Below are 55,972 nucleotides of genomic sequence, written 5' to 3' on the forward strand. Positions count from 1 at the left end.
CTCGCCGTCCTGCCGCTGCTCTGCGTCGCCGTGCTGTACCGCACCCGCTACCGGGTCGCGGCCAGTCGGCGGCTGCACCCCGGTCGGGTGCCCGCGGGCTCCGAGGCCCGGGTCCATCTGCGGATCGACAACGTCTCCCGGATGCCCACCGGCCTGCTGATGCTCCAGGACCACGTCCCGTACGTGCTGGGGCCCCGGCCGCGCTTCGTGCTGGACCGGGTGGAGGCCGGCGGGCGGCGCGAGGTCTCCTACCGGGTCCGCTCCGACCTGCGCGGACGCTATCCGCTCGGCCCGCTCCAGCTCCGGCTGAGCGACCCCTTCGGGATGTGCGAGCTGAGCCGCTCCTTCAGCGCCTTCGACCTGCTCACGGTCGTCCCGCGCACCGAGCCGCTGCCCGCCGTGCGGCTGGCGGGCGAGGCGTCCGGACACGGGGAGGGCCGCCGGCGCACCCTGGCCCTCGCCGGGGACGACGACATCATCCCGCGCGCCTACCGCCACGGCGACGATCTGCGCCGGGTCCACTGGCGCTCGACCGCCAAGTACGGCGAGCTGATGGTGCGCCGCGAGGAGCAGCCACAGCGCGCCCGCTGCACGGTCCTGCTGGACACCCGCCGCGTCGCCTACGAGGGCGGCGGCCCGGACTCGGCCTTCGAGTGGGCGGTCTCCGGCGCGGCCTCCGCGCTGGTGCACCTGCTGGAGCACGGCTACGCGACCCGGCTGCTGACGGACACCGGCACCTCGGTCCCCGGTGAGGGGGCGGACGGCTTCGCGGGCTCCGGCCACTCGGGCCAGGAGTCCGCGGAATCCGCCGGACTGATGCTGGACACCCTGGCCGTCGTCGACCACTCGGACGGGGCGGGCATGTCCCGCGCCTCCGAGGCGCTGCGCGGCGGCAACGAGGGCCTGCTGATCGCGTTCCTGGGCGACCTGGACGCGGAGCAGGCCACCCTGGCCGCCGGGATGCGCCGCCGGGCCGGGTCCGCGGTCGCCTTCGTGCTGGACAGCGGCACCTGGGTCACCGGCGGGGCCGTGCCCGGTCCGCTGGAGGAGCGGCTGCGCGGGCTGCGGGAGGCGGGCTGGACGGCGCTGCCGGTCCGGCCGGGCGACTCGCTCGGGGACCTGTGGCGGCAGGCGGGCCAGGAACACAGCCGGTCGGCCGCGTCCGGCGAGACACACGGGTACTCGGGGGGTTGGTCATGAGCGGTCGCACCAGGCTCGCCCTGTGCTCCTACGCGGCCACGCTGCTGACGGCGGGGGCGCTGCTGCCCCTGGTGGACGAGGCGGGCTGGCTGCTCCAGGCGGCCGTCCTGCTCGGTCTGCAGAGCGGGGCGGGGGCGCTGGCCCGGCGGGTGCCGCTGGCCCGGCCGCTGACCGTGGCCCTCCAGGTGCTGGTCTCCCTGCTGGCGCTCACCGTCCTGTTCGTCCGCGAGTCCGCGGTGGCCTGGCTGATCCCGGGCCCGGAGGCGATCGCCCACTTCGGGCAGCTGTTCGCCGCCGGGTACGACGACGTCAGCCGGTACGCCATCCCGGCGCCCGCGACGGACGGCATCCGGCTGATGCTGATCGGCGGGGTGCTGCTCATCGGCCTCGCGGTGGACGCCCTCGCGGTCACCTACCGGGCGGCGGCCCCCGCGGGCCTGCCGCTGCTGGCGCTCTACACGGTCGCGGCCGGTCTCTCCGACGGCGGCACGGCCTGGCTGTGGTTCCTGCTCGCCGCGGCGGGCTATCTGCTGCTCCTGCTGGCGGAGGGCCGGGACCGGCTCTCCCGCTGGGGCCGGGTCTTCGGCGGCGCCCCGCCGGGGGCACGGCGCGGCGGGGCGCTGGACGGCGGCGGGTCCGCGCACGCCCCGGTCCGCACCGGGCGCCGGATCGGGGTGGTGGCCCTGGGCGTGGCCCTCGCCGTCCCGGCCGCCCTGCCCGCCCTGGACGGCGGGCTGCTGGACGGCACGGGCAGCGGTCCGGGCCGCGGCTCCGGTGGCGGCGGCACGATCTCGGCGGTCAGCCCGCTGGTCTCCCTCCAGGAGAACCTGAACCAGCCGCAGAACCGCGAGGTGCTGCGCTACCGCACCAACGCCCCCGACCCGCGCAGCCTGTATCTGCGGATCGTGGCGCTGGACCGGTTCGACGGCACGGCCTGGCGCTCCTCGCAGCGCAAGGTGGAGGACGTCCCGGACCGGCTGCCGGAGCCGACCGGGCTGAGCCCCGCGGTGGACGTCACCGAGGTGCGGACCAACCTCTCCGCGGCGGGCACCTACAAGCAGACCTGGCTGCCGATGCCGTACCCGGCGACCAAGGTGGGCATCGAGGGGCGCTGGCGGTTCGAGCCGGAGGGGCGGACCCTGGTCGGCGACCGGCAGACCACGGCCGGCGTCCAGTACTCGGTGAGCAGCCTGGTCGTGCAGCCGACCCGGGAGCAGCTGGCCAACGCGCCGGCCCCCAACTCGGAACTCAAGCGCGAGTACACGCAGGTGCCGGGTTCGCTGCCCGCCGAGGTGGCGGCGACGGCGCAGCGGATCACCAAGGGCGCGGCGAACGACTTCGAGCGGGCGTCGAAGCTCCAGCAGTGGTTCGCGGAGGACGGCGGCTTCACGTACAGCACCCGGGTGCTGTCGGGCACGGGCGTGGCCGCGATCGGGCGCTTCCTGGAGGAAAAGCGGGGCTTCTGCGTCCACTTCTCCTTCTCGATGGCCGCGATGGCCCGGACCCTGGGCATCCCGGCGCGGGTCGCGGTGGGCTTCACCCCGGGCACCCCGCAGTCGGACGGCACGGTCTCGGTCGGCCTGCGGGACGCGCACGCCTGGCCCGAGCTGTACTTCGAGGGGGTCGGCTGGACCCGCTTCGAGCCGACGCCGAGCCGGGGCACCGTCCCGGAGTACGCGCGGGAGGAGACGCCGTCGACCGACCCGAGCGCGCCCGCGCAGCCGGAGACGGGTGAGTCGTCGGAGCCGTCCTCGGCCCCGGCCGCGCCGGACGCCTGCCCGGAGCACGAGCGCCGGCTCGGCGAGTGCGGGGCGGCCCAGCCGCAGGAGGTGGCCCAGGACGCGGAGGGCGGCACCCCGTGGACCTCGGTCCTGTTCACGGCGCTCGCCGTGGTCGGGGTGGTGGCACTGCTGCTGCTTCCGCTGCTGTGGCGGGCGCTCGCCCGCAGACGGCGGCTGCGGATCGGTTCCGGGTCCGGGGCCCCGGCCGGGCCGGCGGGCGCCGTCGTCACGGACGGTCCGGCGGGTGCCGTGACCGTGCCGGTCGAGGACCCGGCCGGGACCCTCGCGGTCTGGCAGGAGATCACGGACACCGCGTGGGACCTGGGCATCCCGCCGGACGAGTCCCAGACCCCGCGCAAGGCGGCGGCCCGGATCGTCCGGCTCGGCAAGCTCACGGACGAGCCGGCGGCGGCGATGCACCGCACGGCCCGCGCGGTGGAGGAGGTCCTGTACGCGCCCACCCCCCGGCCCGCCACGGGCCTGGCGGAGGACGCCCACCGCATCCGCTCCGGCCTCCGCGACGCGGCGGACACCCGCACCCGCCTGCGGGCCCTGCTCCTCCCCCGGTCGTCCGTCCGAGTGGTCTGGGCCCTCTCCGACCGCTGGGTCTCCCTGAGCACCCGCGTCTCGACCCGCGCCCGCAAGCCCCTGGACCGGGCGGCGGCGCTTCTGCCCCGCCTCTCCCGGGGCCGGGGCTGACCCACGTGCGACGCGGGCCGCGCCCCCGGTAGTGGGGGGCGGGCCCGCGCGCCGCTTGGGGCGGCGCCCGGCCCGCCGGGCGGCTGCGGCCTGCGAGCGGCTTTGGCTGGGCGGCCCCGACTGCCCTGCGCCGGCTCCGCCGGGTGCCAGCGCGCACTGCGGTGGCGACCACGCCCGGGCACGGCGGCCTGCGTGACCGCCCGGTCCGTCGGCCGCTCCGCCGGGGCGGGGGTGGCAGGCGGCCTGCCAGAGGGTTCCGGGCCGTGCTTCCCGGGCGGGCGTTGCCCGGAGCGGGCTGCGGGGCTGGGCCCCGGGGACGCGCGGCGCGGGTGCGACCCGTGCCGGGACGGCGAACGGGCCGTCCGGCCCCACAGGGCGCGGCCAAGAGCCCCGCGTGCAACGCCCCCGGCGCGCGGGCCCGGCCCGCGCACACCCCCGTACGCGCCGGAGGGGCGACGCTTGCGCGTCGCCCCTCCGGGTCGGGTTTCGGGCGGCAGGGGCCGCCGGGGCGTGCCCGCTCGCGCGGGCGGCGGCCCCGGGGGCTTACTGGCCGCCCTGCTGCTCGTCGCGGCGGCGGTGCCACCGCTGCTCGATGCGGTCCATCACGGACCGGCGCTGATGATGCTGTCGTCGGGTGGCATGACCACCGGGTGCCTGCTGCTGCTCACCCGGTTTGGGGGCCTTGCGCCAGCCGGTGACCGCCAGCACCGCGCAGCCGAGCATCACGAGGAAGCCCACCACGCTGATCCAGATCTGCTGCGCGACCATTCCGGCCATGAGGAGCGCGATACCCACAAGGAAGCCAGCGACTGCCTGGTAGACCCGTCGCCGGGTGTACGTACGCAGCCCGCTTCCCTCGAGCGCTGTAGCGAACTTGGGATCTTCGGCGTACAGCGCTCGCTCCATCTGCTCGAGCATGCGCTGCTCGTGCTCCGAGAGCGGCACGGAGTCCTCCTCGTCGTCGGTCGCGGGGGCGACCGGTATGCGGCCCTTTCAGGATAGGCAGGGATTCGCCCCCGTGAAACCCGCCCACTTCGCCTCACGCCAGTCCGGGCCGCCATGCCCGATCGAAGTTACTGAGGCGTTGATTCCCCAACCTCCGATCCGTCATGCCGGACGGTGTCCCCCGATCATACGGGGCGCGGGCCGGTAACGGAGGGCCTGTGGCCTACTCCATGTGCGGCTGCGCCCCTGATCAACCCCGCTTCTCGCCCAGGACGTGCAGTTGCCCGGCGACGGAGTGGAACGCGGCGAGCTCCGCCGCCGCCGCCTCCAGCTTCAGCAGTGCCTCCAGGGCGCCCGGCTCGGCGTCCACCAGGGCGCCGGGCACCAGGTCGGCGAAGAGGCGTACGCCGTGCACGGCGGAGACCTCCGCGCCCGCCCCGGCGACCAGCCCGGTGAGCTGGTCGGCGGTGAACCGGCGCGGGACCGGGTCGCCGGCCCCCCAGCGCCCGTCGGGGTCGCCGAGGGCCTGGCGGGCCTCCGTGAAGTGCCCGGCGAGGGCGCGGGCCAGGACCGCGCCGCCGAGCCCGGCGGCGAGGAGGCTGAGGGCGCCGCCCGGGCGCAGCGCGTCCACCGCGTTGCGCAGGCCCTCGGCCGGGTCGTCGACGTACTCCAGGACCCCGTGGCACAGGACGGCGTCGAAGCCGCCCCGGTCCACGACGTCGAACAGGCCGTGCACATCGCCCTGGACGCCGCGGACCCGCTCGGCCACCCCCGCCTCGGCGGCCCGGCGCTCCAGCGCGAAGAGCGCGTTGGGGCTGGGGTCGACGACGGTGACGCGGTGGCCGAGCCGGGCGAGCGGCACGGCGAAGTTGCCCGTGCCGCCGCCGGTGTCGAGGACGTCCAGCGCCTCGGTCCCGGCGGCCTTGGCCCGGCGGTCGATCGCGTCCTGGAGGACGTCCCAGACCACGGCGGTGCGGAGGGACGCGCGGGAGGGTCGCGGTGGGGTCTCCCCACCGGAGGCAGGAGAACGGTCCGACACGGCAGGTGGCTCCTCGGGCGATGTGCTGGCGGTGTGCCGCCCACCCTATTGCCTCCCTCCGGCCGGGCCCGGCGCGGACCGGTCCGCACGCGGCCGGGGCAGGGCCGGCTCCAGGACGAGGAGCCGTTCGACGAGGCGCAGGAACATGCCCGCGTCCCGGATCAGGTCGTCCGCGTCCCGGGGGCGGGCGGCGCCTTCTATGCCGGCCTCGGCGCGGGCCCGGCGCTCGGCGCCCGAGGCGAAGAGCAGGCTCCACTCGGTGAGTTCGGGGGCGATCTCGGGCAGCACCTCCCAGGCGCTGCGGATGCGCTGCCGGCGCCGGGCACTGGTCTCCGGCCGGCCGCGGGCGGCCAGGACGGCGGCCGCGGTGCGCAGGGCGGCCAGATGGGCCGTGGCGTAGCGCTCGTTGGGGGTGGGAAGGGCTTCCGCCTCGTCCAGCCCGGCGCGGGCCTGGGCGAGCAGGTCGAGGGCGGCGGGCGGCGCCGAGGCGCGGCGCAGCACGGGGTGCACGTCGTGCGCGGGGCCGGTCGATGAGGGGGCAGGGCCGGTGGCGCGGCGCCGCGAAGCAGCGGCGGTGGAGCGGCTGGCCATGACGAGCCTCCTGTCGTCGTGTGACGGCGCTGTGGCCGTATGCATCCATCGTGAAGGCCCCCACTGACAATCGCCCTGAACAGGAGTTTTCCCCCAACTGCCGTGCGCAGACGGCCCCGTTTTGCTTCCCCGGCCGCATCGGGGGTAGTTTTCTGGACTGACCAGTCAGTTCAAAGAATGGGCAGCGGTGGGGAAGCAGGGGGTGGGTGCGATGGGCAGCCCGCACGGGGCGGCCGTGGAGGCGCGCGGGGCGGCCGTGGAGGCGACGGACCTGGGCCTGAAGGGGCCGCGCGGCTGGGTGTTCCGCTCGGTCACGTTCACGGCGGAGCCCGGTTCACTGGTGGCGATCGAGGGGCCCTCGGGCACCGGGCGGACCTGTCTGCTGCTCGCGCTGAGCGGGCGGATGCGCGCCACGGAGGGGCGCGCGTCCGTGGCCGGGCGGGAGCTGCCGCGCGGGATGGCCGCGGTGCGCCGGATCAGCGCGCTGGGCCCGGTGCCGGGCGTCAGCGACCTCGACCCGGCGCTGACCGTCGCCGAGCACCTGCGTGAACGGGCCCTGCTCCAGCGGCGGTTCGGCGGTTCCCTGCGGGAACTGCTGCGCCCTCGCAGGGAGCGGGCGGCCGCCGCCCGGGAGCGTCTGGACACCGCCCTCGCGGCCGCGGGCCTGGACACCGGCACCCTCCCCAAGGGCGAACGGACCGCCGTACGCGACCTGGAGCGGCTGGAGGCCCTGCGGCTCTCCGTCGCCCTCGCCCTGATCGGCCGCCCCGCGCTGCTCGCGGTCGACGACGCGGACCTCAAGCTGTCCGGCGCCGACCGGGACCGGGCCTGGGAACTGCTGCGCTCGGTGGCCGCGTCCGGCACGACCGTCCTGGCGGTGTGCAGCGAGTCCCCCGGGGACGCGCTCACGGTCCGCACGACGGACGACCGCCCCGCGCCCGCGCCCGCGCCGGAGGAGGAACCGGAGACCGAGGCCGCCGGGGACGACCCGGCGGAGGACCCCGAGGCCCCCGAGGACCGCGGCCCCGAGTCCCCCGAGGACTCGACGACCACCACCACGACCGAAGAGGGGGCGGCGGATGCGCTCGCCGAAACTGGCCGCGCTTGAGCTGAAGCGCTTCGGCAGGGGGAGGCTGCCGCGCGCCGCGCTCGTCGCGGTCCTGCTCCTCCCGCTGCTCTACGGCGCGCTCTACCTGTGGTCGTTCTGGGACCCGTACGGCCGGCTCGACCGGATACCCGTCGCGCTGGTCAACGAGGACAAGGGCGCCACCGCCGACGGCCGGAAGATCACCGCGGGCGACGAGATCACCCGGAAGCTGCACGACAGCCGGACCTTCGACTGGCACGAGGTCGACGACGAGACCGCGCGCAAGGGCGTCGAGGACGGCACGTACTACCTCTCCCTCACCATGCCCGAGGACTTCAGCCGGCGGATCGCCTCCAGTTCCGGGGACTCCCCCGAGACCGGCGCGCTGCGGGTGCGCACCAACGACGCCAACAACTACATCGTCGGGCAGATCTCCCGGACGGTCTTCTCCGAGGTGCGCACCGCCGCCTCCACCGACGCCTCGCGCACCTTCCTGGACCGGATCTTCATCTCCTTCTCCGACATCCACGACGCCACCGAGAAGGCCGCCAAGGGCGCCGACGACCTCAAGTCCGGTGTCGGGAAGGCCAAGAAGGGTTCCAGGGACCTCGCGGACGGGCTCGGCGAGGCGCGCACCGGCAGCAGGGAGCTGTCCGGCGGCATCGGGAAGCTCCAGTCCGGCGCGGCCGAGCTGAAGACCGGCTCCCGCAAGGTGGCGGACGGCACCGGGCAGCTCGCGGGCAGGGTCAACGGCGTCGCCGACAAGGTGCGTCCGTATCTGCGCGAGTACGAGAAGCCGATCGGCGAGACCGCCCGGATGGTGGCCGACTCCTCCCGTGACGTCCGCCGCCACCTGGACGACCTCTTGAAGCGCGCCCCGGGCGCCGCCGCCGAGGCGCACGCCTCCGCCGACGAGCTGTCCGAGGTGTACCGCACCACCTGCGAGGAGAACGTCCTCCCCGACCCGTCCGCCTGCCCCGCCCTCAAGCGCGCCAAGACCACGGCGGCCGACGTGGCCCGTGTGGCGGACGACGCCAACGCCCTGGCCAAGGACTCCGGCGGCCGGCTGAAGACCATGACCGCCGACCTGAAGAAGCTGGAGAAGCAGGCCGACGCGCTGGCGAAGCGGGCGCCCCGGCTCGACGAGGACCTGGAGTACGCCGTCGAGAAGATCAACGAGCTGAACTCCGGCGCGCAGAAGGTCGCCAAGGGTGCCGCGGAGCTCCACTCGGGCCTGACCACCGCCAAGTCCGGCGCCACCGACCTGGACAGCGGCATCGGCCGGCTGAAGAAGGGCGCCGGTGACCTGGACGGCGGGCTCTACCGGCTCTCGGGCGGCTCCCAGGAGCTGGCCGCCGGGCTGAACGACGGCGTCGGGAAGATCCCGGACTACGACAAGGACGCCCGCGAGCAGCGCACCGGGGTCATGGCCGACCCGGTCCAGCTCGCCGCGCAGTCCCTGCACAAGGCGCCCAACTACGGCACCGGCTTCGCCCCGTACTTCATCCCGCTGTCCCTCTGGGTCGGCTCGATGGTGGCGTACATGATCATCCTGCCGCTCAACCGGAGGGCGCTCGCCGCCGGTGCCTCGGCCTGGCGGATCGCGCTCGCCGGATGGCTGCCGGTCGCCTCGATCGGGCTGCTCCAGGTGGCCGCGCTGATGTCCGTACTGCACTTCGGGCTCGGCCTGGAGGCGGCCCGCACCCTGGGCACGGTCGCCTTCCTCGCCCTGGTGACCTGCTGCTTCGCCGCGATCATCCAGTGGCTCAACGCCCGCTTCGGAGCGGCCGGCCGGATCCTGGTGCTCGCCGTGCTGATGCTCCAGCTCACCTCGGCGGGCGGCACCTACCCGGTGCAGACCTCGCCCGGGTTCTTCAACGCCATCCACCCCTTCCTGCCGATGACCTATGTGGTCGACGCGCTGCGCCGGCTGATCACGGGCGGCGGACTCGGCCCGGTGTGGCAGGCGACGGCGGTCCTGACCGCGTTCACCCTCGGCGCGCTGGCGCTCACCGCGCTCTCCGCCCGGAGCAAGCAGGTCTGGACCCTGAACCGGCTCCACCCGGAGCTGACGCTGTGAAGGCCGGCCCCGCGAAGGCGGGCCGTGCGAAGGCCGGCCCTGCGAAGGCGGGCGGACCTGTGAGAATCACGGGTATGGACAGCAGCACAAGACGGCAGGCGACGCGTGCCAAGCTCTACGAGGCGGCGGTGACCCTCATCGCCGAACAGGGCTTCTCCGCCACCACGGTGGACGAGATCGCGGAGCGGGCCGGGGTGGCCAAGGGCACGGTCTACTACAACTTCAAGAGCAAGACCGAGCTGTTCGAGGAGTTGCTCCGGCACGGCGTCGGGCTGCTGACGGCCTCGCTGCGCGCCGCGTCCGAGGAGACGGCGGAGCGCGGCGGCACCCGGATCGAGGCGCTGGACGCGATGATCCGCGCCGGTCTGGTGTTCATCGACCGCTACCCGGCCTTCACCCAGCTCTACGTCGCCGAGCTGTGGCGCACCAACCGGGCCTGGCAGTCCACCCTGCTGGTGGTCCGGCAGGAGGCGGTCGCGGTGGTGGAGACGGTGCTGCGCGAGGGCGTGGAGGCGGGTGAGCTGAGCGAGGAGATCGACATCCCGCTCACCGCGGCGGCCCTGGTGGGGATGGTCCTGGTGGCCGCCCTGGACTGGCAGGCGTTCCAGCGGGAACGGTCCCTGGACGATGTGCACGGCGCGCTGTCCCTGCTGCTGCACGGCCGGGTCAGCGGGCGCCGGGACTGACCCGGGGGCGCGGGCGCCGGGACTGGCCCCGGGTCCGGCGGCGGGACTGCCCCCGAGGCCCGGGCGGCGGGGAGACGACGAGGGGCCGGACCGGCTGCCGCCGGTCCGGCCCCTCGGTGCACCCCCGTGCACCCGCGCCGAAGAGTCCGTCCCCCGTCGTTCCCCCGTGGTCGTGGACTCCCCGGCCGTGCTCCCCGTCACGGCCGGGCGCCGCGCCGTTCCGACGCCCCGTGTCGTCGGTGCCGGCGCCGCGCCCCTGCCGTGGTGACCACTCTTCCGTCCGGACCGGAGCCGACCCATCCGCGCGCCTACTCATCTCCCCGGCTGAGTACGGATACTCAGCCCTGGGCCGGACACCCGGTCCGCGGCGGGAGCGGGCTGGCTACGATCGCGTCCGTGTCCGTACTCCCTCTCGTCTTCACCAGCGGCTGGGCCAGCGGGATCAACGCCTACGCGGTGGTCCTCCTGCTCGGCATCTTCGGCGCCACGGGCGTCAGCGACGACGTCCCCCCGGCCCTCCAGCGCACCGACGTCCTGATCGTCGCGGGCGTGCTGTTCCTCTGCGAGGCGGTGGCGGACAAGATTCCGTACGTCGACTCCATATGGGACTCCGCGCACACCGTGATCCGCCCGCTCTCGGGCGCGGTGATCGCCGCGCTGCTCGCGGGCCAGAGCGGCTCGCTGCCCGAGGTCGCGGCGGGCGCGGTCGGCGGCTCGACCGCGCTGGTCAGCCATCTCGTCAAGGCCGGCACCAGAATGGCCGTCAACACCTCACCGGAGCCCTTCAGCAACGTCCTGGTGAGCATCGCCGAGGACCTGGGCGTCGCCGGGATCGTCACCTTCGCGGTCTTCAACCCGGTGGCGGCGGCGATCATCGCGGCGGTGCTGCTGGTGCTGGGCATCGTGACGGTCTTCCTCCTCGTCTCCCGGATCCGCCGCTTCCTGCGCCGGCGGGCCCAGCGGCGGGAGGAGAAACGCCTGGCCGCGGCGGGTGCGGCGGACGGGCCGCCGCACTGAGGGCGGACGCCGCTCGATAGGGTCGGCGCATGGCACGGATTGCGGTGATCGGCGCCGGGACGGGCGCCATGGCGGCGGCCGCCCGGCTGGCCACGGCGGGCCACCGGGTGACGGTGTACGAACGCCGGGAGACCTACGGCGGGGCGGTGGGCCGCTTCGCGCGGGACGGTTTCGCCTTCGACACCGGCCCCGCCCTGCTGCACCTCCCGGCGGTCTGGCGGGACCTGTTCATCAAGACCGGCAAGGAACCGCTGGAGAAGGCCGTGGGCCTCTCCCAGGTGGACCCGGCCGCCCGGCACCTCTTCGCGGACGGCACCTCCGTGCTGCTGCCCGACGCCTCGCGCGGCGGCACGGTCGCGGCGCTGGACGCGGCCCTCGGCTCCGGCGCGGGCGAGCGCTGGGGCGAGTTCCTGGGCCGGGCGCGGGTGGCGTGGGAACGCAGCCGCCGGCCGCTCCTGGAGGAACCGCTGCCCGCCGACGTCTCCGTCCTCGCCGGCCGGGACCCGTATCCCGCCCTGAAGCAGGGCCTGTTGCGCCGCCGGACGCGCACCCTCGCCGACATCGGCGCCCGGGAGCTGCGCGATCCGCGCCTCGCCGCCCTCCTCGGCTCCTACGCCGCCTCCTACGGTCTGGACCCGCGGACCGCGCCCGCGGCGGCGGCCGTCCTGCCGTACATGGAGCAGACCTTCGGCACCTGGTACCCGGCCGGCGGTCTGCGGGCGCTGGCCGACGCCGTCCACGAACGCTGCCTGGCCCGCCGGGTGGAGTTCGTCTTCGGCGCGGAGGTCGAGGAGGTGGCCGTCACGGACGGGCGCGCCGCGGGCCTGGTGCTCGCGGGCGGCGAGCGGATCGCGGCCGACACCGTGGTCTCCGGCGCCCCGCTGCCCGCCCTCTACGGCGACCAGGTGGTGCCCTGGGAGCGCCAGGACGAGTGGCCCCGGTGGCAGTCGGGGGTGGGCACCGGCCGGGTGCGGGTGCTCCTCGCGCTGCGCGGGGCCCGCCCCGCGGACGCCGTCCACCGCACGGTGGTGCACCCGCCGGACCCGGACGCCGAGTGGTCCGCCGTCGCCGCCGACCGGGCCCCCGAGCGGCCCACGGTCACCGTGCTGCGCCCGGACGACCCGCTGCTGCGCCCCGACGACGCGCACGAGACGGTGACCCTGACCGCCACCGTCCCCGCCCGCCTCGCGGACGGCACCGCCTGGGCGGAGGCCGCGGAAGCCCTCGCGGACCGGATGACGGAGGCGGCGGAGGCCGCCGTGCCCGGACTGCGCGGGCGGACCCTGTGGCGCGAGGTCCTCACCCCGGACGACACCCGCGCCGCGACCGGCTCCCCGGTCGTCCCCCCGCCCGCCCTCCCGGGCGTCGCGGGCGCCCTGCTCCCGGCCGCCAACTCCGCCCCCCTGCCGGGCCTGTTCCTCGCGGGTGGCTGGTCCCACCCCGGCGGCGGCCTCGCCCACACGGGCATGTCCGGCGCCCTGGTCGCGGGCCTGGTCGTGGAGGGCGCGGACTTCCGCGGCTCGCAGTAGCCGCCCACCCGGCCGTGGTCAGTAGCGGTACTGCTGCTGCCCGTCGTAGCCGGTGTCGTAGCCGTACGGCGAGGGCTGGGCCCGGGGTTCGGCGGGCGGCTCGTCGTTCTCGCGCTGCTGGGGGACCCACACTCCGCCGGGGGGCGTGTCGCCGTACTGCTGCTGGGCGTAGGGGTCGGGGTAGGCGGCGGTGGCGTAGCCCGCGCCGTCGGTGGCGTAGGTGCCGTAGGCGTCGTACTGCTGCTGGGCGCCTGCGTACGGGTCCTGGTAGCCGGTGTACTGGTACGAGGCGTCGGCGGTGTCGTAGGCGGGGTACGCGGCCGTGTGGTCCGGCTGGGGGCCGGCCGGGTCGGCGTAGGCGTCGTACGCGCCGTAGCCGGTGTCGTACTGCGGGGCCCCGGAGTCGTCGTGGGCCGCGGTCCGGTTGCGGGAGGCCGCGTAGGCGTCGTCGGAGTAGACGCCGTACTGGCCGGTGTCCTCCGGCAGCGGCTCCGGCTCGTAGACCTCGGGAGCGGGGCGGGCCTGCTCGTCGGCGGACTCGTAGGAGAGGTCGGAGACCTCCAGGGTCGGCTCCCGCTCCGGCTCGGCGGCCGAGCGGCGGCGACGGCTCGCGCCCGGCTTGCCGCCGAGCGCCCAGCCGGTGGAGAAGCCCCGGCGGAAGGAGAGCGTCACATAGGTCTGGCCGACCGCGAAGGCCGTCGCGCCCACCGCGATCACCGGCACCGACGGCATCAGTACGCCGAGGACCACGCCCAGGAAGCCGACGAAGGCCAGCAGCCGCCAGCGCAGCCGCGCCTTGTACTGCAGCAGCACCTCACCGAGCAGCCACAGCGCGACGACGCCGAACGCGATGTAGAGGACCGTCCAGCCCATGCCCGCCCCTCTCCAGCGGCCGCCGCCCCTGCTCGGGGCGGATACGGCCGGTCAGGACTGTTCGTGCAGTCCGAGATTCCCGTGGATCTCGAGTGTCGCGGTGGAGTTGTTGAGCGTGATGAAGTGCAGTCCGGGGACACCCTCGGCAAGCAGCCTCGCGCAGAACTCCGTCGCGAACTCGATGCCAATGGAGCGTACAGCGGCCGGATCGTCCTTGACCGAGAGGATCCTGTCTTTCAGCTCGGCGGGGATCTCGGCGTTGCTCAGCTCGGAGAACCGCTCCAGCTGCCGCACGCTGGTCAGCGGCATGATCTCCGGGATGATCGGGGTCTCGCAGCCCGCCGCCGCGACCCGGTCGCGCAGCCGCAGATAGCTTTCGGGGCGGAAGAACATCTGCGTGATCGCGTAGTCCGCGCCCGCGCGGCACTTGTCCGTGAAGTACCGGATGTCGCTGTCCCAGTCGGGCGAGCGGGGGTGCATCTCGGGGAACGCGGCGACGCCGACGCAGAAGTCCCCGGCCTCCTTGATGAGGGAGACCAGCTCGGCCGCGTAGGTCACGCCCTCGGGGTGCTTCTCCCAGTCGGCCATCGGGTCGCCGGGCGGGTCGCCGCGCAGGGCCAGGATGTTCCTGATCCCGGCGTCCGCATACTGGCCGATCATGTTCCGCAGTTCGGCCACCGAGTGGCCGACGGCGGTGAGGTGCGCGACGGGCGTGAGGGTCGAGTCGGCGGCGATCTTCTGGGTGGCCTTCACCGTGCCGCCGCGGGTGGAGCCCCCGGCGCCGTAGGTGACGGACACGAAGTCGGGGGCGACCGCCTCGACCCGGCGCAGGGCGTTCCACAGGTTGCGCTCGCCCTTGTCGCTCTTGGGCGAGTAGAACTCGAAGGAGTACGTCGTCTCGCCGGTGGCGAGCATGTCGCGCACGGTGCGGGCGCGATCGGTCCGGGTGGAAGCAGTGCCGAGGGCCATACCGGCAGGTTAGCCAGGCGAGCGGGGCCGCCCAACCGGATCAGGGCTTTTTGTCATGATTGGCCGGTCTCTTGTCCACCAGTCGGACAGCCGTGAGACGAGCGCGCCGCCATCCGGACGGCAGCGGGGCCCGACCGCGGCTCCGCCGGGACCCGGCCGGCGGGTGCCGGGGGCGGCCCGGTCAGCCCAGCCGCGCCCGGATGCGCTTCGCCAGCTCGGCGGTGGCCGCGCCCGGGTCGTCCGCCTCGGTGATCGCCCGGACCACGACGACCCGGCGCGCGCCCGCGTCCAGCACCTCGTCCAGGTTGGCCGCGTCGATCCCGCCGATGGCGAACCAGGGGCGGTCCGTGCCGAGGGCGGCGGCGTGGCGGACGAGGCCGAGCCCGGGGGCGTGCCGGCCGGGCTTGGTGGGGGTGGGCCAGCACGGCCCGGTGCAGAAGTAGTCGACGCCCGGCTGGGCGGCCGCCGCGTCCACCTCGGCCTCGGCGTGCGTGGACCGCCCGATCAGGACCCCCTCGCCGAGGATCGCCCGCGCGGCCGGGACGGGCAGGTCGCCCTGCCCCAGGTGCAGGACGTCGGAGGCGGCGGCGTGCGCCACGTCGGCGCGGTCGTTGACCGCGAGGAGTCTGCCGTGGCGGCGGCAGGCGTCGGCGAACACCGCCAGGTGCTCCAGCTCCTCGCCCGCCTCCATGCCCTTGTCGCGCAGCTGCACGATGTCGACGCCCGCGGCGAGCACGGTGTCGAGGAAGTCGGCCAGGTCGCCCTGACGCCGGCGCGCGTCGGTGCAGAGATAGAGCCGCGCGTCGCCGAGCCGCTCACGGGCGGACGGGCGGGCGGAGGCGGCCGCGGACGGGGATGCGGTGGAGGCCGTGGACATGGACATGGGTGGTTCCCCCCGGGGTGGAGTGGTGCGCCCGCCGGCCCGGAGCGGGCCGGCGGGCGGTCGGTGCGGTGTGTCAGACGGCCAGCGCCTGGGCCCGGCGCTTCACCTCCGTGCCGCGGTTCTCACTCAGCGCCTGCGCCGGGGTGCCCGGCAGGCTCGGGTCCGGAGTGAACAGCCACTCCAGCATCTCCTCGTCGGTGAAGCCGTCGTCCCGCAGCAGGGTCAGGGTGCCGGAGAGGCCCTTGACCACCTTGGTGCCGTCGATGAAGGCGGCGGGCACCTGCAGTGTCCGGTTCTCACCACGGCGCACGGCGATGAGCTGGCCCTCCTTGACCAACTGCCGCACCCGCGTCACCTCGACATCGAGCTTTTCCGCGATGTCCGGCAGGTGGAGCCAGGCGGGGACGAGAGCATCGATCTTTGCGTCAATCTCGGTCACGGGTCCAAGCCTGCCATCCCCGACCGGCAGCCGGTAGCCGACGGCCTGCGGGCGGGGCCCCGATCCGCCGGACAGCCCCCACGCCCCGATCAGCCGGGACCGACCGCCCCCACCGGCCCCTACGCGAGGACCGCCGTCTTCAGCGGGACCAGCGGGTCCGCCGCCCGGGCCGGGGCCAGCCGGGCGCCCGAGGCGATCAGCCTGCGCCCCTGGGCCAGGTCGCGCGGCCGGTCGACGGCGAGGAGGGCCACCAGGGCGCCCTCGCGCAGCCAGAGCGCCGACCACTGCGCGTCCCGCTCCGGGTCGCCGCGCCACAGCAGGGTGTCGGCGGCCGGGTGGTGCCCGGCGTACTGGACGAAGCGGCCGAACTGCTCGGACCAGAAGTACGGGACCGGGTCGTACGCCTCCGGCTCCCCGCCGGTGACCGCCGCGGCCACGGTCCGGGGGCCCTGGAGGGCGTTGTCCCAGTGGTGCACCAGGAGCCGGTCGCCGTAGCGGGCGGACGGGTAGGAGGCGCAGTCGCCCACCGCGTAGACATCGGGGGCCGAGGTGCGCAGACGGCTGTCGGCGACCACCTCCCCGGCCGCGCCCAGCGCGATGCCGCTCCCCGCGAGGGCGCCGGTCGAGGGCCGGGCGCCGATGCCGACGACCACGGCCCCGGCCGGGATCCGGCGCCCGGACGCGAGGAGGACCGCGCCCTCCTCCACGGCCGCGACCCGTTCCCCGGTGAGGAGCCGGACGCCCGCCTCCGCGTACCAGCGGGCCATGGGCGCGGCGGCCTCGGCGGGCAGGGACCCGGCGAGCGGCCGGTCGGCGGCCTCCACCACGGTGACCGCGCAGCCCGCCTCCCGGGCGGCGGTGGCGAACTCGGCGCCGATCCAGCCCGCCCCGACCACCACGATCTCGTGCCGGCGCTCCAGCACCGGGCGCAGCCGGTCGGCGTCGTCGAGGGTGCGCAGCAGATGGACGCCGGGGACGCCCTCGGCGCCGGGCAGGGACACGGGTTCGGCGCCGGTGGCCAGCACCAGCACGTCATAGGGGACGGGCCCGGCCTCGGTGTCGACCTCGTGGTCCCCGGGGCGGACGCCGGTGACCTCGCAGCCGAGGCGGAGGTCCACGCCGAGTTCGTCGAAGTCGATGTCGAAGGCGGAGCTCTCGGCGGTGCCCAGCAGGATCGCCTTGGACAGGGGCGGGCGGTCGTAGGGCTGGTGGGGTTCGGCGCCGATCAGGACGACCTCGCCCCCGAAACCGGCCTCGCGCAGGGCGACGGCGCTCTGCACACCGGCCATCCCCGCGCCGACGACGACCACCCGCCGCTCGTTCATCCGCTCGCCCGCCGTCCGCTCGTCCACCCGGCCACCCTAACGATCTGACGCTCCATCAGGAGAGCGGTTCCTCGACGACGCTGGTGCCGCTGCCCTCCCGGGACTCCCACTCCCAGCTCTCGTCCAGCCGCACCCGCCCGTCCGGCAGCTCACTCGCGGTGGAGACGCAGTGCCCGGAGGAGGTCGTGCCGTCCGTCCTCAACTGCACATAACGGAAGTCGAGCCGGTCGCCCTCCCGGGTCCCGACGAGGTGGCCGCGCACCACGTCCCCGCCCGCGTACTCGGCCCAGACCCGCCCGCTCTCCTCGTGGTAGGTGAACCGGGTGCGGGTGCCGACCTGCCCGGGGGCCTGGTCGGCGACGGGGACGAGCACCAGCCCGTCGAGCGATCTCACCATGCGGTCGCGCCTCCTGTGCCGTGGTCCCCGCGGCCCGGCGGCTCCCTTACCGGGGCCGGGGACGGGGCGTTAGGGTGGCCACCGTAAGGCACTCGCGGGAGCCCGGACGCACCGGGCTGAGAGGGGGGCTGGCCGGCCCCCGACCGTACGAACCTGATCCGGGTCATGCCGGCGAAGGGAGGGGCTGGACACCCATGTCCCGTACAGCGGACACGGACACAGCGGACACGGACACGACGACCGCGGCGGACGCGGCGATCACGGCGGACGCGGCACGCGCGCCGGACGTCCTCGTCGTCGGCGGTGGCGTCATCGGGCTGGTGACCGCCTGGCGCACCGCGCAACGCGGGCTCACCGTCACCGTCGTGGACCCCGAACCGGGCGGCGGGGCCGCCCAGGTCGCGGCGGGCATGCTCGCGGCCGTCACCGAACTCCACTACGGCGAGCAGACCCTGCTCGCGCTCAACCTCGAATCGGCCCGCCGCTACCCGGCGTTCGTCGCGGAGCTGGAGGAGGCGAGCGGCCAGGACACCGGCTACCGGTCCTGCGGCACCCTCGCCGTGGCCCTGGACGCGGACGACCGGGCGCATCTGCGGGAACTGCACGCGCTCCAGACCCGCTCCGGCCTCACCTCCACCTGGCTGACCGGGCGCGAGTGCCGGCGGCTGGAGCCGATGCTCGCGCCCGGGGTGCGCGGCGGGCTGCGCGTCGACGGGGACCACCAGGTCGACCCCCGGCGGCTCGCCGCCGCCCTGGTCACCGCCTGCCGCCGGGCGGGCGTCGGCTTCGTGCGCGGCTGGGCGGAGCGGTTGACGGTGGCGCACGACCGCGCCACGGGTGTGGTCCTCGCCGACGGGACCGCGCTGGCGGCCGGCCGGGTGGTGCTCGCGGGCGGCAGCCTCAGCTGCCGGCTCGGCGGGGTGCCGCCCCAGGCGCTGCCCCCGGTGCGCCCGGTCAAGGGCCAGGTGCTGCGGCTGGAGGTGCCCCGCGCGTACGCGCCGTTCCTCTCCCGGACGGTGCGGGCGGTGGTGCGCGGCAGCCATGTGTACCTGGTGCCCCGCGAGTCCGGCGAGCTGGTCGTCGGGGCCACCAGCGAGGAGCTGGGCTGGGACACCACGGTCACGGCCGGCGGGGTCTACGAACTCCTCCGCGACGCCCATGAGCTGGTGCCCGGGATCACCGAACTCCCGCTGGTCGAGACCCGCGCGGGGCTGCGGCCCGGCTCCCCCGACAACGCCCCGCTGCTGGGGCCGACCGCGCTGCCCGGACTGCTGCTGGCCACGGGTCACCACCGCAACGGCGTGCTGCTCACCCCGGTGACCGGCGATGTCCTCGCGACCGTCCTCACCGACGGCGAACTGCCCGCGCACGCACGGCCGTTCGGCCCCGGCCGCTTCGCCCCCGTACGACAGGAACAGCCCGTATGAACACCCCCGAGAACGCACCCCCGGCCCCCGCCGCCTCCCCGACGGTCTCCGTGACCGTCTCCGTGAACGGCGAGGCCCGGGAGCTGGCCGCCGGGACCACCCTGGACGCGGTCGTCGCCACCCTGAGCGCCGCGCCCGCCGGGGTGGCGGCGGCGGTGAACGAGACCGTGGTGCCGCGCGGCGCGTGGGCGGCCACCCGGCTCGGCGCGGGCGACCGCGTCGAGGTCCTCACCGCGGTCCAGGGAGGCTGAGCGCCATGGCGGACGACCGGCTCGTCATCGGCGGCGAGTCCTTCGCCTCCCGGTTGATCATGGGCACCGGCGGGGCGCCCAGCCTGGAGGTCCTGGAGCGCTCCCTGATCGCCAGTGGCACCGAGCTGACCACGGTCGCGATGCGGCGGCTGGACCCGACCGTGCAGGGCTCGGTGCTCTCCGTGCTCAGCCGGCTCGGCATCCGGGTGCTGCCGAACACGGCGGGCTGCTTCACCGCGGGCGAGGCCGTGCTCACCGCGCGTCTGGCCCGGGAGGCGCTGGGCACGGACTGGATCAAGCTGGAGGTCGTGGCGGACGAGCGGACCCTCCTCCCGGACGGCTCCGAGCTGCTGGACGCGGCCGAGACCCTGGTCGACGACGGCTTCACCGTGCTCCCGTACACCAACGACGACCCGGTGCTGGCCCGCCGGCTGGAGGACGCGGGCTGCGCGGCGATCATGCCGCTGGGCTCGCCGATCGGCTCCGGGCTCGGCATCCGCAATCCGCACAACTTCCAGCTCATCGTCGAGCAGGCGGGCGTCCCGGTGATCCTGGACGCGGGCGCCGGAACGGCCTCGGACGCGGCCCTGGCGATGGAACTGGGCTGCGACGCGGTGATGCTGGCCTCGGCCGTGACCCGGGCGCAGGAGCCGGCGCTGATGGCGGAGGCGATGCGGCACGCGGTGGAGGCGGGCCGGCTGGCCCGGCGGGCGGGGCGCATCCCCCGCCGGCACTTCGCCGAGGCGTCCTCCCCAACCGAGGGGCTCGCCGCGCTGGGCCACGACCCGGAACGCCCGGCGTTCTGACCGCCCCCGGACGCGGACCGGGGCGGACCCGGGCGCAAGGACGTCCCGGGCCCGGCCCGCGCGGAAGGGGCGTGCGTCACAGGTACGCTGCAGGTGCGTACCGGAGCGGCGGGGGTGTCCTGACCGGCTCGTAGACTCTGCTGCGTGGACACGACCCTCCAGGACCCTCTCGTCGGGCAGGTGCTCGACGGCCGCTACCGCGTCGACGAGCGCATCGCCGTCGGCGGCATGGCCACGGTCTACCGGGCCGTCGACACCCGGCTCGACCGGGTGCTCGCGCTCAAGGTGATGCACCCGGACCTCGCGGCCGACGCGACCTTCGTCGAGCGCTTCATCCGCGAGGCCAAGTCCGTCGCGCACCTGGCCCACCCCAATGTCGTCGGCGTCTTCGACCAGGGCGCCGAGGGCGCGTACGTGTATCTCGCGATGGAGTACGTCGAGGGCTGCACCCTGCGCGATGTGCTGCGCGAGCGGGGCGCGCTGCCGCCGCGGGCCGCCCTGGACATCCTGGAGCCGGTCCTCGCCGCACTGGGCGCGGCCCACCGGGCCGGGTTCGTGCACCGCGACATGAAGCCGGAGAACGTCCTGATAGGGGACGACGGCCGGGTGAAGGTGGCGGACTTCGGCCTGGTCCGGGCGGTCGGCTCGGTGACGAGCACCACCGGCTCGGTCCTCGGCACGGTCTCCTATCTGGCCCCCGAGCAGATCGAGTACGGCACCGCCGACACCCGGGCGGACGTGTACGCCTGCGGCGTGATGCTCTACGAGATGCTCACGGGCTCCAAGCCGCACGGCGGCGACACCCCCGCCCAGGTCCTCTATCTGCACCTCAACGAGGACGTGCCCGCCCCCTCGGCCCTGGTCCCGGGCCTCGCCGTGGATCTGGACGAGCTGGTCGCCGGGTCCACCGCCCGCAACCCCGACCTCCGCCCGTACGACGCGGTGGCCCTGCTCGCGGGCGCCCGCGAGGTCCGCGCGGCCCTGTCCGAGGAGCAGCTCGACGCCGTCCCGCCGCAGGCCCGCTCCGGGCCGGGGACGGGCGCCCCGGGCGACGAGAGCACCGATGTGCTGCCGCGCACGGCGGCCCGGAGCGAGCGCACCGATGTGCTGCCGCGCACCGCCTCCGGCCCGGAGCCGGCCGACGGGGTGCACCGCACGGCCCGCCTCGGCTCGGTCGCGCCGCCGGACACCCCGCCGCGCACCGGCCGCCGCCGTCCGGGCCTGCCGCTGCCCCGGCGGGGTCTGCCCGCCGTGGTCCTGATCGTCCTCGCCGTGCTGGGCGTGGGCGCCGGGGTCTGGTACATCAACTCGGGCCAGTTCACCCGCGTCCCGTCCCTGATCGGGACGACGGAGGCGGAGGCCCGGGCCAAGCTGGAGAAGGCCGGGCTGGACGCGGGCGCGGTGCAGCGCCGGTTCAGCGAGTCGGTGCCGCGCGGCTCGGTGCTGGGCACCGACCCGGCGGCGAACGAGCGCATCCGCGGCAACGGCTCCGTCACCCTGATCCTGTCCCGGGGCCCCCGGATCGTGGAGGTCCCGGCCGTGGCGGGCAAGCCGCTCGCCGAGGCGCGGGAGGCGCTGCGCAAGGCGGGCCTGGCGCCGGGCGTGGTGACCCGCGAGTTCGACGAGACCGTCCAGCAGGGGTCGGTGATCCGCACCGACCCGGAGGCCGGCAGCAACCGCAGCCCGGACTCCGCGGTCTCCCTGGTGGTCAGCAGGGGCGCCCCGGTCGAGGTCCCGGACGTCACCGGCGACACCGAGGCGGACGCCCGCGCCGAGCTGGAGGCGGCCGGTCTGGAGGTGCGGATCGCCCCGGAGCGGGTGCACGCGCCGTCCGAGGCGGGTGCGGTCGCCCGGCAGTCGGCCCCGGCGGGCAAGCAGCTCGCGGCCGGTGACACGGTCACCCTGACCCTGTCCAAGGGCCCCCGCATGGTCCAGGTCCCGGACGTGGTCGGGGACACCGAGGAGGAGGCGACGGCGAAGCTGGAGGCGGCGGGCTTCACCGTGGACGTGAAGAAGTCCTTCCCGTTCCTCGGGGACACCGTCTCGGGCCAGTCCGCCGAGGGCGAGGCGCCCGAGGGCAGCACCGTCACCATCACGATCAAGGGGCTCTAGGGCGATGCACAACCCCGTCGGAGGGCATGTACCAGTGGCGGGCGGCCTGGTGCGGACCGGGCTGGCCTACGCGCGGGAGCTGGAGGCGGAGGCCGTGCAGGTCTTCGTCGCCAATCCGCGCGGCTGGGCCACCCCGGCCGGGGACCCGGCGCAGGACGAGCTGTTCCGGGCCGAGTGCGCGGCCGACGGGCTGTCCGCCTGGGTGCACGCCCCGTATCTGATCAACTTCGGCTCGCACACCGAGGCGACGGTGGAGCGCTCGGTCGTCTCGCTGCGGCACTCGCTGCGCCGGGCGCGGCGGATCGGGGCCTCCGGGGTGGTGGTGCACACCGGCTCGGCGACCGGCGGCCGGGAGCGTCCGGTGGCCCTCGCCCAGGTCAGGGAGCAGCTGCTGCCGCTGCTGGACGAGCTGACGCACGACGACGATCCGTTTCTGCTGCTGGAGTCGACGGCGGGCCAGGGGTCCTCGCTCTGCTTCCGGGCCGAGGACTTCGGTCCGTACTTCGCGGCCCTGGACGCCCATCCGAAGCTGGGCGTCTGCCTGGACACCTGCCATATCCACGCGGCGGGCCACGATCTGGCGGCCCCGGGCGGGGCGGCGCGCACCCTGGACGAGCTGGTGGCGACGGTCGGCGAGGGGCGGCTGAAGCTCGTCCACGCCAATGACTCCAAGGATGTGGCCGGAGCCCATAAGGACCGTCATGCGAACGTGGGCGCGGGGACCATCGGCGAGGAGCCGTTCCGTGCCCTGATGGCCCATCCCGCGATGACGGGCGTCCCGCTGGTGATCGAGACCCCGGGCGGGAAGGAAGGGCACACGGCGGACATCGCGCGGCTGAAGAAGCTGCGCTGACGGCCGGGCGCAGGCGGCCGCTCGGGCCGCCCCGGTCTCAGAGTTCGGGGCCGTCCCCCGGCTCCTCCTGGTAGGAGTAGCGCTGTTCCTTCCACGGGTCGCCCAGGTTGTGGTAGCCGCGCTCCTCCCAGAAGCCCCGGCGGTCCGCGGTCATGTACTCCACGCCCCGGACCCACTTGGGGCCCTTCCACGCGTAGAGCTGGGGGACGACCAGGCGCAGCGGGAAACCGTGCTCGGCGGTGAGGGGTTCGCCGTCCTTGTGGGTGGCGAAGACGGTGCGTTCGGCGGTGAAGTCGGCCAGCCGCAGGTTGGCGCTGAAGCCGTACTCGGCCCAGACCATGACATGGGTGACGGCCGGCGAGGGCGGGGCCAGTTCCACGACCGTACGGGCGCTCACCCCGCCCCATTCGGCCCCGAGCATGCTGAACTTCGTCACGCAGTGCAGATCGCCGACGACGGTGGTGAAGGGGAGGGCCGAGAACTCCTCGTGGTTCCAGCAGTGCTTCTCGCCGTCCGCGGTGGCGCCGAAGACCCTGAACTCCCAGCGGTCGGGCTTGAACTTGGGGACGGGCCCGTAGTGGGTGACCGGCCAGCCACGCTGCAGTCGCTGCCCCGGCGGAAGCTCGGACTCCTGTGGTGCGCGGTGATCCCGGCTCTCCGGCTGACCCATGCCTTCCATGGTGACAGACCGAGAGGGGTGGTCATGACCAGGTCTGGCCCGATTCGGGCAACTCCTACTAAGGAGGCACTTACTGGACGGTCCGATGACTCAGTGCGAGGATGCGCGAACCTGCCAGATCGATCTTACGCGCGGAAGGAGCCTCTGCGATGCAGGGCGACCCCGAGGTCATCGAGTTCCTCAACGAGCAGCTGACGGCCGAATTGACCGCGATCAACCAGTACTTCCTGCACGCCAAGATGCAGGAGAACTTCGGTTGGACCAAGCTCGCCAAGTACACCCGGGCCGAGTCGTTCGACGAGATGAAGCATGCCGAGGTGCTGACCGACCGCATCCTCTTCCTGGACGGCCTGCCGAACTACCAGCGGCTGTTCCATGTACGGGTGGGCCAGACGGTCACCGAGATGTTCCAGGCGGACCGCCAGGTCGAGGTCGAGGCCATCGACCGGCTGAAGCGGGGCATCGAGATCATGCGCGCCAAGGGCGACATCACCTCGGCCAACATCTTCGAGTCGATCCTCGCGGACGAGGAGCACCACATCGACTACCTGGACACCCAGCTGGAACTGATCGAGAAGCTCGGCGAGCCGCTGTACATCGCCCAGCTCATCGAGCAGCCGGAGGGCTAGGCCGCGCCGCGGCCTGCGGTTCAGGCGGCTTCGTCGAGGGCGGGCGCACCGGCCGTCGCCGTCTCCGCGGCGAGGACGCGGGCACCGGAGCCCTGGTCCAGCAGTTCGCGGCGCGGGCACGCCCCGCGGCCGAGGATTCCCTGGATGCGGCGGACGCAGGACCCGCAGTCCGTGCCGGCCTTGGAGACCGAGGCGATCTGGCGGGGGGTGCAGGCACCGGCCTCCGCGTGCTCCTTGACCTGCTTCTCCGTGATGCCGAAGCACGAGCAGACGTACACGCGGTCCACCTCCCGAGGAGAATCGTGCGGGAGGGGTCGAGCCGTCCCGGTTCCACCTCCCGATCCGTCGGTGAGGCTAACCTAACCTTACCCGTCCGGCGGGATCGGTAAAAGCCCGGTGAACGGCAGTGGGGCGCGGATCACAAGGATCCGCGCCCCACTGGTTCGCCGGGGAAACTACTGGTCTCGGTACATCTCCGCCACCAGGAAGGCGAGGTCGAGCGACTGGCTGCGGTTCAGCCGGGGGTCGCAGGCCGTCTCGTAGCGCTGGTGCAGATCGTCGACGAAGATCTCGTCGCCGCCGCCCACGCACTCGGTGACGTCGTCACCGGTGAGCTCGACATGGATGCCGCCCGGGTGGGTGCCCAGCGCCTTGTGGACCTCGAAGAAGCCCTTGACCTCGTCGAGCACGTCGTCGAAGCGGCGGGTCTTGTGGCCGGAGGCCGCCTCGAAGGTGTTGCCGTGCATCGGGTCGGTCACCCAGGCGACGGTGGCGCCGGAGGCGGTCACCTTCTCCACCAGCTCGGGGAGCTTGTCGCGGACCTTGTCGGCGCCCATGCGGACGACGAAGGTCAGCCGGCCGGGCTCGCGCTCCGGGTCCAGGCGGTCGACGTACTGCAGGGCCTCGTCGACCGTGGTCGTCGGGCCGAGCTTGATCCCGATGGGGTTGCGGATCTTCGAGGCGAACTCGATGTGCGCGCCGTCGAGCTGCCGGGTCCGCTCACCGATCCAGACCATGTGGCCGGAGACGTCGTACAGCCGGCCGGTACGCGAGTCCACCCGGGTCAGGGCCGACTCGTAGTCCAGGAGCAGGGCCTCGTGGGACGAGAAGAACTCGACCGTGCGGAACTCCGCCGGGTCGGTGCCGCACGCCTTCATGAAGCTGAGCGCGTTGTCGATCTCGCGGGCGAGCTGCTCGTAGCGCTGGCCGGACGGGGAGGACTTCACGAAGTCCTGGTTCCAGGCGTGCACCTGGCGCAGGTCCGCGTAACCGCCGGTGGTGAAGGCGCGCACCAGGTTCAGGGTGGAGGCGGAGGCGTGGTACATCCGCTTCAGGCGCTCCGGGTCCGGGACCCGGGCCTCCTCGGTGAAGTCGAAGCCGTTGACGGAGTCGCCGCGGTAGGTCGGCAGGGTCACGCCGTCGCGGGTCTCGGTCGGCTTGGAGCGCGGCTTGGAGTACTGGCCGGCGATACGGCCGACCTTGACGACCGGCACCGAGGCCGCGTACGTGAGCACGGCGCCCATCTGGAGCAGCGTCTTCAGCTTGTTCCGGATGTGGTCGGCGGACACGGCGTCGAACGCCTCGGCGCAGTCACCGCCCTGGAGGAGGAACGCCTCGCCCCTGGCGACGGCTCCCATCCGGTCGCGCAGCATGTCGCACTCGCCCGCGAAGACGAGCGGGGGATACGACTCGAGGTCCGCGATCACATCGCGCAGAGCCTCGGCATCGGGGTACTCGGGCTGCTGCGCCGCGGGCAGGTGTCGCCAGGTGTTGCCACCGTCAGCGGTGGTCTTAGCGTTCACGGTCACGCCGTCAACACTACGGGGTCCCGGAGGGTGTCCATGCCCACGCCCATCAAATGAGACGACCGGCACGCGCGGGGCCGGGTACCCGGTAGGGTCGCGGTGTGCTCGCACCGCAGATCCAGAACTGGTGGTGGCCCGCTCGCCGGCGGCCCACCTCCTGATCGCGCGCACACGACCGATCGCGAAGGCCGCCCGAGGGGCGGCCTTCTTCCGTCGGTACCGGGACCGGTACCGGGATCCGCGGCCGTTCCTCCCTCCGGCCTCCTCCGGAAGGAACCCCGTATGCCACCCCGCGTGTCCACTCCCCCGCCCGTCTCCCCCGGCCCGGCGCACACCGGTGACGCTCCCGCCCTGGCCGGTGACGCCGCCGCGCTGGTGGCCCGGCTGCTGGACGAGAGCTGCCCGCCGTTCGCCCTGCTCCGCCGGCGCACCCCCGGCCGGGACCACTCGCTCGTCGAGGTGCTGATCGGCGAGGTCCGGGAGGCCGGACGGCTCGCGGACCTGCCCGTCGGCGAGCGCCCCTCCCTCGCCCTGGTCCCGTTCCGCCAGATCGCCGAGCGCGGCTTCGCGGTCCGCGACGACGGCACCCCGCTGGCCGTGCTCACCGCCGGCGAGCACCACGAGCTGCCGCTCGACGCCCTCATCGGCGCCCTGCCCGCCCACCCGGTCGCGGTGACTGGCGGCGGCTTCGATGTCGGCGACGAGGAGTACGCGGAGGTGGTCCGGCGGGTGGTCGAGGAGGAGATCGGGCGCGGCGAGGGGGCCAACTTCGTCATCCGGCGCACCTTCACCGGCACGGTCCCCAGCTTCGGGCGGGCGGACGCGCTGGCCCTGTTCCGGCGGCTGCTGACCGGTGAGCGGGGCGCGTACTGGACCTTCGTGGTGCACACCGGGGAGCGGACCCTGGTGGGCGCGAGCCCGGAGGTGCACGTCCGGATGAGCGGCGGGACGGTCGTGATGAACCCGATCTCCGGGACCTTCCGCTACCCGCCCGAGGGCCCGGACGCCGAGGGGCTGCTCCGCTTCCTGGCCGACCGCAAGGAACGCGAGGAGCTGTCGATGGTGGTCGACGAGGAGCTGAAGATGATGTGCACCGTCGGCGACCGGGGCGGGGTGGTGGTCGGCCCCCGGCTCAAGGAGATGGCCCATCTCGCGCACACCGAGTACGAGCTGCGGGGGCGCTCCTCGCTGGATGTGCGGGAGGTGCTGAGGGAGACCCTGTTCGCGGCCACGGTCACCGGTTCACCGCTGGAGAACGCCTGCCGGGTCATCGAACGCCACGAGCCCGCGGGCCCCGGCGGGACGGGCCGGGGCTATTACGCGGGGGCGCTGGCGCTGCTGGGCACGGACGCGGGCGGGGCGGGGACCCTGGACTCGCCCATCCTGATCCGCACCGCCGACATCGACGCCTCCGGCGGGCTGCGGGTGGCGGTCGGCGCGACGCTGGTGCGGCACTCGGACCCGATGGGCGAGGTCGCCGAGACGCACGCCAAGGCGGCCGGGGTGCTCGCCGCGCTGGGGGTGCGGCCCGCGCCGCCGGAGGACGGCCGTCCGGTGCCCCGGCTCGCGGACGACCCCCGGGTGCGGGCGGCACTGGACGCGCGGCGGGCCGGGCTGGCCCCGTTCTGGCTGCGGCTCCGGGACGGCGCCCCGCCCGTCGCGGGCCGGCTCACGGGCGAGTGCCTGGTGGTGGACGCGGAGGACACCTTCACGGCGATGCTCGCCCATCTGCTGCGCTCGACCGGGCTGGCGGTGTCGGTGGTCCGCCACGATGTGCCGGGGCTGCGGGAGCTGGCGCTCGGCCACGAGGGGCCGGTGGTGCTGGGGCCCGGGCCGGGCGACCCCTCGGACCCGGCCGGCCCCCGGATGCGCCTCCTGCGCTCCCTCACCCGGGAACTGCTCGCCGGGCACCGGCACGGGCTGCTGGGCGTGTGCCTGGGGCACGAGCTGATCGCCGCCGAGCTGGGGCTGGACCTGGTGCGCAAGGACGAGCCGTTCCAGGGGGCGCAGGAGCGGATCGACTTCTTCGGCCGGCCGGAGACCGTCGGCTTCTACAACAGCTTCACCGCCCGCTGCGACGAGCGGACGGCGGCGGAACTGGCGATGCACCGGGTGGAGCTGTCCCGTGACGGGGCGAGCGGGGATGTGCACGCCCTGCGCGGCGAGGGCTTCGCCGGGGTGCAGTTCCACCCGGAGTCGGTGCTCACCCTGAACGGGGCGGAGCTGACGGCGAACCTGCTGGCGGGGGTGCTGGTGGGCTGAGACCGGTCCGGGGCGGGGGTGCTGGTGCCCAGGGGTTCAGCCGGCCGGGGCGGCGGGGACGAGGACGTTCTCGCTGCGCCGGCCGGCCGCGTAGTCCTCGATGTTGCGGGCCGTGGTCTCGGCGATCTGGTCGACGGCGTCCTCGGTGTAGTACGCCTGGTGCGAGGTGACCAGGACGTTGGGGAAGGTGACCAGCCGGGCGAGGGTGTCGTCGTCGATGCCCTCGACGGACTTGTCCAGGAAGAACAGTCCGGCCTCCGCCTCGTAGACGTCGAGCCCGACGCCCAGGAAGCGGCCCTTGCGCAGTTCGCCGACGAGGGCGCCGCTGTCGATCAGCCCGCCCCGGCTGGAGTTCACCAGGATCGCGTCGTCCTTCATGGCGCGCAGGCCCGTCGCGTCCAGCAGGTGGTGGGTGTCGGGGACCAGGGGGACGTGCAGGCTGACCAGGTCGGCGGCGGCGAGCAGTTCGTCCTTGGCGACGTACTCCATGCCCAGGGCCGTACAGGCGGGGTTGGGCGCGAGGTCCCAGCCGAGCAGGCGCATGCCGAAGCCGTGGGCGATCCGGGTGAACGCCTCGCCGATCTTCCCGGTGCCGACCACGCCCGCCGTCCGGCCGCGCAGGTCCCGGCCCATCAGCCCGTCGAGCCGGAAGTCGAAGTCGCGGGTGCGGTTGGCGGCCCGGACGACGCGCCGGTTGACCGCCATGGCGAGGGCCCAGGCGAACTCGGCCACGGAGTACGGGGAGTAGTACGAGACCCGGGCCACGGTGAGGCCGAGGCGTTCGGCCACCGGGAGGTCGATGTTGTTGAAGCCGGTGGAGCGCTGGGCGATCATCGCGGTCCCGCCGACGGCGAGGGTCTGGAGGACGTCCGCGTCCAGCCGGGCGTTGACGCTGGTGGAGATCGCCTCGTAGCCGGCGGCCATCGGGGCGGTGTCCCGGGTGAGGAACACCTCGGTGCAGTGGACCTGGTGGCGGCCCGCGAACGCCTTCTCGATGAGGGGCTTCTCGTCCGCCTGGACGCCGAAGGCCAGAACTTCCACGGTGCTCTCCCCTGTCGTCCGGGTGCGGGTGCGGACCCGGGCGGCCGCTGTGCCGCCGATGGAGGGCATCGTAGGACGCGGGGCGCGCCGGTGCCGCCCCGCCGCCGCCCGGCGGGGCGGAAACGGGGCCGGCCGGGTCCGGGGCCGGTGGGGTCAGGCGTCGTCCAGACCCGCCTCGATGGCGTACCGGACCAGCTCGACCCGGTTGTGCAACTGGAGCTTGCCCAGGGTGTTCTGGACGTGGTTCTGCACGGTGCGGTGCGAGATGACCAGCCGCTCGGCGATCTGCTTGTACGACAGCCCCTTGGCGACCAGCCGCAGCACCTCGGTCTCCCGGTCGGTGAGCTGCGGGGCCTTGGGCTCGTCGCCGCCGGCCGCCGGGGCGGGCTCGGAGGCGAGGCGCCGGTACTCGCCGAGGACCAGACCGGCGAGGCCGGGGGTGAAGACCGGGTCCCCGGCGGCGGTGCGGCGGACCGCGTCGGTCAGCTCCGCGGTGCTCGCGGACTTCACCAGATAGCCGGTGGCGCCCGACTTCACGGCCTCCAGGACGTCCGCGTGCTCACCGCTCGCGGACAGCACCAGGACCCGCAGTCCGGGCAGGGCCGCGACCAGTTCCTTGCAGACCCGCACCCCCGGCAGTTCGGGCAGGTTGAGGTCGAGGACGAGGACGTCCGGGGCCACCGCCTTGGCCCGGCGGACCGCCTGGGCGCCGTCGCCGGCCGTGGCGACCACGTCGAACCCGGCCTCGGCGAGGTCGCGGGCGACCGCGTCCCGCCACATCGGGTGGTCGTCCACGACCATGACCGTGATCGGCCGTGCCCCGCCGCCGTCGTGCGCTGTCTCGCTCATCTCTCCGCCTTCCCCCGGGGAACCGTCAACTCGACCTCCGTGCCCTGTCCCGGCACCGAGATCACCTCGGCCCGGCCGCCGAGGTCCCGCAGCCGGCCGCGGATGGACTGGGCCACACCGAGGCGGCCCTCGCCCTCGGCCTGGGCGAGCCGGCCCTCGGCGATGCCCGGCCCGTCGTCGCGGACCGTCACGACCACCTCGCCCGGCCAGTCCTCGACCAGGATCCACGCCTGCGCATCATCGCCCGCGTGCCTGCGGACATTGTCCAGCGCCGCGCCGACGGCCGCCGCCAGCTCGCGCGCCGCCGGGCCCGGCAGCAGCACGGGGGCGCCCGGCTCGGACAGGGTCACCCGGGCGCCCGCGTGCGGGGTGAGCAGGGTCCGCAGATCGACGGGGGCGTCCTCGGCCTCGTCCGCGTCGGGCTCGTCCACCAGCCGGACGACCGCGCCACCGCCGCCGTCCCCGCCGGGGCCGACCCGGGAGGCGGGCAGCAGGCCGCCGGCGACCAGGCTGCGCAGGGCGACCTCCTGCTCCCCGGCCATCCGGCCCAGCTCGGCGGCCTCGCCGCCCAGCGCGGTGCCGCGCCGCTGCACCATGGCGAGGACCTGGAGGACGCTGTCGTGGATGTCCCGGGCCAGACGCTCCCGTTCCCGGGTCGCGGCCTCGATCTCCAGGGCGCGGGCGAGGGTGCGCTCGGAGGCGCGGGCCACCTCGACCACATAGCCGATGGCGATGGAGGCGACCCAGACCAGGAGGACGTTGTGGAAGGTGTCCGCGCTGGGCTCGCCGCGTTCCACGATGTTGGCGACGGCGACCAGCGAGGAGGCGAAGGCCGCCCACCGCCAGCCGCCCTTCAGGGCGAAGGCGAGCACCGATCCGGCGGTCCAGATCGACGGCAGGGTGGGCCCGTCGTGGCTCTGCGCGTCGAAGTCGGCGAGCGGGGTGAGCAGGATGCCGGTGAGGGCGAGGGTGAGGTCCGCGGCCAGGAACGGCCGGGTGCAGCGCGCGGCGGAGGACACCAGGGGCAGGGTGGCGAGGGTCCACACCACGAGCACGGCGAGGAAGACCACCGCGACGGCGGGCCGCTCGAACTTCTGCCGGGTGAACACGAACAGCAGGACCGCGTAGACCATGGTCAGGACGCGGTAGCCGGCGAGGGCGCGCCACAGGGGCACCTCGACCGACATCCGCACCACTCTCATCCGACGGGCCATCTCCCCCACCCTCCCGGCCGTCCGGCCCCGGGCCTTCCGGCGCTAGGCGGCCTTCGCCGCGGCTCTCTCCGCCTTCTCGGCCTTCTCCGCCTCGGCGATGGCGCGCTTGGCGGCGGTGGCGTAGGTGTCCACGTACTCCTGGCCGGACAGCTTCATGATCTCGTACATGACCTCGTCGGTCACCGAACGCAGGATGAACCGGTCGCCGTCCATGCCCTGGTAGCGGCTGAAGTCCAGCGGCCGGCCGATCCGGATGCCCGGCCGCATCAGCTTGGGGACGACCTTGCCGGGCGGCTGGATCTTCTCGGTGTCGATCATCGCGACGGGGATCACCGGCGCGCCGGTGGCGAGCGCCACCCGGGCCAGGCCGCCGGGCTTGCCGCGGTAGAGGCGCCCGTCCGGGGAGCGGGTGCCCTCCGGGTAGATGCCGAACAGCCCGCCGGACTCGATGACCTCGATGCCCGCCCGGATCGCCGCCTCGCCCGCGCCGCGCGCCCCGGAGCGGTCGACGGGGAGCTGGCCGACGCCCTTGAAGAAGGCGGCCGTGAGCTTCCCCTTCACGCCGGGCGAGGTGAAGTACTCGGCCTTGGCGATGAAGGTGACCTTCCGGTCCAGCACGGCGGGCAGGAAGAAGGAGTCCGAGAAGGAGAGGTGGTTGCTGGCGAGGATCGCGGGACCCGAAGCCGGAATGTTCTCCAGGCCCTCCACCCAGGGCCTGAAGGCGAGCTTCAGCGATCCCCCGATGGAGAACTTCATGGCGCCGTAGATCAACTCGAAATCCTCCTGTGTGCTCTCGAACAGACCTTATCCCGTGCCCGGCCCCCGGCTCCCGGCCCGGTCGCGGCCCGGGGCGTGACGGACCTGGTCGGTGTCGGTCCGGTCGCGTACCGTGAGGGGCACCCCACCCTCACGTACGCCCGCGTACACCTCCACCTCACGAACAGGAGACCCCGGTGCCGGTCCTTCCCGGAGCCGAGCCCTACCGCCATGAAGGCGGCGAGGTCGGCGTCCTTCTCTGTCACGGATTCACCGGTTGCCCGCAGTCGCTGCGCCCCTGGGCCGAGTACCTGGCCAAGCAGGGGCTGACGGTGTCGCTGCCCCTGCTGCCCGGCCACGGCACCCGGTGGCAGGACATGCAGATGACCGGCTGGCAGGACTGGTACGCGGAGGTCGACCGCGAGCTGGCCGGCCTGCGGGACCGCTGCTCCCGCGTCTTCGTCTTCGGCCTCTCCATGGGCGGCGCGCTGACCCTGCGCCTCGCCGCCAAGCACGGGGACGCGATCAGCGGGATCGTCCTGGTGAACCCGGCGAACAAGGTGCACGGGGCGATGGCCTCGCTGCTGCCCGTCGTCCGGCATCTGGTCCCGTCCACCAAGGGTCTGACCAGCGACATCGCCAAGCCGGGGGTGGAGGAGCTGGGGTACGACCGGGTGCCGCTGCACGCCGCGCACTCGGTCCGGCAGTTCTTCCGGCTGGTCGACGGCGAGCTGCCGCAGGTCACCCAGCCGCTGCTGCTCCTGCACAGCCCCGAGGACCATGTGGTGCCGCCCGCGGACTCGGCGCGGATCCTCAGCCGGGTGTCCTCCACGGACGTCACCGAGATCCTGCTGGAACAGAGCTACCACGTCGCGACGTTGGACCATGATGCGGAGCGGATCTTCGAGGAGAGTCTCGCGTTCGTCGGCCGGCTCACTCCGGAGGCGGGGGCGGCGCCGTCCCCCGCGCCGGAGACCTTGGGAGGGAGTACCACCGGTGGCTGAGCAGCACGACGCGGACCGCGAGCCGCAGCCCATCGACGAGGAGGCCGCCTGGGCGGCGATCGTCGCCGGGTACGGGGAGGAGCCGGTGGACCCGCCCGGCGCGAAGCCCTTCAAGTCGGTCGAGGACCTGGCCCTGCTGGAGGCCGAGACCAACGACGCCCCCGAGGACCGGCCCTCGGAGGAACCCGCCGGGAAGAGCCCGGAGGCGTCCCCGCTGGGCAGTTCGGTGACCTTCGCCCCGGGGGTGGCGGGCCCCCGCGACTACTCGGTGGCGGAGCCCGCCGAGGAGGATCTCGACGAGAGCGACGAGGGCCACTTCGTGCCCCCGGAGCCGCCGCCGCTGCCGGAGGCGGACGTCACCGCGAAGTTCGCGTGGCTGGCGGTGATCGGCGGCCCGGTCCTGATGCTGATCGCGGTCCTGCTCCAGTGGGACATGACCTGGTGGCTGACCACGCTGTGCGTCGGCGGCTTCCTCGGCGGCTTCGCCACGCTGGTGGCGCGGATGTCGTCGGGCGACGACGAGGACGACGACCCGGGCCGCGGCGCGGTCGTCTGACGGTCCCGGCAGCGTCCCGGCAGGGTGCCTACCCCGCCGGGACGCGGAGGGCCGCCAGGACCGGGAGGTGGTCGGTCGCGGTGCGGAGGTCCGTGTCCGAGACGCCCGGGAGGCCGCGCGGCACCCCGCAGGCGAGGACCTCGACGCCCTCCGTGGCGAAGACCGCGTCGATGCGCTGGCGCGGGGCGGACTGGGGATGGGTGTCCGCGTCGCCCCAGGGGGCGACCGCGCCCGCGTCCTGGAGGTGGTCGGCGAGGAGGCGGAAGGCGCGGCCCTCCGGGCGCTCGTTGACGTCGCCCGCGACCACCGCGTGCGGGGCGTCCAGCGCGGCGAGGTGGTCGAGGAGCATCCGCGCCTGGTCGTAGCGTTCGGCGGACTGGAGGCTCAGATGGCAGCTCACCACGCCGAGCCGCGCCCCGCCGAAGCGGACCACCGCCGTGGCGAAGCCCCGCCGGTGCAGGCCCGGGGTGCGGGGCAGCAGGATGTCCTCGGTGTGCTCGACGGTCGCCCGCAGCGAGCAGAGCAGCAGCGGCCCGGCGGCGGTCGCCCCGCCCGACAGCATCACCAGGTCCGTCTTGGCGGCCAGCCGTGCCGCGTGCTTGCGCCAGCGGAAGAAGCGCGGCGCCTCCTGCGCGAGGACCAGGTCCGGACGGCAGGCCCGGATCACCCGGGCCAGCGCCTCCTCGTCGTCGCGCAGGGACCGGAGGTTGTAGCCCAGGACCCGGACGACCGCCGAACCGTCCGGCTCGGTACGGGAGTTCGGCAGGGCGGGCAGCTCGCTGGTGGCCATGCGGATCAAGATACGACGGTGCCCGCCGCGTTCCGGTGAGGACGCGGCGGGCACCGGAGTGGGGCGGGCCCGGGCCGGGCCGTGGGCGTCAGCCCTGGCGCGCCAGGTCGGCCGCGCCCACCAGCCCGGCCTTGCCGCCGAGTTGGGCGGCGAGCACCTGCGCGTGCGGCCGCCAGTTGCCGCCGATGAGCCAGCGGCGGAAGGACTTGCGGATCGGGTCGAGGACGAGGTCGCCCTCGTCGGAGACCCCGCCGCCGACGATGAACGCCGACGGGTCGAAGAGCGAGGCCAGGTCGGCGAGCCCCGCCCCCGCCCAGCGGGCGAGTTCGCGGAAGGAGTCGACGGCGACCTTGTCGCCCTGCCGGGCGGCGGCGCTGATGTGCTTGCCCTGGATGCCGTCGATGGTGCCGTCGCCGAGGGAGAGCAGCACCTCCGCCTGCTCCGGGGTGGCGTTGGCGCGCTGCTTCGCGTACCGGACGAGGGCGCGGCCGGAGGCGTACTGCTCCCAGCAGCCCTGGCTGCCGCAGCCGCACAGCAGGCCGTCCGGGACGACCCGGATGTGGCCGAACTCGGCGGCCACGCCGAAGCGTCCGCGCCGCAGCTTGTTGCCGATGATGATGCCGCCGCCGAGGCCGGTGCCGAGGGTGATGCAGATGACGTCGTCGTGGCCCTGCCCGGCGCCGAAGCGGTACTCGCCCCACGCGGCGGCGTTGGCGTCGTTCTCGACCACGACGGGCAGGCCGACGCGCTGCTCGACCTTGTCCTTGAGCGGTTCGTGGCGCCAGTCGATGTTCGGTGCGAACAGGACGGTGGCGCGCTTGTCGTCGACGTAGCCGGCGGCGCCGATCCCCACGGCCTCGATGTCCTGGCCCTTGCCCGCCCCGGCGACCGCCGAGCAGATCGCGTCGACGATGCCTTCGGGAGTCGACGGGGTGGGCACGGTGTGCGTTTCGAGAATGGCGCCCTCTTCGTCGACCACTCCCGCCGCGATCTTCGTGCCGCCGATGTCGACGCCGATGGTGAGTCCCATGTGTCCCTCAGTATTCGGTCGAGCCCCGCTACGGCCAACCGTACCCGAGGGCGGGCACGCCCCGGTCAGTCCAGGTCGATGTGCTCGCCCGGTCCGGGGTCCTCGTCGCCCCGGTCACGGGGGTCGCGGGCAGCTCCGGGGTCGGCCGCGCCGCGGGTCCAGCGCCGTTCCTGGTTCTCCACGGCGGACCGGTACGCGGCGAGGAGTTCGCCGCCGGCGGCGACGAGGTGGTCGAAGACCTGGGGGTTCCGTTCGATCACCGGCTCGACCGCGGCCTTCGCCTGGGTGACGAACTGCTGGACGGCACTCTGCGCGGCCAGGCCCGGCACGGAGGTCTGGAACGCGGAGACCCGGTCGGCGACCACGTCGAGGAGCTTGCGCAGTTCCTCGGCGGCGGACCCGGGCGGGGTGCCGTGCTCGGCGCGGCGGCGGGCCCGCTCGGCCCGCAGGTCCTCCTCGCACGCCGTGGCCCAGGCGTCGTCGTCGACATCGGGACGCTCGGTGGCATCGCTCATGGCGTACTCCTGGGGCGGCGTTCGGCGGCTTTCCGGCGGACGGAGGGCCGGGCCTGCCGCGCCCTCCTACGCTCGACGGTACCCGAACGGCCGCACGGCGTTCACCGGCGTCACCGGCTCCTCGGCCAGAGGTCGGGGTCCGGGGTGAAGCGGACGGTGAGCGTCCCGTCGCGCAGGGCCGCGCCGGAGACGGTGCAGCGGCGGAGCACCGAGGGCAGCGGAACGATCCTGCGGAACGGGCCGACGGTGAGCAGGAGTTCATCCCCGCGGCGGACCAGGGTGAGGTCCTCCTTGACGGCGCCGGGGAGGGGGAGGGCGAACAGCAGGGTGCCGTCGCCGGCCGCCGCGTCGCCGGGTTCCGCCCTGCGGACCGTCCAGGGGTCGGGGCGCCGGGTCTCCTCGCGACCGTCCGCCCCGGGCACGCCGTCACCGGGCACGCCATGACCGGAGGGCCCGCCGTCGCCGGGGAACCCGCCCGCCGGGAGGCTCCCGCCGAGGAACCCGTCCGGCGGCAGCAGGTCGTCCCGTCCGCGCGGGTCCCGGCCCAGGTGGGCGGCCTCGCGCACCGGGACGGCCGGCTCCCAGGCGTCCCGCCACTCCTCCACGCACTTGCGCTGCTGCGCGGCGAGGGAGGCGACCCACGGGTCCGGGGAGTGCGCCGGGACCATGCGGTTGGCGACCACCGCCGCGACCCGGTGGCCGTGCAGGGCCAGCCCGGTACCCGCGGCGCGCAGCGCGTCGGCGGCGCCCGGTCCGGGCTCGGCGACCAGGGCGAGCGCGGTCCCGGAGGACTCCACCACGGCCTGGACGCCGGCCAGCTCGGTGTCCCAGCGCTCGGCGGTGGCGTACAGCCACCGCGCGGGCATCGGCACCCCGGCGAGTTGGGCGAGGACCGGGCGCAGGGCCCGGGCGGCCTGGCGTTCCGGGGGCAGCAGCCGGCGCAGATAGCGGCGCAGTTCCCCGGGCAGGGCGAGGAGGGCGAGGGTCTCGCGGAGCGGGGGCATGTCGACGACGAGGAGGTCCCAGTCGCCGCGGGAGGCCGCGGTGAGGGCGCGCAGCAGGGCGAACTGCTCGCTGCCGGGCAGCTCGGTCAGCTCCTCCGCGTCGAAGGGGACGGAGCCGAGCAGGTCGAGGCCGGCCGAGACGCGCCGCTGGAGGTCCAGGAACTCGGTCCGGAAGTCGCCGGCGGCGTCGAGGCGGGCGGCCCACAGCCCGTCCGCGACGGCGGTGGGGGCCTCGGGGGTGCCGGGGACGGCGGTCTCCAGGACCCGTTCCGCGTCCACCGTCAGCAGCAGGGTGCGCTGTCCGGCCGCCGCGGCGGCGCAGGCCGCGGCCGCCGCGACGGTGGTGCGGCCCGCGCCGCCCGGGCCGGTGACGAGGAGCCGGCGCATCAGGCCCCGGCGCCGCTCTCGACGCGCTTCTTCAGACCGGCGAGGGCCCGGTCGATGATGACCTTCTCCGCCTTGCGCTTGATCATCCCGAGCATCGGGATCTTGACGTCCACGGTGAGCTGGTAGGTGACCTCGGTGCGGTCGCCGCCGCCGACGGGCGTGAGGCGGTAGGAGCCGTCGATGGCGCGCAGCATCTGCGACTTGACCAGGGTCCAGCTCACCTCGTGGGCGCCGTGCCAGGTGTAGGCGAGGGTGTGGTCGTCCTTGATCGCGCCCGCGTCGAGGACCAGGCGGACCTGTTCGGCGCGGCCCTGGTCGTCGGTGGCCAGCACCTCGGCCTCCTTCACCTCACCGGTCCACTCGGGATAGCGGGCGAAGTCGGAGATCACGCCCATGACATCGGCCGGCGCCGCGTCGATCGTGATGCTCGAACTGGTGTGTTCCGCCATCGCTGCGGCTCCTTGACAGTGCGGTGATGGGCCGATTCGACCGGGGGTCGGGTGACGCTGTGCAGGCTACCGCGCCGGTGCGGCCCTCCGGGCGCGGGCCCGCGGCCCCCGGCCGGGGGCACCGGCCCCCGGAGCCGCGGTCGTCACCAGACCAGGGACCACGGCCGCCCGGTGGACGCGAAGTGCCCCACGTTGACGCACTCGGTGGCGCCGATCCGCATCCGGCGCACCAGCGGCTGGTGGACGTGGCCGAAGAGGGCGTAGCGCGGGCGGGTCCGCCGGATCGCGGCCAGCAGGGCGGCGCTGCCGCGTTCGAAGCGGCGGGCGACGGTGTCGTAGGTGAGGTCGGGGACGTCCGGCGGGATGTGCGAGCAGAGGACGTCGACCTCGCCGAGGGCCTCCACCTTGGCCGCGTACTCCTCGTCGGAGATCTCGTACGGGGTGCGCATGGGGGTGCTCAGGCCGCCGCCGACGAATCCGAAGACCCGGCCGCCGATCTCGACCCGCTCGCCGTCCAGGACCGTGGTGCCGGGCCGGGCGAACTCCGGCCACAGGCGCGGGATGTCGACATTGCCGTAGGTGGCGTACGTCGGCGTCGGGAAGGCGTCGAAGAGTTCCGCGTACTGCTTGCGCACCGCGGCCTCGATGACGGTGAGGCGGTCGCCGTCGACGCTCCCCCAGAGGGAGCGGCCGAAGTCGCGGGCCTCGTCGAAGCGGCGGGCGGTGCGCAGGGCGACCAGCCGGCCGGCCGCCTCCGCGCCGAAGAGCTCGGGGAAGATGCCGCGCGAGTGGTCCGCGTAGTCGAGGAAGAGGACCAGGTCACCGAGGCAGACCAGGGCGTCCGCGCCCTCGCCGGCGGTGGCGAGATCCCGCGCGTTGCCGTGCACGTCGCTGACCACGTTGACTCGCATGGCAGCACCCTACGGTCCATGGCGGGCGCCCGGACAGACGGGTTCCACCTGCGGTTACTCAGCCGACATCCGGGGGTGGAATACTTCCCCCGGGGGCCGGCCACCTCCGTGTGACGCAGGGAACATTGGCCGGGAACCCCTATCGGGAACCGACTACCGATGGGTAACGTCCGGGCAGTCCAGTCGTGCTCACCCCCACTGAGCACCTGCCCGATCTTGGACCGCAGCCGGCGCACAACACAGAGCCGTGGCGCCGGAGCCCGATGAGGAGCAGCAGCCTTGCGCGAGTTCAGCCTTCCGGCCCTGTACGAGGTCCCCGCGGACGGCAATCTGACGGATCTGATCCGCCGCAATGCCGCGCAGCATCCGGACGTTGCCGTGATGAGCCGCAAGGTCGCGGGTGCGTGGGCGGACATCAACGCCGTGCAGTTCCTCGCCGAGGTGCGGGCCGCCGCCAAGGGGCTCATCGCCGCCGGGATCAAGCCGGGCGACCGGATCGGCCTGATCTCGCGGACCCGCTACGAGTGGGTGCTGCTGGACTTCGCGATCTGGAGCGCGGGCGCGGTCACCGTGCCGGTGTACGAGACCAGCTCCCCCGAGCAGATCCAGTGGATACTCGGCGACTCGGGCGCCGTCGCCGTGATCGTCGAGGGCGACACGCACACCGCCGCCGTCGAGTCGGTGCGGGCCGGCCTGCCGGAGCTGCGGCACCTGTGGCAGATCGACAAGGGCGCGGTCGACGAACTGACCGCGGCGGGCGCGGAGGTCTCCGAGGCCACGGTCGACGAGCGGGGCGCGGCGGCGAAGGCGGACGACCCGGCGACCATCGTCTACACCTCGGGCACCACCGGCCGCCCCAAGGGCTGTGTGCTCACCCACCGGGCGTTCTTCGCCGAGTGCGGCAACGTGGTGGAGCGGCTGCGGCCGCTGTTCCGCACGGGCGAGTGCTCGGTGCTGCTCTTCCTGCCGGCCGCGCACGTCTTCGGGCGGCTGGTCGAGGTCGCCTCCGTGATGGCGCCCATCAAGCTCGGCTGCGTCCCCGACATCAAGAACCTGACCGAGGAGCTGGCCGCCTTCCGGCCCACGCTGGTCCTCGGCGTCCCGCGCGTCTTCGAGAAGGTGTACAACTCGGCGCGTGCGAAGGCGCAGGCGGACGGCAAGGGCAAGATCTTCGACCGGGCGGCGCAGACGGCGATCGCGTACAGCCGCGCCCTGGCGACCCCGTCCGGCCCCTCGATCGGGCTGAAGCTCAAGCACAAGGTCTTCGACAAGCTGGTCTACTCCAAGCTGCGCGCGGTCCTCGGCGGCCGGGTCGAGTACGCCATCTCCGGCGGCGCCCCGCTCGGCGAGCGGCTGGGCCACTTCTTCCGGGGCATCGGCTTCACGGTGCTGGAGGGCTACGGCCTCACCGAGTCCTGCGCGGCCACCGCGTTCAACCCCTGGGACCGGCAGAAGATCGGCACGGTGGGCCAGCCGCTGCCCGGTTCGGTGGTGCGGATCGCCGACGACGGCGAGGTGCTGCTCCACGGCGAGCACATCTTCTCGGGCTACTGGAACAACGAGTCCGCGACGGCGGAGGCGCTGGCGGACGGCTGGTTCCACACGGGCGACATCGGCACCCTCGACGAGGACGGCTATCTCGCCATCACCGGCCGCAAGAAGGAGATCCTGGTCACCGCGGGCGGCAAGAACGTCGCCCCGGCCGTGATCGAGGACCGCATCCGCGGGCACGCCCTGGTCGCCGAGTGCATGGTGGTCGGCGACGGCCGCCCGTTCGTGGGCGCCCTGGTCACCCTGGACGAGGAGTTCCTCGCCCGCTGGGCCTCCGACCACGGCAAGCCCGCCGGGTCCACGGCGGCCTCCCTGCGGGAGGACGCGGAGCTGCTGGCCGAGATCCAGAAGGCGGTGGACGACGGCAACGCGGCGGTCTCCAAGGCCGAGTCGGTGCGCAAGTTCCGTGTGCTGTCGGCCCAGTTCACGGAGGAGGCCGGGCACATCACGCCCTCGCTGAAACTGAAGCGGAACGTGGTGGCGAAGGACTTCGCGGACGAGATCGAGTCGATCTACCGCGGCTGAGCGCCACGGGCGACGACGCGAAAGGGGGGCGGGCCCGGTGCGAACCGGGCCCGCCCCCGCGCGTACCGGCGCTACAGGAGTTCCTTCAGGCGCTCGGCCAGCAGGTCCCAGCGCCAGCGCTCCTCGACCCAGGCGCGGCCCCGCTCGCCCATGCTGCGGCGCAGTTCCGGGTCCTTCAGGAGGGCGACGATCCGCTCGGCCGACTCCTCGGGGGCCCCGCCGCGCACCACCCAGCCGGTCTCGCCGTCGAGCACCGCGTCCGGCGCGCCGCCCGAGTCGCCCGCGACGACCGGGAGTCCGGTGGCGGACGCCTCCAGATAGACGATGCCGAGCCCTTCGACGTCCAGCCCGCCCCGCCGGGTCCGGCACGGCATCGCGAACACATCACCGGCCCCGTAGTGCGCGGGCAGCTCCGACCAGGGCACGGCGCCGGTGAAGCGCACCGAGCCGGCCACGCCGGTCTCCTCGGCGAGCCGGTGCAGCTCCTGCTCGTACGGGCCGCCGCCCACGATCAGCAGCACCGCGTCCGGCACGGCGGCCAGGACCGCGGGCATCGCGCGGATCAGGGTGTCCTGGCCCTTGCGCGGGACCAGCCGGGAGACGCAGACGACCACGGGCCGCTCGCTCAGCCCGAGCCGGGCGCGGACCTCGTCGCCGCCGGAGCCCGGGTGGAAGGTCTTCTCGTCGACGCCGGGCGGGAGCTGGACCATCCGCCCCGCGGCCCCGGGAGTGAGGGCGGCGGCGATCCGGGAGCGGGTGTACTCACCCAGATAGGTGATGGTGTCGGTGCCCTCGCCGATCCGGCGCAGCAGCTGCCGGGAGGCGGGCAGCTGCGCCCAGCCGGCCTCGTGCCCGTGCGTGGTGGCGACCAGCCGCCGCGCGCCCGCCTTCCGCAGGGCGGGGGCCATCAGCCCGAGGGGGGCCGCCGCGCCGAACCAGACCGACTCGCACCCGTGCTCGCGCAGCAGCGAGACGGCCCGGCGGGTGACCCGCGGGGTGGGCAGCAGCATGGTGGTGCGGTCGCGCACCACGGTGAACGGCTGCTCCGCGTCGAAGGCCGCCGTCGCCTCCGCGCCCTCGCGCCCGCGCTTCCAGGTGGAGGCGTAGGCGACCACCCGCTCGGGGTCCAGGCGCAGCGCCATGTTGTGCAGGAACGCCTGGATGCCGCCAGGGCGGGGCGGGAAGTCGTTCGTCACGATCAAGGTCTTGTGCATCGCCGCCGACAGTACCGAACGGCGCCTCCGCCCTCCGTGGGGCCCTGCCCGGCATGATGGGCGACCACAGGGGGACGAAGCAGACGGAACGCGCACGGAACGCGCACAACGGACGAGGTCGGCAGCGGCCGGCGGAGGGCTGACCCATGGCGACCGGCAGCACGGGTACCGGCACCACGGCACCGGAGACCGCCCCGCGCGGCGCCCTCCTCGCCCGCACCGCGCTTCCGGCAGCGGTGTGGGCGGCGACGCGGGCCCTGCTGCTGCTCATGGTCCTCGGGGCCGTCACCCTGCGCGGCCCGGACGTGACCAGCGACGTCGAGGTGATCTACCGGGGCTGGTACGAGGTGCTGCGCACCGGCACCTACCCGCTGGCCGATGTGACCTGGCAGTACCCGCCCGGGGCCGCCCTCGCGATCCTCTCCCCCGCGCTGCTGCCCGGCCTGGACTACCCGGCGGCGTTCTTCGTCCTCGTCCTCCTCTGCGACCTGCTGGTGCTGGCCCTGCTGCGGTACGCGGAGCGGCGCGGCCGGAGCCGGCGCGGGACCTGGATGTGGGTCGCCGGGGTGCCGCTGCTGGGGCCGACGGTGTACGCGCGCTACGACCTGATGGTCACCGCCGTCGCCGTCGCGGCCCTGCTCGCCCTGGCCCGGCGGCCCCGGCTGGCGGGCGCGCTGGCGGCCTTCGGGGCGCTGCTGAAGGTGTGGCCGGCGCTGGTGCTGCTCGGCACGGGGCGCGGGCGGTCCACCCGGCGGGCGTGGACGGCAGCCGGGGTGACGGCGGTGGGGCTCACGGCGGTCCTGACGGCGGCGATGCCGGGCGCCCTGGCCTTCCTGACCTTCCAGCGGGACCGGGGCACCGAGATCGAGTCGGTCGGGGCCCTGGTCTTCCACCTCGCCCGGCACGCGGGCTGGGAGGGGCAGGTGCTGATGAACTACGGCTCGGTCGAGTTCATCGGCCCGTACGTGGGGCTGGTCAGCGCCCTCGCGCTGGCGCTGGCGGCGGCGGCCGGGCTGTGGCTGCTGGCCTGGCGGCTGCGGGCCCGTACCTGGGGGCCGGGGACCCCGGCGGACGCGGCGTTCACGGCGGTGCTGCTGTTCACGGTGACCAGCCGGGTGATCAGTCCGCAGTACCTGGTGTGGCTGGTGGGACTGGCCGCGGTGTGCCTGGTCCGGCCGGGCACCCGGATGGCGCGTCCGGCGCTGCTGGTGGCGGCGGCCACGGCGGTGACCGGGCTGGAGTTCCCGGTCTGGTTCGACCATGTGGTGGCGAGCGACCCGCTCGGGATCACGCTGCTGGTGGTCCGCAACGGGCTGCTGGCCGCGGCGGCGCTGCTCGCCTGCCGGGCGCTGTGGCGGGCGACGGTGCCGGCCCCGGCCTCCTCCTCCGGGGACGCGTCGGCCCCGGTGGGCGGGGTCAGCCCAGACGCTCGCGCAGATAGTCCCGCCACGCCGCGGTGAACTCCTCCGCGGTGGTGCCCAGGACCTGCGCGAGCGCGTGCTCCACGGAGCCGTCCCGGTGCGCGCCCGCGCCGACCGCCCGGTAGAAGTCCACCAGCCGCTCCTCGCCCCAGCGCTCGGCGACGAGCGCGCAGGCCAGCCGGCCGCCCTCGTAGGCCCGGGCCAGGGCGTCCCCGTCCCCGCCGAAGGCGAAGTCCTCGTCGTCGGGGAGGGCGGCGGGCAGCTCCCCGGCGCGCACGGCGTCCCGCAGCTCGGGGGCGATCTCCGGGTCCGTGCGGCCGGTCTCCCGGTACGCGACCCAGTCGGCGAAGCCCTCGGAGAGCCACATGGGCGTGGCGGCCGAGGTGTCGGCGCGGGTGGCCACATGGGTGGTCTCGTGCGCCAGCACCACGTCCTTGCCCAGCTCCCCGAGCAGGCCGTACGCCTGGGGGTTGACGATCACCCGGTCCGCCGGGGAGCCCTCCCCGCCGCCCGCCTCCCCGGTGGTGACCGCGGCGATCCCCCGGTACCCGGCCGCGGGGGCGCCGAGCAGGCGGCCCATGGACTCCACGGACGAGGGGACGAGGACGACGACCCGGCCCGCCCACTCGCCGGGCCAGCCGGCCCGCACGGTGGGCACCGCCCGGTCGGTGGCGGCGGCCAGCTCCCGCAGTTCGCTCTCCTCCCGGCCGACCCCGAGGACGAGGCTGTGCTCGCCCCGCACCGCCCGGACCGCGCCCTGCTGCCACAGCTCCTGGGGCGCGCCGGTGCCGGGCCGCTCGGCGGTCACGTACCAGCGGCCGCCGCGCTCGGCCAGTTCGATGACGCGGGAGGAGCTGACGGGCGCGCTGTCGTAGCCCTCGATGCGGTAGCGCAGCTCGGTGTCGGCGACGGCCCGGCCGCCCTGGTGGCGCACGCCGGTGACGTGGTACTCCCAGGATTCGAGGGGGACGCCGGCGAGGTTGTCGAACTCCTCGCCCTGGGCCGTGCGCAGGGCGCCCTCGGCGGGGTCGAGGGCGGCCAGCCAGCCCGCCCGGTCCTGCCCGAGGACGGCGGTGGCCCGGTCGTCCAGGGTGTCCTGGATCTCCTCGGCGGTCGGATCGAGCGGCGGCTCCTCCGCGCCGGTGCAGCCGGACAGCAGCAGCAGCAGACCGGCGAGCCCGAGCCCGGCCGTCCGCCGCGCCACTGCCGTGCGCCCCTGACCTGCCACCCTGCCGATCGTACGGAACACGGCGCGTCGGGGCCGCCCCGAGGACCGGATCCGACCCGCGCCGGGTCCCGGCCGGCCGGGACCGGGGGCGCGGGCGGGCCCGGGCCGGGTCCGCCACGGACCGGGCTGGACCGGTCCCGATCCGGCCGCAGCGGGTCCACGGCCGCCCGATCGGGCCGGGGGACGCGGGCGGGCCCGCGCCGCAGTCCCGTGCCGGCGCGCCCGGGGCCCGCACGACCCCGGGACCTTCCACGGCCCTGTCGGGCCAGGACCGGCACGCGCCCGGAGGCACAGCCGAGCCGTGGCGCGCAGGCAGGCCGCAGGCCGTAGTCCCCTCACGGGCGCCGGGCACGCGGTCCACCCGTGCGCCGGCACGACAACGACAGGTCCGCGGGCCCGCCCGGTCCGGCCGCGACAGGCACGCGGTCCGCCCGGAAGCGCAGCGAACCCCGGCGCACAGGCAGGCCCGGGCCGTAGTGCCCTCACGGGCGCCGGGCCCGCCCGGCCGCGACGGGTCCAGCCCGGACCCGGGCACGCGGTCCGGCCGCAGCGGGTCCACGGCCGCCCGGTCGAGCCGGGGGACGCGGGCGGGCCCCTGCCGCAGTCCCGTGCCGGCGCCCGGGGCCCGCCGGGCCCCGGGACCGTTCCACGGCCCTGTCGGGCCAGGACCGCACGCGCCCGGAAGCGCGGCCGAGCCGTGGCGCGCAGGCGGGCGGGCCCGGGCCGTGGTCCCCTCGCCCGGGCCCGGGCCCGCACGGGGCCCGGGCCCGCACGGGGCCCGGGCCCGTCAGACGCGGGTGACCGCGTGGATCGGCATCATGCCCACCGGGTCGTAGCGCACCGCCGCCCCCGGGTAGGGGGCGTGGACGACCTGGCCGTTGCCCATGTACATCGCGACATGGCTGGCGTCGCTGCGGTAGGTGACGATGTCGCCGGGGCGGGCCTCCGCCAGGGAGACGCGGCGGCCCGCGTTCGCCTGGGCCTGGGAGGTGCGGGGCAGGGAGACGCCCGCCTGCGCGTAGGACCACTGCACCAGGCCCGAGCAGTCGAAGCCCGAGGGGCCGTTGGCGCCCCAGACGTACGGCCGCCCGACGGCTCCCTGCGCGGCCGCCGCCGCGGCGGAGGCGTGCCGGGAGCCGGCCGCCGTGAGCAGGCCCGCCGGCACGGCGCCGTCCCGGCCGGAGCGGGAGGCCCGGTCGTGTGCGGCGCGCTCCTCGTCCGGGAGGCGGTTCAGCAGCCGGCGGGCCTCGGCCAGCTTGCCTTCGACGGTGCGCTTGTGCCGGGCCACCGCGGCCCGGCTGCGCTCCAGTTCGGTCAGGTCGCGGGAGACCTCGGCCCGCTCCTGGGCCAGGTCGCGCTGCTCGCTCCGGAGCGCGGCCAGGGCGCCCGACTGGCGTTCCCCGACCCGGCCGAGGACCGAGGCGCGGTCCAGATAGCTGTCCGGGTCGGCGGAGAGGAAGAGCGCGAGGCCGGGGTCGACACCGCCCGAGCGGTACTGCGCCCCGGCCACCGAACCGAGCGCGTCCCGCAGCTCGTTGATGCGCTCCTGCCCGCGGGCGACCCGGTCCTGCGCGTCGGCGACCCGCTCCCGCAGCCGGTCGGCCCGCTCCCCGGCGGCGTTGAACCGCTCGGTGGCCCGCTCGGCCTCGGTGTGCAGGCGGTCCACGTCCGCGCGGGTGGCCGTGGCCCGGTCGCCCGGTTCGGCGACGGCGGGCGCCGTGCCGAGCGCCGCGGCAGCCGTCGCCGCCGCGGCGGTCAGCACGGTGGCACGGGCGCCGGAGGCGAGGCCGGTCTGTGAGGGTCGGCGGTGGGACACCACGGGCCGCGCTCCCTTCCGCACGCGTCGCAGGACGCGGACGAGATGGTGATGTTGCGCGGCAGACAGTAGCGGTGCCCTCGGGCGCCGACCAACGACCGCCGTGCGCACACACAGTGACGCCCCGCCGGAGACCACAGGTCACCGGCGGGGCGGAGCGTCAGCGGGGCGGGACGGATTTCCCCCGTTCGGACGGGTGTGAGCCCGTCCCGAACGATCCGTCAGATGCGCACGCCGAACTGGAAGGGCATGTTGTTGATCGACTCGTAGCGCACATTGGCGCCGGTGCGCGGGGAGTGCAGGATCTGGCCGTTGCCCGCGTAGAAGCCGACGTGGTGCAGGTCGCCGTAGAAGATGACCAGGTCGCCCTGCTTGAGCTGGCTCTGGGAGTAGATCCGCTGGCCGGCGTTGGCCTGCGCCTGCGAGGTGCGCGGAATGGAGACGCCGGCCTGGGCGAAGGCCCAGGAGGTGAGGCCCGAGCAGTCGAAGGAGTTGGGGCCGCTGGCGCCGTAGACGTAGGGCACGCCGATCTTGGACTGGGCGGCGGCGAACGCGGCGGAGGCGCGCTGGGAGGCCGGGACGGACGGGCCGAGGTCGGCGCGGGCGCTGGCGCGGTTGGCGCGGGACTCGTCGGCGGCGAGGGAGGCGCGCTCGGCGGCGGTCAGGGAGTTCAGGAGCTTCTGCGCCTGCGCGAGCTTGCCCTGGACCTCCTTCTTCTTCTTGCCGAGCTCGGAGCGGGCCTCGTCGAGGTCCTTGAGCTTGCCCTGGGCCTCCTTGCGCTGCTGCGCGAGGGTGCGCTGCTTGGCCTGGATCTCCTGGATCGCCTCGGTCTGCTTGGCGCCGAGCTGGTCCAGCGCGGACGCCTTGTCGAGGTAGGTGTCCGGGTCGCCGGAGAGGAAGAGCTGCACGGAGGGGTCGATGCCGCCCGAGCGGTACTGCGCGCTGGCGACCGAACCGAGGCCGTCCCGCAGGGTGTTGAGCTCATCCTGACCGCGCGCCACCTTGTCCTGGAGGGCGTCGATCTGGTCGTCGAGCTTGTCCTGCTTCTCCTTGGCGCCGTTGTACTTCTCGGTCGCCTGCTCCGCCTCCTGGTAGAGCTTGTCGACCTTCTCCTTGACCTCGCTCTTGCTCGGCTTCGGGTCGGCCTGCGCGGTCTGGGCGGTCAGGGCGACGGCCGCGGCGGCGGTCGCGGTGAGCACGGTCACACGGGCGCGGCTCGGCTGCTTGGGACGACGGTGGGACGCCACGAAGGCGAGCTCCTTCTTCCTCGAGCCGCCTACCGGGCTGTGGGGCGAAAACCCCGGCGTCCGCACGTCGGCGCCCCGGGGGAAACGGGGTCGAACTGCACGGACTCGGCGGTTCCTTCGCTGCCACCCCGGCTGGGTGATCAACCGCGCGAAGGTTCGAGGCCAGACCCTAGTGACCCAGCTGTGATCAGTTCAAATCCTGATCGGAAAAATCTCACGGGTGAAGCACATTCTTTACTCACATCACACGCGTAGTAATGGCCACTTGACGCACCGTCCCACCCCTCTCCCCTCAATCCGGACATGAGGGACGGGAGTTACGAGACGCGCGAAAGCCTCTTCAGGAGCATCGCGGACGCGACCGGGCGGGCCCCGGCCCGCGCCACCCCGTCGGCGACCTCGCGGTCCGTGGACACGACCACCACCGGCCGGCCCGGCGGTTCGGCCCGCACCAGCTGGCGGATCAGCTCGTCCGCGGTGACGCCCGGCTTGGAGAAGAGGACCCGCACCCCGCGCGGCGGCGCGAGCAGGACCGGGGCGGCCAGTTCGGCGCCGTCGAAGACGCAGGTGACCTCCGCGCCGGTCTGCGCGGCCAGCACCGAGAGACCGCCCAGCAGCCGCAGCCGCTGCTTCTCCAGGGGCATCGTCGGATAGCCGGTCTTGGTGACGTTGTAGCCGTCGACGACCAGATGGGACTGGGGCAGTTCGAGGAGCTGGTCCAGCAGGGCCGGGTCGGTCTCGGAGAGGGCCCGGGCCGCGATGTCCTTCGGGGACATCCGCCCCGGCTCCACCGCGTCCACGGTGTCCGCGGGGTGCGTACCGGCGGGCGGCAGGGCGAGTTCGCGGCGCAGGCCCTGGGCCGCGTCCAGCACGGTGTCCAGCAGCAGCCGCAGCCGCATGTCCTCCACCGAGCGCCCCTCGCGGGCCGCCCGGCGGCTCGCCTCCACCGCCGCCTCGGCCTCGCCGAGGCGCGCCTTGAGCCGCCGGGTCTCGCTCTCGGCGGCCGACACCTGGGCGGCGGCCTGGGCGCGGACCGCGTCCGCGTCGGCGGCGGCCCGGCGCAGCGCGGCCTCGCCCCGCTTCACGTCCGCCTGGGCGCTGCGCAGTTTGCGGGCGAGGGACTCGCCCTCCTTGCGGGCGGCCTCCAGCTCGGTGCGCAGCCGTTCGGTCTCCGCCTTGATCTGCCCGCGGGCCTCGGCCAGCTCGGCGCGCAGCCGCTCCAGTTCCCGGCGGCCCTCCTCGTCGGCGCGCTCGGCGTCGGCCCGTTCGACCTCCTCGCCGGCGGCGGCCACCAGCTTCACCCACCCGGTGGGGCGCAGGACGTACGCGGCGGCCGCCACGTCCACCGGGTCGGCCGCCGCGGGGGCGGCCCCGGCCTCCAGGGCGGCGGCGAGTTCCGGCTGCCCCTTGGCGAGGCGTTCGGCGATCCGCTGCCGGAAGACCGGGTCGCCGTCGAGCGCGGCGGCCATCGCGTTGCCCGCGAACCGGGCCCGGCGGGTGGGGGTGAAACGGGCGTACTGCCGCAACTGGGGCGGAAGTTCGGAGACGGTCAGGCCGCCGAACGCGTCCGAGACCAGGGCCACGACCCTGCGCCGTACGCCGTCGGGCAGCGGCCGGTCGAGCGCCTCGGCGCCTGCGGCCGCACCGGCCGCCTCAGCGCCGCCTCCAGGCTGCTCCACGATCCGTCACCCCTACCACCGTCGCGGGCCGCTCCTGTCAGGAGGCGGCGCCGGGCCTGTCCACCAGTTCGATCTGGTCCACCGCGTTGCACCAGCGGCAGCGGACCGACTCGATGGTCTCACTCACCACGTGGCGCTCCTCGACGGTCGGCTCCCCGGCGAGATCCAGATGGACGTACTCGACGACCTTCGACGAGCGGGTCACGTCGAAGCGCGTGAGGTTGCCGCAGAGGGTGCAGCGCCACCTGGTCTCGGCGGTCGGCGAGGGAACCGTCGTCATCGTGCCGTCCTTTTCGTCGTGCGGATGCGGGTACCCGCGGTGCGCCGTCGAACTGCGGATGTACTGCGTGCAACCCTACGGCCTCGCCGGTGCCCGCGGTCACGGCGAGGCGTTCCCCGCCCGCCCCGGTCCGCTGCGCGATGCTCTGTCCATGATCAGTCGACGGGACCTGGCCAGGAGGGCGGTGCGCGGCGCCGCGCGGGGCCCGGCGGTGACGTACGCCCTGATCGCGCTGTGCTGCCTGCTCTTCCTGATCAGCCCGGTCTCCGGGCTGAACCCGGGGTACGGCGTCGGGGACCAGGTGCTCTCCGCGCAGGCGGCGTACTTCGAACGCTGGGGAGTGATCCCCGCCGAACTGATGTCCGGCACCCCGGGCGCCCTGCTGACCCCGCTCACCGCCCTGTTCGTGCACGGGAGCTGGCTGCACCTGCTCGGCAACATGCTCTTCCTCTATGTCTTCGGCGCGATGACCGAGGAGCGCATGGGCCGGTTCGCCTTCGCGGTCTTCTACCTGGCCACGGGCTATGTGGCGCTGCTGGCGTACGCGGTGGCCAACGCGGACTCCGCCCAGACGCTGGTGGGGGCGTCCGGGGCGATCTCGGCGGTGCTCGGCGCGTTCCTCCGGCTCTTCCCGCGGGCCCGGGTCACCAGCCTCTTCCCCTTCCTCTTCTTCCTCCCGCTGCGCTTCCCCGCCTGGGCGGTGCTGGTCTTCTGGTTCGTCCTCCAGTGGGTGGCCGCGCACCACGCGGGCAGCGGCCCGGGGGTGGCCTACCTGGCCCACCTGGCGGGGTTCACGGCCGGGTTCCTCTACGCCTGGGTGCGGTACCGGGGTGGGTCTAGAGTGAGGGCACCTGCAACAGCAGCGGCCAGCGAGGGAGACAGCAAGCCGTGATCACCGCGATCGTGCTCATCAAGACCAGCGTGGACCGCATCCCCGAGATCGCCGAGTCGATCGCCGCGCTGGACAGCGTCAGCGAGGTCTTCTCGGTGACCGGGACCTACGACCTGATCGCCATGGTGCGGGTCGCGAAGCACGACGACCTGGCGGACGTGATCCCCGGCCGCATCAGCAAGATCCCCGGGGTGGAGGGCACGGACACGCACGTCGCCTTCCGTACGTACTCGCAGCACGACCTGGAGGCGGCGTTCGCCATCGGCCTGGACGCCTGACCGCCCCGGCTCGCGGAGGGGGCGCCGGGCATGGTCGTCCGGCGCGGATGAAGGAATCCTCATCTCCGTCTCATCTCGCCCTCCCGCGCGCCCCGGAGGATGACGGGCATGGCTTTCACCCACCGCATGGCGACACTCGCCGCCGTCGTCGCCATCCCGCTCGGCATCGCGGCCACCAGCTACGCCCTCGCCGACGACCCGGCGTCGCCCCGGGTGCCGCCCGCCGTCGAGCTGGACACCACCCCGCGCCCGGCCTCGCCCCCGGCCGACGGCCCGGGACAGGAGAGCTCCCCCGCGCCGTCCCCCTCCGGCACGGGACCCTCGGACAACGGCCCCTCGCAGGCGCCGACCGGGGACGCGGTGGTGCCCGGCCCGTCCGCGACCGACGACGACGATGACGACGACCTCGGTGACGACGCCGGTGACGACAACTGACCGGACGCCGACGGCGCGACGCGACCGCCGGATCTCCGCGCGGGTCCGCATCCTGCTCTGGCTGCTGCTGATGATGGCGGTCGCCCTCGCCGCGGTCGCCACCACCACCCGGTCCCTGCTGCTGCGGGACATCGACCACCGGATCAACCAGCTGCTGACGCAGGAGACCCAGGAGTTCGGCAACTTCGTCCCGCAGGGCGTCGACCCGAACACCGGCCGTACCTTCACCGACCCGGACACCCTGCTGCGGGTCTTCCTCCAGCGCCAGTACTCCGACCCCGACGAGGAACTGCTCGGCCTGATCCGCCCGGAGCGCGGCGGCCTCCAGGTGGTCCGCCAGTCCCGCGAGATCCGCTCCGCCGTCGCCCTGCACCCCGACCGCGCCTCCCTCTCCGCGATCCTGGACTCCGACGCGGCCTCCGGGGTGCTCAGCCGCCCGGCGGGCGAGGTGCGCTGGGCGAAGGTGCCCATCGACTCCCCCGGCAGCGGCCGCCCCGCCGCCTTCGTCGTCGCCTTCCACGCGGACGGCGAGAAGGCCCTCGCCGACGACGCCTTCCGCACCCTGCTGGTCATCTCCGGGGTCGCCCTGCTGCTCACCACCGGCATCGGCTGGGTGGTCGCCGGGCGCATCCTCGCGCCCGTCCGCGTCGTCCGCGCCACCGCCGAGAAACTCACCGAACAGGACCTCACCCGGCGCATCCCCGTCCAGGGGCGGGACGACATCGCCGCGCTGGCCGAGACCTTCAACGCGATGCTCGACCGGCTGGAGCGCGCCTTCGCCGGCCAGCGCCAGTTCGTCGACGACGCCGGGCACGAACTGCGCACCCCCATCACCATCGTCCGCGGCCATCTGGAGGTCATGGGAGACGACCCGGCCGAGCAGCGCGAGACCGTGCGCCTGGTCACCGACGAACTCGACCGGATGAGCCGCATCGTGGAGGACCTGCTCCTCCTCGCCAAGGCCGAACGCCCCGACTTCGTCCGCCCGGAACCGGTCCAGCTCGGTGAACTGACCGCGGACGTCTTCGTGAAGGCGCGGGCGCTCGGCGAACGGGACTGGGTGCTCGGCAGGGTCGCCGACCGGGAGGCCGTCCTCGACCCGCAGCGCATCACCCAGGCGATGGTGCAGCTGGCGCAGAACGCCGTCCAGCACACCGTCCCCGGCGCGCGCATCGAGATCGGCTCCCGCGAGACCGGCGGCGCCGTCGAGCTGTACGTCACCGACAGTGGCCCGGGCGTCCAGGAGCAGGACGCCGAGGTCATCTTCGAACGCTTCCGGCGCGGCACCGCCCGCCGGGGCGCCCGGACCAGCGGGGCCGGACTCGGCCTCTCCATCGTCCGGGCCATCGCCGAGGGGCACCGGGGCGGCCGGGTGGAGCTGCGCCGCCCGGCGACCGGCGGGGCCTCGTTCGTACTCGTCCTGGAGGACGCCTCGTGAACCGCATTCTGATCGCCGAGGACGAGGAACGGATCGCCTCCTTCGTCGAGAAGGGCCTCCGCTCCAACGGCTTCACCACCACCGTCGCGAGCGACGGGGACACCGCCCTGGACTACGCGTTGACCGGCGGCTTCGACCTGATGCTGCTGGACATCGGCCTCCCGGGCCGGGACGGCTTCACCGTGCTGCGGGAGCTGCGCGAGGCCCGGGTGACCCTGCCCGTGGTGGTGCTCACCGCCCGGGACTCGGTACGGGACACCGTCGCCGGGCTGGAGGGCGGCGCGGACGACTGGATGACCAAGCCGTTCCGCTTCGAGGAGCTGCTGGCCCGGGTCCGCCTCCGGCTGCGCACGGCGGCCCGCGCCCCCGAGGTCACCGTGCTGCGCAGCAAGGACCTCAGCCTGGACCTGCGGACCCGGCGGGCCCGGGCCGACGACCGGACCGTGGACCTGACGGCCCGTGAGTTCGTCCTCCTCGAACTGTTCCTGCGCCACCCCGGGCAGGTCCTCTCCCGGGAGCAGATCCTCTCCCACGTCTGGGGCTACGACTTCGACCCGGGCTCCAACATCGTGGACGTGTACGTGCGGGCGCTGCGCAAGAAGCTGGGCGCGGAACGGCTCCAGACGGTCCGGGGCATGGGCTATCGGATGCCGTAGGCGGGGGTGCGGGCGGGCGGGCGCGAGCGGCCCCGCACGGGCGGGCCCCGGCCCGGCGGCGCGGGTGAAGTTCCCTTCATCGACGGCTCATCGGCGGCTCACGGCCGGCTCCCAGACTCGTCCTCGTGACCCTCTCCCTCCGTCAGGCCGGCTGGCTCTGCGCGGCGCTCAGCGTCTGCGCGGTGCTCGCCGTCCCCACCGTCCTCCCGTCCCTCGGCGGCGACGCGCGGATCACCCTCGCCGTGTTCGCCCTCGCCACCTGCGCCTGGATCGCCGCGCCGGTGGACGACACCTATGTGGCGCTCGGGGCCGGCCTGGTCCTCACCGCGACCGGGGTGATCAGCGCGGACACCCTGTTCGCCACCCTCGCGACGAGACGATATGGCTGCTGATCTGCGCCTTCGTCCTCGCGGCCGCCGTCGCCCGGACCGGTCTGGCGGGCCGGGCCGCCGCCTTCCTGGTCAGCGGGGCGCGCTCGGTGCGGCAGTTGACGCACCTGAGCACGGCCGCCCTGGTGGTCACCTCCTTCGCGGTGCCCGCCACCTCGGGCCGGGCGGCCCTCGCCCTGCCGGTGTTCCTGGCCCTCGCCAAGGCGCTGGCGGACCGGCGGCGGCTGGTGGTGATGCTGGCCCTGCTGTTCCCGACGGTGGTCCTGCTCTCCGCCGTCGCCACCCTGATCGGGGCGGGCGCGCATCTGATCACCGTCAACGTCCTGTGGGAGCACACCGGTGAGCGGCTCGGCTTCGTCGAGTGGCTGCTCCTCGGGCTGCCGCTGGCGGTGGTCTCCTCGCACCTCGCCGCCGAGGTGGTGCTGTGGACGACCACCTCCCGGGCCGAGCGGCGCGGCCCGGTGCGGATCACCGCCGAGCAGCTCCAGGAGCACTCCCCCACCCCGGTGTCCGGGCCGCTGACCACCCAGGAGGCCCGGTGCACGGTGCTGCTGGGCACGGTGGTCGCCCTGTGGTGCGGCGAGCCGCTGCACGGGGTGCCGCCCGCGGTCGTGGCCCTGATCGGGGCGGTGGTGGCCGCCTCGCCCGCCCTCGGGACGGTGCGGCTGAAGGACGGGCTGCGCACGGTGCCCTGGCCGCTGCTGCTGTTCATGGCCGCGACGACCGCGATGGGGGTGGCCCTCGCCGACTCGGGGGCGGCGGGCGCCCTGGTGAGCGGCCTGCCGGAGGGGCTGCCGCCGTGGCTCTTCCTCACCGTGATCGTGGCCGTGAGCACGGCCGCGCATCTGGTCCTCCAGTCCCGTTCGGCCCGCTCCTCGGTCCTGGTGCCGCTGGTGGTCGCGGCGGCGGTGGGCGCCGGGGTCAACCCGGTCGCCGCCGCCCTGGCGTCCACCGCGGCGGCCGGCTTCTGCCACACCCTGCCCGCGTCCGCCAAGCCGGTCGCGATGTTCGCCGACCCGCCGGACGGCGTGCCCACCTTCACTCCCCGGGACCTGCTGCGGCTCTCCGCCGTGCTCGCCCCGCTCAGCGCCGCCGTGGTGCTGCTGTTCGCCCTCGCCGTCTGGCCGCTGCTCGGCGTGCCCGTCCTTCTGGAGACCCAGCCATGAGCCATGACCCGCTGTCCGCCGCACCGCCCGCGACCGTTCCCGGCCCACACTCCGCGCCGCCTGCCGGGGGCCGCTCGGCCCGGCTGCGGATCGCGGTCGCGCCCAGTGGCTTCAAGGAGTCCCTGAGCGCCGCCGAGGCCGCCGCCGCCATCGCCGAGGGGGTCCGCAGGGCCGCCCCGGAGGCCGGACTCGATCTGATCCCGCTGGTGGACGGGGGCGAGGGCACCGCCGCTGCCCTCGCCGCCGCGACCGGCGGCCGGCTGGTGCCGCACACGGCCACCGGCCCGGTCGGCGCGCCCGTCGCGAGCCACTTCGCGCTGCTCGGCGACGGCACGGGCACGGCCGTGGTCGAGATGGCGGCCGTCGCCGGGCTGGCCCTGGTGCCCCCGGACCGGCGCGACCCGGGCGCCACCACCACCCGCGGGGTGGGCGAACTCCTGCGCGCGGCCCTGGACTCGGGGGCCCGCCGTATCCTGGTCGGCTGCGGCGACTCGGGCACCTCGGACGGCGGCGCGGGCGCCCTCACCGCCCTCGGCGCCCGGCTCCTGGACGCGGACGGGCGCGAACTCCCGCCCGGCGGGGCCGCGTTGGCCCGCCTCGACCGGATCGACAGCACCGGCCTGGACCCGCGCCTCGCCCGCACCGAAGTCCTGGTGGCCTGCAACCCCTACAACGTGCTCTGCGGGGAGCGGGGCGTCGCCCGGGTCTTCGGCCCGCAGAAGGGCGCCACGCCCGCCGGGGTCGAGGAGTTGTCGGCCGCGCTGGAGCGGTGGGCGGCCGTGCTCTCCGCCGCCCTCCCGGTCCCGGTCGATCTGCGGACCGCCCCGGGCACGGGCGCCTCGGGCGGCCTGGGCGCGGGCCTGGCGGCCCTCGGGGCCCGGCTGCTG

General features: G+C 74.7%; 53 protein-coding genes, 1 pseudogene and 1 riboswitch (2 of these 55 only partly in view). Of the genes and pseudogenes, 26 read left to right on the forward strand and 28 right to left on the reverse strand.

Annotated features, from left to right (window positions below):
• A protein-coding gene (locus ABZ457_RS11870) for a DUF58 domain-containing protein (protein WP_359156623.1) crosses the window boundary here: on the forward strand, positions 1-1,200 show its 3' portion. It extends 177 nt beyond the left edge of the window; the window shows 1,200 of its 1,377 coding nt (coding positions 178-1,377); its start codon lies off the left edge, out of view; its stop codon occupies positions 1,198-1,200.
• Complete coding sequence (locus ABZ457_RS11875) at positions 1,197-3,680, forward strand: transglutaminaseTgpA domain-containing protein (protein ID WP_359156627.1); 2,484 nt, start codon at positions 1,197-1,199, stop codon at positions 3,678-3,680. Before ABZ457_RS11870 ends, ABZ457_RS11875 begins: the two co-directional genes overlap by 4 nt.
• 543 nt (positions 3,681-4,223) lie before the next feature.
• Here ABZ457_RS11875 and ABZ457_RS11880 read toward each other — a convergent pair.
• The 3 genes from ABZ457_RS11880 to ABZ457_RS11890 form a co-directional block, all read right to left on the reverse strand.
• Entirely contained in the window at positions 4,224-4,625 is a 402-nt protein-coding gene (locus ABZ457_RS11880; RefSeq protein ID WP_359156629.1) for a DUF3040 domain-containing protein, read from the reverse strand.
• 250 nt (positions 4,626-4,875) lie between these two features.
• Entirely contained in the window at positions 4,876-5,664 is a 789-nt protein-coding gene (locus tag ABZ457_RS11885) for a methyltransferase (protein WP_078521644.1), read from the reverse strand.
• A 45-nt stretch (positions 5,665-5,709) separates the two neighbouring features.
• Positions 5,710-6,255 carry an SAV_6107 family HEPN domain-containing protein gene (locus ABZ457_RS11890; RefSeq protein WP_359156631.1) on the reverse strand — a complete coding sequence of 182 codons (546 nt, stop codon included), beginning with the start codon at positions 6,253-6,255 and terminating at the stop codon, positions 5,710-5,712.
• A 211-nt stretch (positions 6,256-6,466) separates the two neighbouring features.
• On the opposite strand from ABZ457_RS11890, the gene ABZ457_RS11895 reads away from it, so the two are divergent.
• The 5 genes from ABZ457_RS11895 (at position 6,467) to ABZ457_RS11915 (ending at position 12,654) form a co-directional block, all read left to right on the forward strand.
• Positions 6,467-7,363, forward strand: a complete 897-nt coding sequence (locus ABZ457_RS11895; protein WP_359156633.1) for an ATP-binding cassette domain-containing protein — start codon at positions 6,467-6,469, stop codon at positions 7,361-7,363.
• Positions 7,335-9,422 (forward strand): YhgE/Pip domain-containing protein, encoded by a 2,088-nt coding sequence (locus ABZ457_RS11900; protein WP_359156635.1) that lies wholly within the window; start codon positions 7,335-7,337, stop codon positions 9,420-9,422. Before ABZ457_RS11895 ends, ABZ457_RS11900 begins: the two co-directional genes overlap by 29 nt.
• Before the next feature lie 74 nt (positions 9,423-9,496).
• Positions 9,497-10,108, forward strand: a complete 612-nt coding sequence (locus ABZ457_RS11905; protein ID WP_359156637.1) for a TetR/AcrR family transcriptional regulator — start codon at positions 9,497-9,499, stop codon at positions 10,106-10,108.
• A 396-nt stretch (positions 10,109-10,504) separates the two neighbouring features.
• Positions 10,505-11,125, forward strand: a complete 621-nt coding sequence (locus tag ABZ457_RS11910) for a DUF4126 domain-containing protein (RefSeq protein WP_359156639.1) — start codon at positions 10,505-10,507, stop codon at positions 11,123-11,125.
• Between the two features lie 29 nt (positions 11,126-11,154).
• Complete coding sequence (locus ABZ457_RS11915; RefSeq protein WP_359156641.1) at positions 11,155-12,654, forward strand: NAD(P)/FAD-dependent oxidoreductase; 1,500 nt, start codon at positions 11,155-11,157, stop codon at positions 12,652-12,654.
• A gap of 18 nt (positions 12,655-12,672) precedes the next feature.
• Here the strand turns inward: ABZ457_RS11915 and ABZ457_RS11920 are convergent, their stop codons facing one another.
• The 6 genes from ABZ457_RS11920 to ABZ457_RS11945 form a co-directional block, all read right to left on the reverse strand.
• Complete coding sequence (locus tag ABZ457_RS11920) at positions 12,673-13,527, reverse strand: hypothetical protein (protein WP_359156643.1); 855 nt, start codon at positions 13,525-13,527, stop codon at positions 12,673-12,675.
• Positions 13,528-13,578: 51 nt separating this feature from the next.
• The gene (gene metF / locus ABZ457_RS11925) at positions 13,579-14,496 is read right to left on the reverse strand and encodes a methylenetetrahydrofolate reductase [NAD(P)H] (protein ID WP_359156645.1); all 918 of its coding nucleotides are present in this window, start codon (positions 14,494-14,496) and stop codon (positions 13,579-13,581) included.
• Positions 14,497-14,677: 181 nt separating this feature from the next.
• Positions 14,678-15,379 (reverse strand): thiamine phosphate synthase, encoded by a 702-nt coding sequence (gene thiE / locus ABZ457_RS11930; protein WP_359156647.1) that lies wholly within the window; start codon positions 15,377-15,379, stop codon positions 14,678-14,680.
• 73 nt (positions 15,380-15,452) lie between these two features.
• Positions 15,453-15,818, reverse strand: coding sequence for an Rv2175c family DNA-binding protein (locus tag ABZ457_RS11935; protein ID WP_359156649.1), 366 nt, complete (start codon positions 15,816-15,818; stop codon positions 15,453-15,455).
• 119 nt (positions 15,819-15,937) lie between these two features.
• Positions 15,938-17,143 (reverse strand): FAD-dependent oxidoreductase, encoded by a 1,206-nt coding sequence (locus tag ABZ457_RS11940; protein WP_359156741.1) that lies wholly within the window; start codon positions 17,141-17,143, stop codon positions 15,938-15,940.
• Between the two features lie 55 nt (positions 17,144-17,198).
• Positions 17,199-17,540, reverse strand: coding sequence for a hypothetical protein (locus tag ABZ457_RS11945; RefSeq protein ID WP_359156651.1), 342 nt, complete (start codon positions 17,538-17,540; stop codon positions 17,199-17,201).
• A gap of 84 nt (positions 17,541-17,624) precedes the next feature.
• A riboswitch (TPP riboswitch) is annotated at positions 17,625-17,737 on the forward strand.
• Here ABZ457_RS11945 and thiO point away from each other — a divergent pair.
• From thiO to ABZ457_RS11970, 5 genes are all read left to right on the forward strand, one after another.
• Positions 17,735-18,967: a glycine oxidase ThiO gene (thiO, locus tag ABZ457_RS11950; RefSeq protein WP_359156653.1), complete on the forward strand. Its 1,233-nt coding sequence runs from the start codon at positions 17,735-17,737 to the stop codon at positions 18,965-18,967. Its footprint overlaps the riboswitch before it by 3 nt.
• A complete protein-coding gene (gene thiS / locus ABZ457_RS11955; protein ID WP_359156655.1) occupies positions 18,964-19,218 on the forward strand; it encodes a sulfur carrier protein ThiS in 255 nt (84 codons plus the stop codon). Before thiO ends, thiS begins: the two co-directional genes overlap by 4 nt.
• Positions 19,219-19,223: 5 nt before the next feature.
• Positions 19,224-20,024, forward strand: a complete 801-nt coding sequence (locus ABZ457_RS11960) for a thiazole synthase (protein WP_359156657.1) — start codon at positions 19,224-19,226, stop codon at positions 20,022-20,024.
• Positions 20,025-20,168: 144 nt separating this feature from the next.
• A complete protein-coding gene (gene pknB / locus ABZ457_RS11965) occupies positions 20,169-22,136 on the forward strand; it encodes a Stk1 family PASTA domain-containing Ser/Thr kinase (protein ID WP_359156659.1) in 1,968 nt (655 codons plus the stop codon).
• A 4-nt stretch (positions 22,137-22,140) separates the two neighbouring features.
• On the forward strand, positions 22,141-22,989 hold the full coding sequence (locus ABZ457_RS11970; protein WP_359156661.1) for a deoxyribonuclease IV: 849 nt from the start codon (positions 22,141-22,143) through the stop codon (positions 22,987-22,989).
• 37 nt (positions 22,990-23,026) lie between these two features.
• Here ABZ457_RS11970 and ABZ457_RS11975 read toward each other — a convergent pair whose 3' ends face one another.
• Positions 23,027-23,659, reverse strand: coding sequence for a sulfite oxidase-like oxidoreductase (locus ABZ457_RS11975; RefSeq protein WP_359156663.1), 633 nt, complete (start codon positions 23,657-23,659; stop codon positions 23,027-23,029).
• 158 nt (positions 23,660-23,817) lie between these two features.
• On the opposite strand from ABZ457_RS11975, the gene bfr reads away from it, so the two are divergent.
• A complete protein-coding gene (bfr, locus tag ABZ457_RS11980; protein ID WP_018848787.1) occupies positions 23,818-24,297 on the forward strand; it encodes a bacterioferritin in 480 nt (159 codons plus the stop codon).
• 20 nt (positions 24,298-24,317) lie between these two features.
• Here the strand turns inward: bfr and ABZ457_RS11985 are convergent, their stop codons facing one another.
• A complete protein-coding gene (locus tag ABZ457_RS11985; RefSeq protein ID WP_359156666.1) occupies positions 24,318-24,584 on the reverse strand; it encodes a (2Fe-2S)-binding protein in 267 nt (88 codons plus the stop codon).
• Positions 24,585-24,752: 168 nt separating this feature from the next.
• Positions 24,753-26,105, reverse strand: a complete 1,353-nt coding sequence (locus tag ABZ457_RS11990) for a class II 3-deoxy-7-phosphoheptulonate synthase (RefSeq protein ID WP_359156668.1) — start codon at positions 26,103-26,105, stop codon at positions 24,753-24,755.
• Between the two features lie 98 nt (positions 26,106-26,203).
• Here ABZ457_RS11990 and ABZ457_RS11995 point away from each other — a divergent pair, with 98 nt between their 5' ends.
• Positions 26,204-26,263 (forward strand): trp operon leader peptide, encoded by a 60-nt coding sequence (locus ABZ457_RS11995; protein WP_359156743.1) that lies wholly within the window; start codon positions 26,204-26,206, stop codon positions 26,261-26,263.
• A 121-nt stretch (positions 26,264-26,384) separates the two neighbouring features.
• Complete coding sequence (locus tag ABZ457_RS12000; protein WP_359156670.1) at positions 26,385-28,364, forward strand: anthranilate synthase family protein; 1,980 nt, start codon at positions 26,385-26,387, stop codon at positions 28,362-28,364.
• Between the two features lie 36 nt (positions 28,365-28,400).
• Here the strand turns inward: ABZ457_RS12000 and ABZ457_RS12005 are convergent, their stop codons facing one another.
• The 4 genes from ABZ457_RS12005 to ABZ457_RS12020 all read right to left on the reverse strand — a co-directional run bounded on the left by ABZ457_RS12005 (position 28,401) and on the right by ABZ457_RS12020 (position 32,239).
• A complete protein-coding gene (locus ABZ457_RS12005) occupies positions 28,401-29,405 on the reverse strand; it encodes a 2-hydroxyacid dehydrogenase (RefSeq protein WP_359156672.1) in 1,005 nt (334 codons plus the stop codon).
• Positions 29,406-29,558: 153 nt separating this feature from the next.
• Positions 29,559-30,254, reverse strand: coding sequence for a response regulator transcription factor (locus ABZ457_RS12010; RefSeq protein WP_359156674.1), 696 nt, complete (start codon positions 30,252-30,254; stop codon positions 29,559-29,561).
• Complete coding sequence (locus ABZ457_RS12015) at positions 30,251-31,468, reverse strand: DUF5931 domain-containing protein (RefSeq protein ID WP_359156676.1); 1,218 nt, start codon at positions 31,466-31,468, stop codon at positions 30,251-30,253. The genes ABZ457_RS12010 and ABZ457_RS12015 overlap by 4 nt, the downstream gene beginning before the upstream one ends.
• A gap of 42 nt (positions 31,469-31,510) precedes the next feature.
• Positions 31,511-32,239: a lysophospholipid acyltransferase family protein gene (locus tag ABZ457_RS12020; protein ID WP_359156678.1), complete on the reverse strand. Its 729-nt coding sequence runs from the start codon at positions 32,237-32,239 to the stop codon at positions 31,511-31,513.
• 182 nt (positions 32,240-32,421) lie between these two features.
• Here ABZ457_RS12020 and ABZ457_RS12025 point away from each other — a divergent pair, with 182 nt between their 5' ends.
• On the forward strand, positions 32,422-33,228 hold the full coding sequence (locus ABZ457_RS12025; RefSeq protein ID WP_359156680.1) for an alpha/beta fold hydrolase: 807 nt from the start codon (positions 32,422-32,424) through the stop codon (positions 33,226-33,228).
• Positions 33,221-33,784: a hypothetical protein gene (locus tag ABZ457_RS12030; RefSeq protein WP_359156682.1), complete on the forward strand. Its 564-nt coding sequence runs from the start codon at positions 33,221-33,223 to the stop codon at positions 33,782-33,784. The genes ABZ457_RS12025 and ABZ457_RS12030 overlap by 8 nt, the downstream gene beginning before the upstream one ends.
• Positions 33,785-33,812: 28 nt before the next feature.
• Here the strand turns inward: ABZ457_RS12030 and ABZ457_RS12035 are convergent, their stop codons facing one another.
• The 6 genes from ABZ457_RS12035 to ABZ457_RS12060 form a co-directional block, all read right to left on the reverse strand.
• Positions 33,813-34,574, reverse strand: coding sequence for an endonuclease/exonuclease/phosphatase family protein (locus ABZ457_RS12035; protein WP_359156684.1), 762 nt, complete (start codon positions 34,572-34,574; stop codon positions 33,813-33,815).
• A gap of 88 nt (positions 34,575-34,662) precedes the next feature.
• Positions 34,663-35,604, reverse strand: coding sequence for an ROK family glucokinase (locus ABZ457_RS12040; RefSeq protein WP_359156686.1), 942 nt, complete (start codon positions 35,602-35,604; stop codon positions 34,663-34,665).
• 65 nt (positions 35,605-35,669) lie between these two features.
• Positions 35,670-36,119: a DUF5304 domain-containing protein gene (locus ABZ457_RS12045; RefSeq protein WP_359156689.1), complete on the reverse strand. Its 450-nt coding sequence runs from the start codon at positions 36,117-36,119 to the stop codon at positions 35,670-35,672.
• Positions 36,120-36,229: 110 nt separating this feature from the next.
• Positions 36,230-37,510, reverse strand: coding sequence for an ArsA-related P-loop ATPase (locus ABZ457_RS12050; protein WP_359156691.1), 1,281 nt, complete (start codon positions 37,508-37,510; stop codon positions 36,230-36,232).
• The gene (locus ABZ457_RS12055; protein WP_018848801.1) at positions 37,510-37,959 is read right to left on the reverse strand and encodes an SRPBCC family protein; all 450 of its coding nucleotides are present in this window, start codon (positions 37,957-37,959) and stop codon (positions 37,510-37,512) included. Before ABZ457_RS12055 ends, ABZ457_RS12050 begins: the two co-directional genes overlap by 1 nt.
• 143 nt (positions 37,960-38,102) lie before the next feature.
• Positions 38,103-38,858 carry a metallophosphoesterase gene (locus ABZ457_RS12060; RefSeq protein ID WP_359156745.1) on the reverse strand — a complete coding sequence of 252 codons (756 nt, stop codon included), beginning with the start codon at positions 38,856-38,858 and terminating at the stop codon, positions 38,103-38,105.
• A gap of 291 nt (positions 38,859-39,149) precedes the next feature.
• On the opposite strand from ABZ457_RS12060, the gene ABZ457_RS12065 reads away from it, so the two are divergent.
• Positions 39,150-40,946 carry an AMP-binding protein gene (locus ABZ457_RS12065; RefSeq protein ID WP_359156695.1) on the forward strand — a complete coding sequence of 599 codons (1,797 nt, stop codon included), beginning with the start codon at positions 39,150-39,152 and terminating at the stop codon, positions 40,944-40,946.
• 71 nt (positions 40,947-41,017) lie between these two features.
• Here the strand turns inward: ABZ457_RS12065 and ABZ457_RS12070 are convergent, their stop codons facing one another.
• The gene (locus tag ABZ457_RS12070) at positions 41,018-42,160 is read right to left on the reverse strand and encodes a glycosyltransferase family 4 protein (protein ID WP_359156697.1); all 1,143 of its coding nucleotides are present in this window, start codon (positions 42,158-42,160) and stop codon (positions 41,018-41,020) included.
• Between the two features lie 146 nt (positions 42,161-42,306).
• Between ABZ457_RS12070 and ABZ457_RS12075 the strand changes: the two genes are divergently transcribed.
• On the forward strand, positions 42,307-43,620 hold the full coding sequence (locus ABZ457_RS12075) for a glycosyltransferase 87 family protein (protein ID WP_359156699.1): 1,314 nt from the start codon (positions 42,307-42,309) through the stop codon (positions 43,618-43,620).
• Here the strand turns inward: ABZ457_RS12075 and ABZ457_RS12080 are convergent.
• The 5 genes from ABZ457_RS12080 to ABZ457_RS12100 all read right to left on the reverse strand — a co-directional run bounded on the left by ABZ457_RS12080 (position 43,577) and on the right by ABZ457_RS12100 (position 49,831).
• A complete protein-coding gene (locus ABZ457_RS12080; RefSeq protein WP_359156701.1) occupies positions 43,577-44,809 on the reverse strand; it encodes a hypothetical protein in 1,233 nt (410 codons plus the stop codon). The genes ABZ457_RS12075 and ABZ457_RS12080 overlap by 44 nt on opposite strands.
• Before the next feature lie 787 nt (positions 44,810-45,596).
• Positions 45,597-46,628 (reverse strand): NlpC/P60 family protein, encoded by a 1,032-nt coding sequence (locus ABZ457_RS12085; protein WP_359156703.1) that lies wholly within the window; start codon positions 46,626-46,628, stop codon positions 45,597-45,599.
• A gap of 218 nt (positions 46,629-46,846) precedes the next feature.
• Positions 46,847-47,872, reverse strand: coding sequence for an NlpC/P60 family protein (locus ABZ457_RS12090; RefSeq protein ID WP_359156705.1), 1,026 nt, complete (start codon positions 47,870-47,872; stop codon positions 46,847-46,849).
• A 317-nt stretch (positions 47,873-48,189) separates the two neighbouring features.
• A complete protein-coding gene (locus tag ABZ457_RS12095) occupies positions 48,190-49,554 on the reverse strand; it encodes an NYN domain-containing protein (RefSeq protein ID WP_359156747.1) in 1,365 nt (454 codons plus the stop codon).
• A 34-nt stretch (positions 49,555-49,588) separates the two neighbouring features.
• Complete coding sequence (locus tag ABZ457_RS12100; protein ID WP_359156707.1) at positions 49,589-49,831, reverse strand: hypothetical protein; 243 nt, start codon at positions 49,829-49,831, stop codon at positions 49,589-49,591.
• 151 nt (positions 49,832-49,982) lie between these two features.
• Between ABZ457_RS12100 and ABZ457_RS12105 the strand changes: the two genes are divergently transcribed.
• The 7 genes and pseudogenes from ABZ457_RS12105 to ABZ457_RS12135 all read left to right on the forward strand — a co-directional run.
• A complete protein-coding gene (locus tag ABZ457_RS12105; RefSeq protein WP_359156709.1) occupies positions 49,983-50,723 on the forward strand; it encodes a rhomboid family intramembrane serine protease in 741 nt (246 codons plus the stop codon).
• Complete coding sequence (locus ABZ457_RS12110; RefSeq protein WP_005318592.1) at positions 50,720-51,001, forward strand: Lrp/AsnC ligand binding domain-containing protein; 282 nt, start codon at positions 50,720-50,722, stop codon at positions 50,999-51,001. The genes ABZ457_RS12105 and ABZ457_RS12110 overlap by 4 nt, the downstream gene beginning before the upstream one ends.
• A 108-nt stretch (positions 51,002-51,109) precedes the next feature.
• Positions 51,110-51,436 (forward strand): small hydrophilic protein, encoded by a 327-nt coding sequence (locus ABZ457_RS12115; RefSeq protein WP_359156712.1) that lies wholly within the window; start codon positions 51,110-51,112, stop codon positions 51,434-51,436.
• On the forward strand, positions 51,396-52,874 hold the full coding sequence (locus tag ABZ457_RS12120) for an ATP-binding protein (protein ID WP_359156714.1): 1,479 nt from the start codon (positions 51,396-51,398) through the stop codon (positions 52,872-52,874). Before ABZ457_RS12115 ends, ABZ457_RS12120 begins: the two co-directional genes overlap by 41 nt.
• Positions 52,871-53,530, forward strand: coding sequence for a response regulator transcription factor (locus ABZ457_RS12125; protein ID WP_359156716.1), 660 nt, complete (start codon positions 52,871-52,873; stop codon positions 53,528-53,530). Before ABZ457_RS12120 ends, ABZ457_RS12125 begins: the two co-directional genes overlap by 4 nt.
• A 125-nt stretch (positions 53,531-53,655) precedes the next feature.
• Positions 53,656-55,085: pseudogene (locus ABZ457_RS12130) on the forward strand (SLC13 family permease).
• Positions 55,082-55,972 carry the 5' portion of a glycerate kinase gene (locus ABZ457_RS12135; protein ID WP_359156718.1) on the forward strand. 348 nt of this gene lie beyond the right edge of the window, so the window shows 891 of its 1,239 coding nt (coding positions 1-891); the start codon lies at positions 55,082-55,084; its stop codon lies beyond the right edge, outside the window. The pseudogene ABZ457_RS12130 and the gene ABZ457_RS12135 overlap by 4 nt, the downstream one beginning before the upstream one ends.

The organism is Streptomyces sp. NPDC005805 (genome assembly GCF_040630445.1).
Taxonomy (GTDB): domain Bacteria; phylum Actinomycetota; class Actinomycetes; order Streptomycetales; family Streptomycetaceae; genus Streptomyces.

What these genes read in the sequence shown, in the direction of transcription:
- ABZ457_RS11875 (WP_359156627.1), top strand. Translation starts at nt 1,197, where the DNA reads ATGAGCGGTCGCACCAGGCTCGCCCTGTGCTCCTACGCGGCCACGCTG.
- ABZ457_RS11890 (WP_359156631.1), bottom strand. Translation starts at nt 6,255, where the DNA reads ATGGCCAGCCGCTCCACCGCCGCTGCTTCGCGGCGCCGCGCCACCGGC.
- ABZ457_RS11895 (WP_359156633.1), top strand. Translation starts at nt 6,467, where the DNA reads ATGGGCAGCCCGCACGGGGCGGCCGTGGAGGCGCGCGGGGCGGCCGTG.
- ABZ457_RS11900 (WP_359156635.1), top strand. Translation starts at nt 7,335, where the DNA reads ATGCGCTCGCCGAAACTGGCCGCGCTTGAGCTGAAGCGCTTCGGCAGG.
- ABZ457_RS11905 (WP_359156637.1), top strand. Translation starts at nt 9,497, where the DNA reads ATGGACAGCAGCACAAGACGGCAGGCGACGCGTGCCAAGCTCTACGAG.
- ABZ457_RS11915 (WP_359156641.1), top strand. Translation starts at nt 11,155, where the DNA reads ATGGCACGGATTGCGGTGATCGGCGCCGGGACGGGCGCCATGGCGGCG.
- ABZ457_RS11920 (WP_359156643.1), bottom strand. Translation starts at nt 13,527, where the DNA reads ATGGGCTGGACGGTCCTCTACATCGCGTTCGGCGTCGTCGCGCTGTGG.
- metF (WP_359156645.1), bottom strand. Translation starts at nt 14,496, where the DNA reads ATGGCCCTCGGCACTGCTTCCACCCGGACCGATCGCGCCCGCACCGTG.
- thiE (WP_359156647.1), bottom strand. Translation starts at nt 15,379, where the DNA reads ATGTCCATGTCCACGGCCTCCACCGCATCCCCGTCCGCGGCCGCCTCC.
- ABZ457_RS11940 (WP_359156741.1), bottom strand. Translation starts at nt 17,143, where the DNA reads ATGAACGAGCGGCGGGTGGTCGTCGTCGGCGCGGGGATGGCCGGTGTG.
- ABZ457_RS11945 (WP_359156651.1), bottom strand. Translation starts at nt 17,540, where the DNA reads ATGGTGAGATCGCTCGACGGGCTGGTGCTCGTCCCCGTCGCCGACCAG.
- thiO (WP_359156653.1), top strand. Translation starts at nt 17,735, where the DNA reads ATGTCCCGTACAGCGGACACGGACACAGCGGACACGGACACGACGACC.
- thiS (WP_359156655.1), top strand. Translation starts at nt 18,964, where the DNA reads ATGAACACCCCCGAGAACGCACCCCCGGCCCCCGCCGCCTCCCCGACG.
- ABZ457_RS11960 (WP_359156657.1), top strand. Translation starts at nt 19,224, where the DNA reads ATGGCGGACGACCGGCTCGTCATCGGCGGCGAGTCCTTCGCCTCCCGG.
- ABZ457_RS11970 (WP_359156661.1), top strand. Translation starts at nt 22,141, where the DNA reads ATGCACAACCCCGTCGGAGGGCATGTACCAGTGGCGGGCGGCCTGGTG.
- ABZ457_RS11975 (WP_359156663.1), bottom strand. Translation starts at nt 23,659, where the DNA reads ATGGGTCAGCCGGAGAGCCGGGATCACCGCGCACCACAGGAGTCCGAG.
- bfr (WP_018848787.1), top strand. Translation starts at nt 23,818, where the DNA reads ATGCAGGGCGACCCCGAGGTCATCGAGTTCCTCAACGAGCAGCTGACG.
- ABZ457_RS12000 (WP_359156670.1), top strand. Translation starts at nt 26,385, where the DNA reads ATGCCACCCCGCGTGTCCACTCCCCCGCCCGTCTCCCCCGGCCCGGCG.
- ABZ457_RS12010 (WP_359156674.1), bottom strand. Translation starts at nt 30,254, where the DNA reads ATGAGCGAGACAGCGCACGACGGCGGCGGGGCACGGCCGATCACGGTC.
- ABZ457_RS12015 (WP_359156676.1), bottom strand. Translation starts at nt 31,468, where the DNA reads ATGGCCCGTCGGATGAGAGTGGTGCGGATGTCGGTCGAGGTGCCCCTG.
- ABZ457_RS12035 (WP_359156684.1), bottom strand. Translation starts at nt 34,574, where the DNA reads ATGGCCACCAGCGAGCTGCCCGCCCTGCCGAACTCCCGTACCGAGCCG.
- ABZ457_RS12040 (WP_359156686.1), bottom strand. Translation starts at nt 35,604, where the DNA reads ATGGGACTCACCATCGGCGTCGACATCGGCGGCACGAAGATCGCGGCG.
- ABZ457_RS12045 (WP_359156689.1), bottom strand. Translation starts at nt 36,119, where the DNA reads ATGAGCGATGCCACCGAGCGTCCCGATGTCGACGACGACGCCTGGGCC.
- ABZ457_RS12050 (WP_359156691.1), bottom strand. Translation starts at nt 37,510, where the DNA reads ATGCGCCGGCTCCTCGTCACCGGCCCGGGCGGCGCGGGCCGCACCACC.
- ABZ457_RS12055 (WP_018848801.1), bottom strand. Translation starts at nt 37,959, where the DNA reads ATGGCGGAACACACCAGTTCGAGCATCACGATCGACGCGGCGCCGGCC.
- ABZ457_RS12070 (WP_359156697.1), bottom strand. Translation starts at nt 42,160, where the DNA reads ATGCACAAGACCTTGATCGTGACGAACGACTTCCCGCCCCGCCCTGGC.
- ABZ457_RS12075 (WP_359156699.1), top strand. Translation starts at nt 42,307, where the DNA reads ATGGCGACCGGCAGCACGGGTACCGGCACCACGGCACCGGAGACCGCC.
- ABZ457_RS12100 (WP_359156707.1), bottom strand. Translation starts at nt 49,831, where the DNA reads ATGACGACGGTTCCCTCGCCGACCGCCGAGACCAGGTGGCGCTGCACC.
- ABZ457_RS12105 (WP_359156709.1), top strand. Translation starts at nt 49,983, where the DNA reads ATGATCAGTCGACGGGACCTGGCCAGGAGGGCGGTGCGCGGCGCCGCG.
- ABZ457_RS12115 (WP_359156712.1), top strand. Translation starts at nt 51,110, where the DNA reads ATGGCTTTCACCCACCGCATGGCGACACTCGCCGCCGTCGTCGCCATC.
- ABZ457_RS12120 (WP_359156714.1), top strand. Translation starts at nt 51,396, where the DNA reads ATGACGACGACCTCGGTGACGACGCCGGTGACGACAACTGACCGGACG.